This is a genomic window from Acinetobacter sp. YH01020 (genome assembly GCF_013420275.1).
GTDB classification, from domain to species: Bacteria; Pseudomonadota; Gammaproteobacteria; order Pseudomonadales; family Moraxellaceae; genus Acinetobacter; species Acinetobacter amyesii.
In genome coordinates this window covers 1-57,671 of record NZ_VOYN01000001.1, presented here as the reverse complement: position 1 = coordinate 57,671, position 57,671 = coordinate 1, and the positions used below count along the sequence as shown (strand labels likewise).

At 40.6% G+C, this 57,671-nt stretch carries 58 protein-coding genes, 4 tRNA genes and 1 pseudogene (1 of these 63 running past the window's edge); 31 read left to right on the top strand and 32 right to left on the bottom strand.

The window, feature by feature from the left end:
- The 9 genes and pseudogenes from FTT85_RS00315 to FTT85_RS00275 all read right to left on the bottom strand — a co-directional run.
- Nucleotides 1-194, bottom strand: the 5' portion of a protein-coding gene (locus FTT85_RS00315) for a hypothetical protein (RefSeq protein ID WP_078190480.1). Its footprint begins 85 nt before the window's first position; the window shows 194 of its 279 coding nt (coding positions 1-194); the start codon lies at nt 192-194; its stop codon lies off the left edge, out of view.
- A gap of 79 nt (nt 195-273) precedes the next feature.
- Nucleotides 274-1,023, bottom strand: a complete 750-nt coding sequence (locus FTT85_RS00310; protein ID WP_078190481.1) for a hypothetical protein — start codon at nt 1,021-1,023, stop codon at nt 274-276.
- Between the two features lie 192 nt (nt 1,024-1,215).
- Nucleotides 1,216-1,743: a hypothetical protein gene (locus tag FTT85_RS00305; protein WP_373683023.1), complete on the bottom strand. Its 528-nt coding sequence runs from the start codon at nt 1,741-1,743 to the stop codon at nt 1,216-1,218.
- Between the two features lie 193 nt (nt 1,744-1,936).
- Nucleotides 1,937-2,673: pseudogene (locus tag FTT85_RS00300) on the bottom strand (class I SAM-dependent methyltransferase).
- Between the two features lie 106 nt (nt 2,674-2,779).
- Nucleotides 2,780-3,505, bottom strand: a complete 726-nt coding sequence (locus FTT85_RS00295) for a hypothetical protein (RefSeq protein ID WP_180182559.1) — start codon at nt 3,503-3,505, stop codon at nt 2,780-2,782.
- A 30-nt stretch (nt 3,506-3,535) separates the two neighbouring features.
- Entirely contained in the window at nt 3,536-3,976 is a 441-nt protein-coding gene (locus tag FTT85_RS00290; RefSeq protein ID WP_180182558.1) for a hypothetical protein, read from the bottom strand.
- A 152-nt stretch (nt 3,977-4,128) separates the two neighbouring features.
- A tRNA-Phe gene (locus tag FTT85_RS00285) sits at nt 4,129-4,204 on the bottom strand.
- Between the two features lie 137 nt (nt 4,205-4,341).
- Nucleotides 4,342-4,417 (bottom strand) — tRNA-Phe (locus FTT85_RS00280).
- 195 nt (nt 4,418-4,612) lie between these two features.
- Nucleotides 4,613-5,002, bottom strand: a complete 390-nt coding sequence (locus FTT85_RS00275; protein WP_078193146.1) for a GNAT family N-acetyltransferase — start codon at nt 5,000-5,002, stop codon at nt 4,613-4,615.
- A 97-nt stretch (nt 5,003-5,099) separates the two neighbouring features.
- Here FTT85_RS00275 and hisB point away from each other — a divergent pair, with 97 nt between their 5' ends.
- From hisB to FTT85_RS00235, 8 genes are all read left to right on the top strand, one after another.
- A complete protein-coding gene (gene hisB, locus FTT85_RS00270) occupies nt 5,100-5,693 on the top strand; it encodes an imidazoleglycerol-phosphate dehydratase HisB (protein ID WP_078190487.1) in 594 nt (197 codons plus the stop codon).
- Nucleotides 5,693-6,310 (top strand): imidazole glycerol phosphate synthase subunit HisH, encoded by a 618-nt coding sequence (gene hisH / locus FTT85_RS00265; protein WP_180182557.1) that lies wholly within the window; start codon nt 5,693-5,695, stop codon nt 6,308-6,310. Before hisB ends, hisH begins: the two co-directional genes overlap by 1 nt.
- A gap of 130 nt (nt 6,311-6,440) precedes the next feature.
- The gene (locus FTT85_RS00260; protein ID WP_180182556.1) at nt 6,441-6,950 is read left to right on the top strand and encodes a DUF805 domain-containing protein; all 510 of its coding nucleotides are present in this window, start codon (nt 6,441-6,443) and stop codon (nt 6,948-6,950) included.
- A 229-nt stretch (nt 6,951-7,179) separates the two neighbouring features.
- Nucleotides 7,180-7,653: a DUF805 domain-containing protein gene (locus tag FTT85_RS00255; protein WP_180182555.1), complete on the top strand. Its 474-nt coding sequence runs from the start codon at nt 7,180-7,182 to the stop codon at nt 7,651-7,653.
- Nucleotides 7,654-7,830: 177 nt separating this feature from the next.
- On the top strand, nt 7,831-8,496 hold the full coding sequence (locus FTT85_RS00250; RefSeq protein ID WP_180063001.1) for a 3'-5' exonuclease: 666 nt from the start codon (nt 7,831-7,833) through the stop codon (nt 8,494-8,496).
- Nucleotides 8,497-8,928: 432 nt separating this feature from the next.
- Nucleotides 8,929-9,693, top strand: a complete 765-nt coding sequence (locus FTT85_RS00245) for a hypothetical protein (RefSeq protein ID WP_180182554.1) — start codon at nt 8,929-8,931, stop codon at nt 9,691-9,693.
- 193 nt (nt 9,694-9,886) lie between these two features.
- Nucleotides 9,887-10,618 carry a 1-(5-phosphoribosyl)-5-[(5-phosphoribosylamino)methylideneamino]imidazole-4-carboxamide isomerase gene (gene hisA, locus FTT85_RS00240; protein WP_078190493.1) on the top strand — a complete coding sequence of 244 codons (732 nt, stop codon included), beginning with the start codon at nt 9,887-9,889 and terminating at the stop codon, nt 10,616-10,618.
- 70 nt (nt 10,619-10,688) lie between these two features.
- The gene (locus FTT85_RS00235; protein ID WP_180009267.1) at nt 10,689-11,603 is read left to right on the top strand and encodes a DMT family transporter; all 915 of its coding nucleotides are present in this window, start codon (nt 10,689-10,691) and stop codon (nt 11,601-11,603) included.
- Between the two features lie 74 nt (nt 11,604-11,677).
- On the opposite strand, the gene FTT85_RS00230 is transcribed toward FTT85_RS00235, so the two are convergent.
- On the bottom strand, nt 11,678-13,087 hold the full coding sequence (locus FTT85_RS00230) for an FAD-binding oxidoreductase (RefSeq protein ID WP_180108829.1): 1,410 nt from the start codon (nt 13,085-13,087) through the stop codon (nt 11,678-11,680).
- A gap of 56 nt (nt 13,088-13,143) precedes the next feature.
- Nucleotides 13,144-14,475 (bottom strand): APC family permease, encoded by a 1,332-nt coding sequence (locus tag FTT85_RS00225; RefSeq protein ID WP_168378992.1) that lies wholly within the window; start codon nt 14,473-14,475, stop codon nt 13,144-13,146.
- A 96-nt stretch (nt 14,476-14,571) separates the two neighbouring features.
- On the opposite strand from FTT85_RS00225, the gene FTT85_RS00220 reads away from it, so the two are divergent.
- On the top strand, nt 14,572-14,931 hold the full coding sequence (locus FTT85_RS00220; protein ID WP_180050672.1) for a helix-turn-helix domain-containing protein: 360 nt from the start codon (nt 14,572-14,574) through the stop codon (nt 14,929-14,931).
- Between the two features lie 347 nt (nt 14,932-15,278).
- Here the strand turns inward: FTT85_RS00220 and FTT85_RS00215 are convergent, their stop codons facing one another.
- The 3 genes from FTT85_RS00215 to FTT85_RS00205 are packed head-to-tail and all read right to left on the bottom strand — an operon-like array spanning nt 15,279 to nt 17,315.
- Complete coding sequence (locus FTT85_RS00215) at nt 15,279-15,671, bottom strand: hypothetical protein (protein ID WP_168378990.1); 393 nt, start codon at nt 15,669-15,671, stop codon at nt 15,279-15,281.
- A gap of 39 nt (nt 15,672-15,710) precedes the next feature.
- The gene (locus FTT85_RS00210; RefSeq protein WP_180022370.1) at nt 15,711-16,337 is read right to left on the bottom strand and encodes a DUF1294 domain-containing protein; all 627 of its coding nucleotides are present in this window, start codon (nt 16,335-16,337) and stop codon (nt 15,711-15,713) included.
- 27 nt (nt 16,338-16,364) lie between these two features.
- On the bottom strand, nt 16,365-17,315 hold the full coding sequence (locus FTT85_RS00205) for a homoserine kinase (RefSeq protein WP_111884520.1): 951 nt from the start codon (nt 17,313-17,315) through the stop codon (nt 16,365-16,367).
- A 110-nt stretch (nt 17,316-17,425) separates the two neighbouring features.
- Here FTT85_RS00205 and hisF point away from each other — a divergent pair, with 110 nt between their 5' ends.
- Nucleotides 17,426-18,187, top strand: a complete 762-nt coding sequence (gene hisF / locus FTT85_RS00200; protein WP_306674445.1) for an imidazole glycerol phosphate synthase subunit HisF — start codon at nt 17,426-17,428, stop codon at nt 18,185-18,187.
- Between the two features lie 374 nt (nt 18,188-18,561).
- Here hisF and FTT85_RS00195 read toward each other — a convergent pair whose 3' ends face one another.
- Nucleotides 18,562-19,182 carry a hypothetical protein gene (locus tag FTT85_RS00195; RefSeq protein WP_180108830.1) on the bottom strand — a complete coding sequence of 207 codons (621 nt, stop codon included), beginning with the start codon at nt 19,180-19,182 and terminating at the stop codon, nt 18,562-18,564.
- A gap of 111 nt (nt 19,183-19,293) precedes the next feature.
- Between FTT85_RS00195 and FTT85_RS00190 the strand changes: the two genes are divergently transcribed.
- A complete protein-coding gene (locus tag FTT85_RS00190; RefSeq protein WP_180182553.1) occupies nt 19,294-20,304 on the top strand; it encodes an AraC family transcriptional regulator in 1,011 nt (336 codons plus the stop codon).
- A gap of 165 nt (nt 20,305-20,469) precedes the next feature.
- Complete coding sequence (gene aqpZ / locus FTT85_RS00185) at nt 20,470-21,156, top strand: aquaporin Z (RefSeq protein WP_180063003.1); 687 nt, start codon at nt 20,470-20,472, stop codon at nt 21,154-21,156.
- A 98-nt stretch (nt 21,157-21,254) separates the two neighbouring features.
- Here the strand turns inward: aqpZ and FTT85_RS00180 are convergent, their stop codons facing one another.
- Nucleotides 21,255-21,503, bottom strand: a complete 249-nt coding sequence (locus FTT85_RS00180) for a hypothetical protein (RefSeq protein WP_078193158.1) — start codon at nt 21,501-21,503, stop codon at nt 21,255-21,257.
- A gap of 117 nt (nt 21,504-21,620) precedes the next feature.
- Nucleotides 21,621-22,709, bottom strand: a complete 1,089-nt coding sequence (locus tag FTT85_RS00175) for a DNA/RNA non-specific endonuclease (RefSeq protein ID WP_078193159.1) — start codon at nt 22,707-22,709, stop codon at nt 21,621-21,623.
- Between the two features lie 263 nt (nt 22,710-22,972).
- Here FTT85_RS00175 and FTT85_RS00170 point away from each other — a divergent pair, with 263 nt between their 5' ends.
- Nucleotides 22,973-23,689 (top strand): hypothetical protein, encoded by a 717-nt coding sequence (locus FTT85_RS00170; RefSeq protein ID WP_180073387.1) that lies wholly within the window; start codon nt 22,973-22,975, stop codon nt 23,687-23,689.
- Nucleotides 23,690-23,891: 202 nt separating this feature from the next.
- Here the strand turns inward: FTT85_RS00170 and FTT85_RS00165 are convergent, their stop codons facing one another.
- Nucleotides 23,892-25,772, bottom strand: coding sequence for a potassium transporter Kup (locus FTT85_RS00165; protein WP_180182552.1), 1,881 nt, complete (start codon nt 25,770-25,772; stop codon nt 23,892-23,894).
- A 122-nt stretch (nt 25,773-25,894) separates the two neighbouring features.
- Between FTT85_RS00165 and FTT85_RS00160 the strand changes: the two genes are divergently transcribed.
- The 8 genes from FTT85_RS00160 to FTT85_RS00125 all read left to right on the top strand — a co-directional run bounded on the left by FTT85_RS00160 (nt 25,895) and on the right by FTT85_RS00125 (nt 30,928).
- Nucleotides 25,895-25,985 (top strand) — tRNA-Ser (locus FTT85_RS00160).
- Between the two features lie 207 nt (nt 25,986-26,192).
- Nucleotides 26,193-27,461, top strand: coding sequence for an integrase arm-type DNA-binding domain-containing protein (locus FTT85_RS00155; RefSeq protein WP_180182551.1), 1,269 nt, complete (start codon nt 26,193-26,195; stop codon nt 27,459-27,461).
- Between the two features lie 8 nt (nt 27,462-27,469).
- On the top strand, nt 27,470-28,255 hold the full coding sequence (locus FTT85_RS00150; protein ID WP_180182550.1) for a hypothetical protein: 786 nt from the start codon (nt 27,470-27,472) through the stop codon (nt 28,253-28,255).
- Between the two features lie 125 nt (nt 28,256-28,380).
- Complete coding sequence (locus tag FTT85_RS00145; RefSeq protein WP_373886871.1) at nt 28,381-28,671, top strand: helix-turn-helix transcriptional regulator; 291 nt, start codon at nt 28,381-28,383, stop codon at nt 28,669-28,671.
- Nucleotides 28,672-28,914: 243 nt separating this feature from the next.
- Nucleotides 28,915-29,154 (top strand): hypothetical protein, encoded by a 240-nt coding sequence (locus FTT85_RS00140; protein ID WP_180182549.1) that lies wholly within the window; start codon nt 28,915-28,917, stop codon nt 29,152-29,154.
- On the top strand, nt 29,151-29,324 hold the full coding sequence (locus FTT85_RS00135; RefSeq protein WP_180116122.1) for a hypothetical protein: 174 nt from the start codon (nt 29,151-29,153) through the stop codon (nt 29,322-29,324). Before FTT85_RS00140 ends, FTT85_RS00135 begins: the two co-directional genes overlap by 4 nt.
- 2 nt (nt 29,325-29,326) lie before the next feature.
- Nucleotides 29,327-29,584: a hypothetical protein gene (locus FTT85_RS00130; protein WP_180182548.1), complete on the top strand. Its 258-nt coding sequence runs from the start codon at nt 29,327-29,329 to the stop codon at nt 29,582-29,584.
- 117 nt (nt 29,585-29,701) lie between these two features.
- Nucleotides 29,702-30,928, top strand: coding sequence for a hypothetical protein (locus FTT85_RS00125; RefSeq protein WP_180182547.1), 1,227 nt, complete (start codon nt 29,702-29,704; stop codon nt 30,926-30,928).
- Between the two features lie 191 nt (nt 30,929-31,119).
- Here FTT85_RS00125 and FTT85_RS00120 read toward each other — a convergent pair whose 3' ends face one another.
- Nucleotides 31,120-32,199 (bottom strand): hypothetical protein, encoded by a 1,080-nt coding sequence (locus tag FTT85_RS00120; RefSeq protein ID WP_180182546.1) that lies wholly within the window; start codon nt 32,197-32,199, stop codon nt 31,120-31,122.
- 257 nt (nt 32,200-32,456) lie between these two features.
- Here FTT85_RS00120 and FTT85_RS18855 point away from each other — a divergent pair, with 257 nt between their 5' ends.
- From FTT85_RS18855 to FTT85_RS00105, 3 genes are all read left to right on the top strand, one after another.
- The gene (locus FTT85_RS18855; RefSeq protein ID WP_180182545.1) at nt 32,457-34,619 is read left to right on the top strand and encodes a nuclease-related domain-containing protein; all 2,163 of its coding nucleotides are present in this window, start codon (nt 32,457-32,459) and stop codon (nt 34,617-34,619) included.
- 538 nt (nt 34,620-35,157) lie between these two features.
- On the top strand, nt 35,158-35,385 hold the full coding sequence (locus FTT85_RS00110; protein ID WP_078190515.1) for a hypothetical protein: 228 nt from the start codon (nt 35,158-35,160) through the stop codon (nt 35,383-35,385).
- A 190-nt stretch (nt 35,386-35,575) separates the two neighbouring features.
- Nucleotides 35,576-35,651: transfer RNA gene (locus FTT85_RS00105), tRNA-Thr, on the top strand.
- A gap of 51 nt (nt 35,652-35,702) precedes the next feature.
- Here the strand turns inward: FTT85_RS00105 and FTT85_RS00100 are convergent.
- From FTT85_RS00100 to FTT85_RS00090, 3 genes are all read right to left on the bottom strand, one after another.
- A complete protein-coding gene (locus tag FTT85_RS00100) occupies nt 35,703-36,530 on the bottom strand; it encodes a cyclopropane-fatty-acyl-phospholipid synthase family protein (RefSeq protein WP_180182544.1) in 828 nt (275 codons plus the stop codon).
- A gap of 1 nt (nt 36,531) precedes the next feature.
- Nucleotides 36,532-37,830, bottom strand: coding sequence for an FAD-dependent oxidoreductase (locus FTT85_RS00095; protein WP_180182543.1), 1,299 nt, complete (start codon nt 37,828-37,830; stop codon nt 36,532-36,534).
- A 429-nt stretch (nt 37,831-38,259) separates the two neighbouring features.
- Nucleotides 38,260-39,138, bottom strand: a complete 879-nt coding sequence (locus FTT85_RS00090) for a pirin family protein (protein WP_180182542.1) — start codon at nt 39,136-39,138, stop codon at nt 38,260-38,262.
- 327 nt (nt 39,139-39,465) lie between these two features.
- On the opposite strand from FTT85_RS00090, the gene ycaC reads away from it, so the two are divergent.
- On the top strand, nt 39,466-40,092 hold the full coding sequence (gene ycaC / locus FTT85_RS00085) for an isochorismate family cysteine hydrolase YcaC (RefSeq protein WP_078193174.1): 627 nt from the start codon (nt 39,466-39,468) through the stop codon (nt 40,090-40,092).
- A 107-nt stretch (nt 40,093-40,199) separates the two neighbouring features.
- Nucleotides 40,200-41,123 carry a LysR substrate-binding domain-containing protein gene (locus tag FTT85_RS00080; RefSeq protein WP_078190519.1) on the top strand — a complete coding sequence of 308 codons (924 nt, stop codon included), beginning with the start codon at nt 40,200-40,202 and terminating at the stop codon, nt 41,121-41,123.
- 68 nt (nt 41,124-41,191) lie between these two features.
- Here FTT85_RS00080 and ahpC read toward each other — a convergent pair whose 3' ends face one another.
- Nucleotides 41,192-41,755 (bottom strand): alkyl hydroperoxide reductase subunit C, encoded by a 564-nt coding sequence (gene ahpC, locus FTT85_RS00075; protein WP_078190520.1) that lies wholly within the window; start codon nt 41,753-41,755, stop codon nt 41,192-41,194.
- Nucleotides 41,756-41,917: 162 nt separating this feature from the next.
- Complete coding sequence (locus FTT85_RS00070) at nt 41,918-42,556, bottom strand: TetR/AcrR family transcriptional regulator (RefSeq protein ID WP_180182541.1); 639 nt, start codon at nt 42,554-42,556, stop codon at nt 41,918-41,920.
- 132 nt (nt 42,557-42,688) lie between these two features.
- Here FTT85_RS00070 and FTT85_RS00065 point away from each other — a divergent pair, with 132 nt between their 5' ends.
- Entirely contained in the window at nt 42,689-43,153 is a 465-nt protein-coding gene (locus tag FTT85_RS00065; RefSeq protein WP_180182540.1) for a hotdog fold domain-containing protein, read from the top strand.
- Nucleotides 43,154-43,276: 123 nt separating this feature from the next.
- Here the strand turns inward: FTT85_RS00065 and ssb are convergent, their stop codons facing one another.
- The 3 genes from ssb to FTT85_RS00050 form a co-directional block, all read right to left on the bottom strand.
- Complete coding sequence (gene ssb / locus FTT85_RS00060) at nt 43,277-43,864, bottom strand: single-stranded DNA-binding protein (protein ID WP_078193176.1); 588 nt, start codon at nt 43,862-43,864, stop codon at nt 43,277-43,279.
- Between the two features lie 51 nt (nt 43,865-43,915).
- Nucleotides 43,916-45,280, bottom strand: a complete 1,365-nt coding sequence (locus FTT85_RS00055; RefSeq protein WP_111884498.1) for an MFS transporter — start codon at nt 45,278-45,280, stop codon at nt 43,916-43,918.
- A gap of 155 nt (nt 45,281-45,435) precedes the next feature.
- On the bottom strand, nt 45,436-46,521 hold the full coding sequence (locus tag FTT85_RS00050; RefSeq protein ID WP_078190525.1) for a DUF475 domain-containing protein: 1,086 nt from the start codon (nt 46,519-46,521) through the stop codon (nt 45,436-45,438).
- Nucleotides 46,522-46,728: 207 nt separating this feature from the next.
- Between FTT85_RS00050 and tenA the strand changes: the two genes are divergently transcribed.
- Nucleotides 46,729-47,394, top strand: a complete 666-nt coding sequence (gene tenA / locus FTT85_RS00045; RefSeq protein WP_078193179.1) for a thiaminase II — start codon at nt 46,729-46,731, stop codon at nt 47,392-47,394.
- A gap of 103 nt (nt 47,395-47,497) precedes the next feature.
- Here the strand turns inward: tenA and FTT85_RS00040 are convergent, their stop codons facing one another.
- The 3 genes from FTT85_RS00040 to FTT85_RS00030 form a co-directional block, all read right to left on the bottom strand.
- Entirely contained in the window at nt 47,498-48,220 is a 723-nt protein-coding gene (locus tag FTT85_RS00040; protein WP_180008826.1) for a hypothetical protein, read from the bottom strand.
- A 188-nt stretch (nt 48,221-48,408) separates the two neighbouring features.
- Nucleotides 48,409-48,747 carry a GlpM family protein gene (locus FTT85_RS00035; RefSeq protein ID WP_180182539.1) on the bottom strand — a complete coding sequence of 113 codons (339 nt, stop codon included), beginning with the start codon at nt 48,745-48,747 and terminating at the stop codon, nt 48,409-48,411.
- Between the two features lie 134 nt (nt 48,748-48,881).
- Nucleotides 48,882-49,265 carry a hypothetical protein gene (locus tag FTT85_RS00030; protein WP_180127372.1) on the bottom strand — a complete coding sequence of 128 codons (384 nt, stop codon included), beginning with the start codon at nt 49,263-49,265 and terminating at the stop codon, nt 48,882-48,884.
- A 179-nt stretch (nt 49,266-49,444) separates the two neighbouring features.
- Between FTT85_RS00030 and uvrA the strand changes: the two genes are divergently transcribed.
- Both uvrA and FTT85_RS00020 read left to right on the top strand, forming a co-directional pair.
- Complete coding sequence (gene uvrA, locus FTT85_RS00025; protein WP_180182538.1) at nt 49,445-52,276, top strand: excinuclease ABC subunit UvrA; 2,832 nt, start codon at nt 49,445-49,447, stop codon at nt 52,274-52,276.
- A gap of 356 nt (nt 52,277-52,632) precedes the next feature.
- On the top strand, nt 52,633-52,848 hold the full coding sequence (locus FTT85_RS00020) for a hypothetical protein (protein WP_180182537.1): 216 nt from the start codon (nt 52,633-52,635) through the stop codon (nt 52,846-52,848).
- 245 nt (nt 52,849-53,093) lie between these two features.
- Here the strand turns inward: FTT85_RS00020 and blaOXA are convergent, their stop codons facing one another.
- Nucleotides 53,094-53,945, bottom strand: a complete 852-nt coding sequence (gene blaOXA, locus FTT85_RS00015; protein ID WP_373886870.1) for a class D beta-lactamase — start codon at nt 53,943-53,945, stop codon at nt 53,094-53,096.
- A gap of 202 nt (nt 53,946-54,147) precedes the next feature.
- Between blaOXA and FTT85_RS00010 the strand changes: the two genes are divergently transcribed.
- The gene (locus FTT85_RS00010) at nt 54,148-54,957 is read left to right on the top strand and encodes a toxin-antitoxin system YwqK family antitoxin (RefSeq protein ID WP_180002734.1); all 810 of its coding nucleotides are present in this window, start codon (nt 54,148-54,150) and stop codon (nt 54,955-54,957) included.
- A gap of 41 nt (nt 54,958-54,998) precedes the next feature.
- On the opposite strand, the gene FTT85_RS00005 is transcribed toward FTT85_RS00010, so the two are convergent.
- Nucleotides 54,999-56,705, bottom strand: coding sequence for a diguanylate cyclase (locus FTT85_RS00005; protein WP_180182536.1), 1,707 nt, complete (start codon nt 56,703-56,705; stop codon nt 54,999-55,001).
- Nucleotides 56,706-57,671: the final 966 nt, after the last annotated feature.

Sequence of the window (57,671 nt, the reverse complement as noted above, 5' to 3'; positions counted from 1 at the left end):
CTATAAAATTGTTGATTAAATTCAATCACAATCTGTTCAGTCAGATGCCAATCTTCAATCATGCGAAAATACTGACTGAAGAAAAAACGGTTCTTGCCCCAATTGTTTAAACTTTCCAAACGTGGATATTGGCGGTTCGCGATAAAGTCGATATAGACCTGCTGAATATCATCAAAAATCTGAATAGCTCGCATGAGCATGGACCTCTATATGATGTAAAACTCTGCTAAAAGCCACTTTATCGCGCAATTTTGAAAGAGAGATGACAGTCAGTTAAAGCTTTTGTTTCAACTCTGAACGGTTCTTTTGGCGGATCTCATCCATTTGCGCATTGAGCGCTAACATCTCTGTATAAAGCTGATTAAACTGCTTTAAAGGCGCATCTTCATAGAACATAAATAATTTATTTTTCTTTTCCCATTTATTGGCTTTCAGCACAGCAAAGATCTCATCAGCCTTCGCCAAGCTTTGCTTTTCTAACTCAAATAAAGCATGCGACTCATCACTATCACGACTGTCTCTTAAACTCTGGGCAATTTGCTGACGAAACACCTGTTTGACTGCCAACTGTTTGGCCTGAGCTAAACCATTTTCCTCTTGCTGTGTGGTTTTTTGCTCATAAGCATCGACCACTGCATGCACCTGCTGCAGCATTTGCTCAGTCTCTTGATACTGGTTTTTTTTATCCTGCAATAAGCGATCGATGTCGAGAAATTTATCCCAATTCAGTGCTTTAAGATCACGAATATATTGATTCCGCGCTTCTGCACGCTGCAGCATTTGGCTCAAAATAAAATCCGACATGATTTTATAATCACCCGTTAGCCGTGCATCTGTCACATTGAGTTGTATCGGCTCTTCCCAGTGCTGAGCTTGCTGAAAAATTTGCTCGGTTTTTTCACGCAAAACCGTTTCATAGGTCGAGAGTTGCACAGCTTCTTTTTGCTGTACTGAATATTGATAAAACATCCATCCAAAGACCAATACCGTAGCACTGGCCAAGACAACAAAGATACGCGGCATAATGAGCTCCGAATGCCCTTTTATTCAGTTTAACCAAAAGTTTGAAGATTGACGATAAAATAGCCATGTTTTTTAGCGATGCTATTTAACTTCATCAATGTAGAAAGACCTAAATTACGCATGCCATCAAAACGAAAATTCATAGATAAAGCATGAATTTTCGCATTCAATTTGCTGTAGAGGTGTATTCGATTATGGGGTCTTGATCGGATTGGTATTTAACTGACGGTCGATGTTTCCGAGATTGATTTGCTCACGACTGATTTGCACATTGGTCGCATTACGGTCAATCCCAAAGGGTTGCAACATAATATATAAACCATTGCGTGGGTCAGAAGACTGCAAACCTGCGGCAATATTTAAAACATGCTGTTGCATCAAAGGCGATAAATTCGACATATCTGGCACTGCTGTGGCAGGTAAGATATCAATATTTGACACGATTGTTGCATCGACACCTTTGTTTTGAGTATCACGCTCAAGTTGCATCACCCGTTGCTGTAAGGCTTTACGGCGATCCACCTGCTCTTGATACTCAACAATGCCCGTCTCTGCACGCATTTCACGCTCTGCCATAATGGTTAAAGCAGGCATCTGAATAGCTTGTTGTTCGGTTTCATCAGCTTTTGTAGTGGCTTTTTCCGCAGCCAATGTACTCATAGCCGTCATTGCTGCACTAACAAAAACCAAAACGGAAACAGATTTAGGGAGATTCATCATGTTCATTCCGAGAGATTTAAAAATAGAAAATTGAAAAAATTTACACTGCTATTATTGTACAACAATTAATCAATTTACCAGATTTAACCCCGACAAACGGCAGGAGAGCACAGCTTATTTAAACCTCACTTTGCTCATTCTAGACTTGAGATATCGTCCTTTACCTATCTGCATTGCCGCTGCTTTTTCTCTTTTATACTGTTCCAATTCTTAATAGTACAGGAAATGACAAAGCAAACTCTTGCTGCGGATGTCGGCTAAAGAAATCCTGCAAAGCTGCACACGGCTGAAGTGTCGGATGCCGCTGTTGATAGTGTTTAAGCCCAGACCACGTTTGCAAATAGTCCAAAATTTGCTGTGCACTCCACCTGTAATTTAAAAACAGCTGAGGGACTGCTAACTCCTGAAATGGAAACGGAATACTACGATATTCTTCGTCGATGTAACGACGTTCAGCATCCCAATAGCCTTTTAACGTGACAAAATACAGATCCTGTAAGAGTTGGCTTAATTCCGCGTGTTCAAATTGAATTAGACCATAGCCCACAATGGCGATGTGACCTTGAGGTTTTAATACGCGTCGTACTTCTGCATAAAAGGCAGTAAAATCAAACCAATGAATCGCTTGCGCGACTGTAATTAAATCCGCTGAATGGTCTGCAAGCGGACAATGTTCGGCGCTGGCTTGCTCATAACGCACATTGTCTAAATTGGGTGCTTGTGCCAATTACTCTGCACTCAGATCTGTCGCTAAAATCTGTTGAAAATAGGGCGCCAAACCTTTGGTAAATTGACCTGAACCTGCACACCACAGTCCCATGCCAATTCACGCACGGCAACATGCTGCAAAATGCTATCAACGACTTCAGCAGAATAACTTGGACGTGCTTGTTGATACAGCACACTCCCTGTAGAGAAAAGGTCTTTCATTGTAAAAATTCATTAGTTGTTTTTTTTATCAGTTTAATCGAATTTTTAGGGGCAGAAACTAGCACTTAAGTCATAGCTTCAGCGATAAAATTTGAGCTTCAAATATTTACTCAATCACGTGCTGTATATAAAAACTGGTCTGTGCAATCGGGCTTAATTGATCATTCATTTGATAATATTTCACATCATAATGACCAGTTTTCCATCCAGTCATAGGATAGAAACTCACCCAGTTTTGTTGCTGTTGCTCACTAACTTTGCGTGGCGTAAAGAGCAGCACTTCACCGCTATCATGATGCGTCCAACGCACCATAACTTGCGTATTGTTTGGAACTTTACCCATAGTATCAAAATGTGCATATAACGGCTGTGTGACATAGATTTCACGAGGTAAAACTTGATCTACATCTGTCTGTGATTGATCACTCACATACGCTTGCCCTGCCAATCGCTGCTGCGGATCATTTTTGGCTTGTAGAAATTCGTCTAACATCTGCTGCGCAAACTGCTGCTTATTTTGAATCCCTGCAAAACTGTAATTGGGAAATGCCTGCTGTAAATATTGCCCCAATTGTTGATCTGAAGTCTGCTGAATAATCCTCTTTAGCTGAAGATGTTGGCCTTTGAGTTGTTGCTGTATATCTTTAGAATGAGGCTGATCCGAGGCATCTCGATCTAAAGCCAAGAGTGCCACAGGATTATTCGTCGCCAAAGAGACAAGCGAGTTCTCAGGTGGCGGTGACGTCAAGCTTGGTTGGTCATTCCACGATGCCGCAATATAGCCCAGTGCAAAACAGAACAGTCCAAGCGCCGCATATTGAAGTCGCTTCAACTGTCACTCCACGAACCTATGTTCATTTGATTAAAAGCCACAGCGGAGCACTTCTGTGCCGACAATATATTCACCAGAGCTCATCGTCGTACCCGTATTAATCACCTGATTTAAGCTAAAGTTAGATCCAACTTTTAATTTAAGCAGACCATTATCACATGCTGCAGTTATTCTGCTGCCCGATTTCATATTGGATACACAGCCCGTTTTGGTCACGGCATAAATTGTTTGCCCTGCGGAAATACTGGTGCTGCACGATGCTGTAATTATTTTATCGAGCGATGATTCACAGGAAGAGCAATTGCCATTATCACAAAGCGCTGCTGCATTTTCACTTTTACATTCATAGGTCACACCATTTTGAATAATGGTTTTAGAATAGGAAGAATCGACATTACTACCGCCCCCGCCACCACATGCGCTCAGCAAGGCAATCATGCCGATCAAAACAGGAAATAATATTTTTTTCATAACCTTAACCCTTATTTTTTAATAATTTTCTTATAGCAATTGGGCCCATCATCTGGCATCGATTGTAGCAGTTAAACTGTGCGAAATATCAACAACTAAAAAACAGCAGACGAAAAAAAACCTCAAACAATGGTTTGAGGCTTTTTCGAATATGGTGGCGAGACCCAGGATCGAACTGGGGACACACGGATTTTCAATCCGTTGCTCTACCTACTGAGCTATCACGCCGATGCGGTGTATTAAGCCGTATCTTAGTTAATTAGTCAATCATATTTATAAAAATATTTTTTGTATGCATATTTTTTAGGCAAAAAAAATCCCTGATGGGATCAGGGATTGATAAACTGAAAAATCAGTTTTGAATATGGTGGCGAGACCCAGGATCGAACTGGGGACACACGGATTTTCAATCCGTTGCTCTACCTACTGAGCTATCACGCCGATGGGGCGTATTAAACAATTTAAGCTGTATGCCGTCAAGTATAAGCATGGGCTTTTTTCTCAAATGTTTATTTTTAAATCAATATTTCACACTAATCGCTTACTTTTTGTCTTATTTACATTTAAGTCTGAGTCAATTTAATTATTCAGACGAAAAAAAAGACAGCACGAAGACTGTCTTTTAAAAATTGAACTTTACTCAACTACGTCAATTTTACCAATGTGTGCTAAACAACGATGAATCGCGCCACAACCTGGCTCGAAAGTTTTTACACCTTTTTCTTCCTCCATACGGGTGGCCTCACTGACCAAACGTTCTGCAACACCACGCCCACGATTTGCAGGGTGTACCACAATATATTCAAGGGTTTTGCTTTCACCTTGGCCTGTACACCAAATCGCGCCAATCAATTTTGTATTAAATTCTGCAGTATAAACTAAGGTATACTGAGCTAAGTTCTGCTCAAGTTGTTCAATCGCATCGGAACCGTCGCTAAACTCAGGGCTGGTGTCATACAGTCGCTCAAGCTGGCTGCGCACTTCATCATTTTCCAAAGAAGTATAGGCATGTACGGTAATAGGCATTGATAAACCCTCCTGAGCAATCTAATATGCGGTGACTTTTCGTCACAGCGAAAATATTTTTACATCAATCATTTTGACGTATTTGAGGAACGTGTCTATGACAGATCGTATCAGTGAAGTGGTAAGAAACACCAACGAAACCAAAATTCGAGTTCGTGTGAATCTTGATGGTACTGGTCAAGGCACTTTAAACACTGGTGTTCCATTTTTAGATCATATGATTGATCAAATCAAGCGACATGGTCTGTTTGATATTGATATTCATTGTGATGGCGATCTTGAAATTGACGATCATCATACTGTAGAAGACTGTGGGATTACACTGGGTCAAGCTTTTGCTCAAGCACTGGGCAATAAAAAAGGTTTACGTCGCTACGGTCACTTCTATGCGCCACTTGATGAATCACTGAGTCGTGTTGTGGTAGATTTATCTGGCCGTCCGGGTCTTTGGATGGATATTCCATTCACTCGCGCGCGCATCGGGACTTTTGATGTGGATCTTTTCTCTGAATTTTTCCAAGGTTTTGTGAACCATGCGTTAATGACGCTGCACATCGACAACCTAAAAGGTAAAAACAGCCACCACCAAATTGAAAGCGTATTTAAAGCCTTTGCCCGCGCATTACGTATGGCGTGTGAAGTTGACCCGCGTGCCGAAAATACTGTTGCGTCTACCAAAGGAACATTGTAATGACCCGTATTGCCCTTCTTGACTATGGCATGGGAAATCTTCACTCAGCAGCAAAAGCCCTCGAACACGTGGGTGCAACTGTTGATGTCACCAATGATCCTAAGCTGATTGCACAAGCAGATAAAATTGTCTTTCCCGGTGTGGGAGCAATGCGTGACTGTATGCAAGGCATGCATGATGCAGGGATTGATGAAGTAGTCCGTAAAGCGGCATTTAATAAACCTGTGCTTGCGATCTGTGTCGGCATGCAAGCCCTAATGCAGCATTCCGAAGAAAATGGCGGTGCAGATGCATTGGGTATTTTTGAAGGTTCGGTTAAACGCTTCCCTGATATAGAGGGATTAAAAGTGCCGCACATGGGCTGGAACCAAGTGCATCAGGCAGACCCAAGCCACCCGATGTGGAAAAACATTGAGCAAGATGCACGTTTCTATTTCGTACATAGCTTCTATGTAGAGCCGCAAGATTCAAGCATTGTCGCTGCAACCTGTGACTATGGTTTGGAATTCTGTACCGCAATTCACAAGGAAAACTTGTTTGCGACACAATTTCACCCAGAAAAAAGTCATACAGCCGGCCTGCAATTGCTGAAAAACTTTGTGGAATGGGATATTTAAAATTCCTTCACCGCAAAAAAGCCCGCTCCTTGCGGGCTTTTTTGTACTGTTTATTTTTCATCCTTTTATTTTCTACATATTCATTTTAGAATTTGCCTACTTATAAAAATACCAAAGCCTAGGAATAATAATGAATACATTCACATCTGACTCACCGACCCAAGCCGGTGGCCGCTTTAGCCGGCGCGCTTATCTTGCATGGAATCTACTTCTCGGCATTATTTTTACGCTAATTGCTGTTGTAGTCGGCCTGCTCATACCCGGTGCGCAAAATGCGCTGACTGAGGGTGCAATGTCGACGCCACTCATGATTATTTTCTTTATCATGTATGCCATCGTCATTTATTACAGCGTCATTTTCTTAATCCGTCGTTTACATGACCGAGACCATTCTGGATGGCTTGCACTGCTGATCTTAGTTCCTGTAGTGAATATATTGTTTGCGCTCTATGTGTTATTTGCACCGGGTAATAACGGTAGTAATAGCTTTGGACAACCACGCCCGACCAAAGGCTGGGAAACCGTGCTGGCTGTTTTGTATATCGTGGTGTTTATAGTCGGGATACTTGCTGCGATCATGATTCCGTCTTACCAAAACTATGTGATCCGCTCTCAACAAACCACGGTTCAACAACAATAATGATAAATCATTAGATGCCGCCGAGATCGTCCTAAACAGCAATACATCTACTCAAACAAGCTCACACAAGTGGGCTTTTTTTGTACTTTACCTTTATAATCAACGCGCTTTTTTGGTACAGGATCAAATCCTGTACTTTTTCACATTTTTATGTCGTTTTTAGCTCAATTTTTTGCGGCTAAAAATGAATGATAACTATACTTTTTACGATAATTTAAGATCATTTAATATGAATAATTCACCCAATATAAACTCTGGTTGGAACCGTGACGGTCGTTTTAATCGCATGTCTTTTATCGGTTGGAATGTCTTCTATGGCCTCATACTGAGCATATTGATGCTACTGATCGTCAGCATGATGCCCAATACCCTCAATGCCCTAATAGCTCATGCTGAAAATCCAATGACGCAAGTGATTGGATTGATCCTAAATATTTTAATGCTGATCCCTTTGATGATTTTTTCAGTACGTCGTTTGCATGACTTTAATCTCTCAGGCTGGTTTGCACTCTTAGAGCTGATTCCGTTGCTCAATATCGTCATGTGCATTGCGCTGATGCTCATCCCCGGGTCTGCAAATGCCAATCAATATGGTGAGCCACGTGCATCCAAAACATGGGAGGTGGTTCTCGCCTTTCTCTTTATCGGTTTATTCTTACTGATCTTGGTAAATGTATTATTTACTGCGCGTTTTCTATTTTAAGTCGTCACTGACTTTAAGCCTATTGGTCACTGTCTTTAAGTCCTCTCATCACTGTCATAGCAACGCGCTATGACAGGCAGATGAGTCAAAGGCTCATGCTCAACGCCGCATCTCGGTATTTGCATTTCCCTACTAAACGCTCTAGGCTGCAACAACAAGCCTTTGAATTAAATCACAATGACTGATGCTCTACCGACACCTATTTTGCCAACAAAAGAACAGATTAAAAATTTTCCATTGTTCCAAAATTTAGTGCCAGAGCAGATCCATGTCATTCACAATGCAGAACAATGCCAACACTGGGCCGATGAATTGCAGACGACTGCCTTATTCGGTTTCGACTCTGAATCTAAGCCGACTTTTCGTAAAGGTGAGGTCTCTACCGGTCCACATTTAATCCAACTTGCGACGGCGCAACAGGCGTGGTTGTTTCAAATGAACGAATGCACTTGGGATTTTTTAAGACCAATCTTGAGTAATCGTGATCAAATTAAAGTGGGTTTTGGCTTAAAAAATGATGCGCATTTATTTCGTAAAAAAGGCATCGAACTGAATAGTGTATTGGAACTCTCCAAGTGCTTTGCTTCTTTTGGCTTAAGCCAACCCGTCGGTTTAAAAAATGCCATGGCACTGCTTTTTCGTGTGAATTTTCCAAAATCTAAATCGGTCAGCACCTCCAATTGGGCCAAAAAGCGCATAAGTCCGGAGCAAATTCGTTATGCCGCTGCCGATGCTTATGCCCCTGTTTTGGTCTTTGAAGAATTATTACAACGTGGCTTATTACCTAAAACCATTCCCAATACCTCCCTCAAACTAAGAATTCGTCCGCACATGAAATTATAAACCCTTAATTATTTTAATGATTTAAATTATATTCAGCGATGTAACCGCTCTGTAACTGGATATTGCCCCAATCTATGGCATGACCAAGTGCAAAGATCGGCTGAAGAGTGCCAATGAATTTGCAGTTTATTTGCGCTAAAGATTTGAACAGTACCTTATTGCCTTAAAAATAGTCACTGCACAGTCTAAAAAAATAAAATCGCACCTTTTAAGTACATTTATATCTTTGATTTAACTCATTTTAATTACATTAATACACATTTATATTTTTATTCGACTAAGGTTTTGATCTCTCTAGATTTTCTAGCAGAATTACATGATTTATCTCATTCTTTCTATACTTTCATAATTTGTTTTCATCAGTCCCCTTTTGCTAAAACAAATCTGCCAAATACATAACACATCATAATTTAAAAACTTGGAGAACCTGACATGTTGAACTTATTTACAGGAAAAATCAGCGGTGTACTCAGCCTGACTTTACAAGGGATCAGTAAAGCGGTTGGACTGGTTTTAAATACTGTTTTGGATACTGTAGACAGCGTTTTAGAGACCGTGAATAGCTTAACAGCGCCCTTAACAGATGCACTGACTGAACTACCACTCATTGGCGGGACCATCGAAAAAGTACTCACGGTTGAAAATCAGTTGGTCGGCACCTTAGGTGACGGCTTACATGCTGTAGCTGATCAACTAGCGACAGGTGATCTTCTCGGCGGTGTACAGACCGCTCTCAATGGCGTAACTGGTGTGGTCGGTCAAACTGTGACTGAAGTTGCAGGTTTGGTTGATCATATAGGTGGTGTTGCTGCACCAATCACAGACGCACTTTCTGACCTGCCATTGCTTGGCGGGCTATTGAATGCAGTAGGCGAAACTACGGGTAATTTAACTGGCTTGTTGGCTGAAACGGGCGACTATGTAGCCAGTATTGATCCTACCGAATTATTAACATCCGTCCTGAACGATCCTTTAGCAAGTGTGGGTGGTGTCGTGCAAGATGTTTCAGGCACTTTAGATGCCTTACTGGATGACATTGCACCGATTACATCGATTGCCACTGAACTTCCTGTAGTCGGTGATCTCGTTCAAGTGGTCGGTGAAAGTACCACAGCCCTCAATCAAGGCTTATACGATGTCGGTAGCTTACTTCAATCCGTAAACATCGATTTATTACAAACAACCGCTTATGTTTAATGACTAAAAACACTAATACACAGCGCATTTTTATAGACCAAGAATAAAATCCAATTCTCAATTTACACTGGCCTGACACATGTCAGGCTTTTTTAATTCATCAATTCTGATATTAGCATTTAGTGAATAGCCGTTTATTTGATAAGATTAGGCACAAATTCATTCTTAATTTGATTGAGCAAGGAGCGAAAGCATGCTGATCATCCCTGCAATTGACCTGAAAGATGGCAAATGTGTCCGTTTAAAACAAGGTCGTATGGAAGACGATACCGTATTTTCTGACGATCCAGTGGCAACTGCACAGCATTGGGTAAATGAAGGCGCGCGTCGCTTACATTTGGTAGATTTAAACGGTGCTTTCGCTGGTACACCGATTCATAAGCCTGTGGTTGAAGCGATTGCTAAAGCACAGCCTGAATTGCCAATTCAAATTGGTGGTGGTATCCGCTCACTTGAAACCATTGAACATTACCTTGATGCAGGCGTATCGTTTGTCATCATTGGTACAAAAGCAGTGAAAGAGCCTGAATTTGTTGAAGAAGCGTGCAAAAAATTTGCAGGCCATATCATTGTCGGTATCGATGCCATGAACGGCATGGTGGCAACAGATGGTTGGGCAAATGTCACAGACGTGAAAGCTACTGATTTGGCAAAACGCTTTGCAGATGCTGGCGTATCAAGCATTGTCTACACCGACATCGCACGTGATGGCATGATGCAAGGTGTGAACGTTGAACAAACCGTTAACCTTGCAACGTATTCAGGCTTACCTGTTATTGCATCGGGTGGCGTGACCAACCTTGACGACGTGCGTAACTTAAAAGGCCAACCGGGCATTTTAGGTGCGATTACCGGTCGTGCAATTTATGAAGGCACATTGAACCTTCGTGAAGCTCAATTACTGCTTGATCAACAAAGCTTGTAATTTACCCGAGCAGAAAAGAGGTCTTCGGGCCTCTTTTTTTTATTTCCCCTCTTCGAACAATCAAATACACATGTCAACCGTCCAATCTGCTTGGAAAGCCAAGTTCCCGCAGCTCGCACTCATCCTGATTACCATGATTTGGGGTGCCAGTTTTATCACCGTGCAATACGGTTTAAATTTCAGCAGTCCCGTGCTGTTTGTCGGTCTACGTTTTGCCGCAGCTGCACTGGCTGTGAGTCTGTTATCGCTCAAATATCTTAGACATTTTTCTCAATACGATGTCATTGCGGGCGCAAGTATTGGCGCTGTGATTGCGATTGGCTATGCGACACAAACGGTCGGCTTACAAAGTATCAGCAGCAGCGAATCGGCTTTTTTAACCGCGCTGTATGTCCCGCTGGTTCCGATTTTTATGTGGCTCTGTTTTCGGCATAAACCACATCTGATGACATGGCTGGGAGTAAGTTTGGCTTTTGTCGGTTTGGTCTTTTTAACTGGTAATGGTTTTGGCGCTATTCAGCTCAATTTTGGACAAATCATTACGCTGTTCGGGTCGATTGCCATTGCCTTTGAAATTATCTTGATCAGTTATTTTGCACCCCGCGTCAATCTGCGCAGAGTGACGGTTCTACAGTTGGCATTTGCCTCTCTGTTCTGTTTTTGCTTTGCCCCACTAGTGGGTGAAACCACTTTGCCAAAATTTGAATGGCCATTAATCGCTGTACTCTGCGGATTGGGGCTAGCTAGCGCCGTCATTCAACTGGTGATGAACTGGGCGCAGCGCATGGTTGACCCTGCACAGGCAGCAATCATCTATGCAGGTGAACCGGTTTGGGCCGCGATCATTGGGCGGCTTGCAGGTGAACGCTTAACACCGCTCGCTCTCATTGGCGGACTGTGTGTAGTTCTTGGTGTGATTGTGAGTGAATGGCGGCCGAAATGGTTAAAGAAAAATATAGATAAAACTACAGAAGAAATATCTTAACCCTCAAAACAGCCCTCAATGACGAGGGCTGTTTTGCATGATACCCTTCATACATAAATAAAGGAGGCTTAAATTTAGAAGGACACCATCTTGCCCGGATTGACCATAGCCCCCAGCCCATAAGCGGTTTTCGCCATTGGAATCACCATCGGTGCAAGTGCGCGACCAAACAAAATGTCCTGATGCTGAATACTGGTGAGCATTTTAAAATCATCGGCATTGCCACAAAAATCATCGGCAATGGCTTTGCCTATACGCACGGTTTGCGCCACACCATGACCACTCCAGCCTTGCACGGCATAAATCGGATATTTCCCATCGGACTTACGGCTATCGGCTGCGCCATTCATGGTTAAATCTGTGGTGCCACTCCAAACAAAATCCAGCTCAACCTGTTTCAATTGCGGGAACACATGCTTGATTCGGCTCAGTAAATAATCATGGGTTTTTTCAGGCGTCCAGCAAGAACCCGTCCCTTCACCGCCAAACAGCAAACGGTTTTTAGATACCCCGCGATAATAATCAATTTGGAACTGTGTATCGTACACAGGTGCATCGCTCGGCAGAATTTCAGCAAGATCGAGCTCTAAGGGCGCTGTGGTACACACATAAGTATAAAATGGAATGGTGGTTTGATTATGGCTTTGCAGCAGTTTAAATGAGGCATGATGTACCCCAATCACGGCGCTCTTACGTGCTTTAATCACACCGCCAGTAGTCGTCACATAAATCCCATCTTCACGCTCATCCACCGACAGCACTTCGGTTTGCTCATAAATTTTGCCACCTTGTTGACTAAAACCATAAGCAAGGCCACGGTTTAAAGCCAAAGGATGAATATGCCCGCCGAGGGTATCGAGTAAACCGCCATAATAATTTTCCGATTTCACATGCTCAAACAACTCGTGCTTGCCCATAATCTGGGTATGGTCTTCACCCAAATATTTACGCGCATCTGCACCTTCGGTTAAACCCACCAAATGCCCTGGGTGTACGGCTGCGGTAATGTGCTGATGTTTGCGTTGTAGATCTAAATCATAGTTCTGCGCAATTTGGTCAATTAAAGACATCGCCTCCGTCGAAGTGAAGTGCCATAAGCGTTTAGCCTCTTCATAACTAAAGTGCTCAATCATTTCCCCTGCTTCCCAACGCGCCAGGCCTGGGGTTAATTGCCCACCATTACGCCCCGATGCAGCACTACCAATACGGTTTTTTTCGACCAATACTGTATCTACACCTTGTTCTGCCAAATGCAGTGCCGTGGACGCACCCAACAAGCCACCACCAATCACCACCACATCACACTCAATATCTGCATCAAGGGCATCAAAAGCCTGCCATGCGCTTAATGAGCTTTCATAGTAATTGGCTGGAAAATCAAAACTGCCACGCACAGGATTGACCCAATTCCACTCTTTACCGCTTTGCACATTGACACTGTTTTTATATTCAACATCATTTACAAATTTTGGCTTTGTATTCATTTTATTTACATTCCTATTTATCAATTCTATTTAATCGTTATAGAGGCTTCAGCCACTTAATACGCACTACCAATCACAATGTTTTGTTTTCTTAACTTTTTATAAGCGAACAATACAACGCCTACTGCCAACCAAATGCCACCGCAAACCAAGGCGTTGTGTTCTAAATTCACCCAAAGGCACATCAGCGTAGCCACTGAAAGCAGTGGTAAAATCAGGTTGAGAAAGATATTTTTAAGACCATGACGTTGACCATCACGTACATAAAACTTCATAAACACGGAGAAGTTCACAGCTGTAAAGGCAATGAGGGCACCAAAGCTAATCATGCTGACCACGGTGGCTAAATCTAAACGAATGGCTGCCAAGGAAATCAAACCAATCAACAAGACTGCATATAAAGGCGTGCCCAACTTGCTATGGACTTGACCGAATGTGCTTTTATGGAAAATGCCATCTCGTCCCATAATATGAATCAGGCGTGATGCGCTGGCATGCGTGGCAAGCCCTGAGGCAAATGTATTCATAATTTGGGCGCATAAAAATACCGATTGGAATAGCGCCCCGCCCACGTACAGGACGATCTCAGGCAGCGCTTCATCTGGATTGTTAAAACGGACATTGGTTGGAAAATACAATTGCACAAACCAGGATGCCGTAATAAAAATCACACCGCCCGTAAGCGTGGTGAGGATAACCGCACGCGGAATAGTACGTTTCGGATCTTTAGTTTCATGTGACATGGTGGTCACTGCATCAAAACCTAAGAAGCTAAAGCACAGGATTGAAGCCCCTGCGATGAGTGGCAAAATTGACGTATCACCATTGAATAGCGGTGTGAGCGTCAAGACATGCGCATAACCTTGCTCACTCCCTACCCCTTGAATGACCAAATAAATAAAAAAGCCCATCAGCAATATAGGTGCGCAAACAAAGATCATGCTTAAGTTGGCCAATATATTGATACGAAAGCAGTTGATTAAAGTGACCAAGCTGGTAAATAAAATCACCCACGCCCAATACGGTACGCTTGGAATGACCGCTTCTAAATAAATGCCTGCCAACAGCGCATTAACCAAAGGCAACATGATGTAATCCAGTAAAGAACACCAACCGACAAAAAATCCAGTTTGAGGCCCACAGGATTCTGCCGTGTAAGTATAAGCAGAACCCGATTTATCCGAATGTTTACTAAAGCGCGCATAACTAAATGCAGTGAGGAGCATGGCAAATAAAGCCAAAATATAGGCCAGTGGTACACGGCCATCGGTAATACCTGAGACAATGCCAAAGGTATCAAATACAACCATTGGCGTCATATATGCGACACCAATGATCACCACTTGCCATAAAGACATTTTTTTTAAAACAGACGCTGAAGTTTCCATGCACGTCACCTGAACTATATTTATTTGCGTTACAGGTTCTTTTGCAATCAACATGCCATATAATATTCATTCATTATTTTAATGATGATTCAAAAAATGCCAAAGTATGATTTAGAAACCAGAAAATCAGCCATTCAGATGTATAAAAAAACTGACTACAAAGTGGCTGTATGCAAAGAGTTTAACATCTCTCGAGTCACCTTGGATGCTTGGATTCGCCTGGAGGAAGAGACCGGAAGTTTGCTCCCAAAAGCCGCAAAAAACCGTGGTGCACCGAGCCACATTCGCGACTGGAATGAATTTCAAGTATTTGTAAAAAATACAAAATTTAAAAATATTAGTGATCTAGTTCCATTATTTGAACAGCGATTTAGCTATCCTGTTTCGTATGCGGTATTGGTACGCGCAATACACGTTTTAGGTATGCGCCGTCGCCGTGGTCGATTCTATAGCTAATACCTAAACTGGTGTAATTTTAAATAAAAATCCAGAAAATAATTTAAATAAACAACTATACATTAATGTAAATTTATTTTAGTAAAAACGTAAATTTATATTATTAAGAATGTAAAATAATAAAAATAAATATGTAAATTAATAAAATTAAATAAGCAAAGTTATTTTATTAAAAATGTAAGTTATAATTCTTAAAAATGTATAGTCAATTTTGCTTAAATAACCAAAGTTAAGCACTTTTATGTGCAATTGCTTTATAAAAGAGCATTTTTTGATGCCGCCTATCGAATGGTCAAACGAAAAAAATAAAAGCGACCCATGGGTCGCTTGTCATTATGCTGCTGTATTTACTCATACATCGGTCTGTTGTCATTGACACGAATTAAACCTTTAATCGCGCGGTACACAATCCATAACCAAGACAGTCCGATCACCGTGACACAGAAGGTACTCGCTCCCAGTGCCACACCCGCAAAGGCATTGGCATTATTGCCGGTAAAGAACAGAAAAATAAAAGGCACGAAAGCAATGATGTTCCAAATGAGATACCACCAAAACGTACGGATCTGCCAAGTAAAATGGCTTTCAAAAATCGTGCCGCGAACATCACTGCGTTTGACGTAATTGATAATCAACGCGAGGACCGCAAGCAAGCCGGCAGAAAAAATCGCCACAATATAAAGAATATACAAAATAATCGTGAGCAGGCGGTTTGGATCTTTATCAATGGAATAATTCATTTCGCTCTCCGTCATGATGATTTTGCGGATCATTCCACCCTAGATATGCAGGATATTAAATGGTGAAATCAGCCATAAAATCAGTAATATGTTAAAGGCTATAGTACAGAAATATATTTTTCGAAATGGTTGTTTTTGTGTTTTATGCCGCAAACGTTGCTGAGCCAGCCATGCCGCCGGCCACCCACCTAAAAAAGACAAAAGATGCAGTGTATTTTCTGGCACGCGTCGGTTCCCCATTTGCGCAGCTTCTTTATCTTGAGCGTAGAACCAATAGGTCAGGACATTGATAATACTCACAAAAAGCAGCACCATGCCACTGAGTAAACCCGCCACAGACAAACCCGCCAAGGCGAGGATATAAATGATGCACAAGATTTGCATCGGCTCTGCCTGACGCGGCATCTGCACCACATTTTTTTTATTAGGGCGTTGTGTAGCTTTGGTTTGTGAGGCTTTTAAATAATGCACTTGCTGTGCACGAAAGCGTCCGCGTTCGTCTAAGATCACAGCATAATCCAACGCGCAGCCCACGATTGGTCGTGGGCCGGGACGGGAAAAATCTTTAATGTGCAAAAATACGCGATCTTTGGTGCTATCGTTCGGTTGAATGAAGCCGTAGCCCTTGTCATCAAACCATTCTACTAAGCGTCCTTGATCACGCATGCTTTTCCCCCTCGTTGTTTTTAAAATTTATGCAGTGACGAATTTTAATCGTTCAATCAGCATATTACGCATTTCAGCAGGGTTTTTCTGCAAAATATCATCCCCTGTACGGCCTTCTGCCGCATTTTTCTGTGCCACCTGTAAACGCATCATCCAGAAACGACCTGCCGCCATCGCCAAATATAACTCTAGGCATGATTTTTCATCTGCGGTTAATGGACGCACGCTTTCATAGGCATTTAAAAAGGCAATGGCTTTGTCTTCATTCAAATGTACATCCGGATATTCAGTACAAAAGTCATTTAAAGTAATAGCAATATCAAACAAGAGTTCGTCTTTATTTAACTCATAAAAGTCTAAAATGCCGTTGAGTTGATCGCCTTCAAATAGAGTATTGTCACGGAACAGATCAGAATGAATAAAACCGGTAGGACGGTCTGGATACATCGCCGTTAAGATGTCATATAAGCCCAACAGATTGTTAAGTAACGTGGTATCTGCTTCATTTAATGTTGGACGAATATCACGTGAAACTTGTAACCAATAAGCATGATCACGATATTCTGCACGTTCCAAAGGGAAATCTTGTAAAGCCACATGCATTTTCGCTTGGGCTACAGCAATCGCTTCTGCTTGCGCTAAGCTCGCAGGCATGGGATGTTGACCTTGCATGCGTGGCGCAATCTGTGCAGGTTTATCCTTTAAGCTATGAATCGCTTTACCCGAATGATTCAGCGGTACAGGCACAGCTAGACCAGCCTGCCCCAAATGTTCAAGTACAGGGACCAGTTCCCCTGCACCTTGCTCGTCCATCTCTTCAAAAACAGTTAATACATACTGCGTGCCATTTTCGCAAACAATAAAATAGTTGGTATTTTGAATACCGCCTTGAATCGGAATCAGGTCAATCACCTCCAGTCCATAAGGTGCTGCAAAATCCTGAACTTCCTTTAAAGTCAAAGTGGTATAAACCGACATAGAAAACCTGCGAAAAAACTTACATATTTTTGATAGAATAACCGCTCCGACTACTAAGGTGTAGCATCTAAGTCGCGAAGTTTCATAATCGGCTGTTATTTTTGGAAAAAATTATGCTTGCTAAACGTATTATTCCTTGCCTCGACGTGGACAACGGTCGTGTAGTGAAAGGTGTTCAATTTCTTGATATTCGTGATGCAGGCGATCCAGTTGAAGTTGCACGCCGTTATAACGAACAAGGTGCGGACGAAATTACCTTCTTAGACATTACCGCAACCTCAAATGGTCGTGATACCACTTACCGTACGGTAGAGCGTATGGCTGAGTCTGTATTTGTGCCATTAACAGTCGGTGGTGGCGTGCGTAAAGTAGAAGATATCCGCCTGTTATTAAATGCGGGTGCGGACAAAGTTTCGATTAACTCTGCGGCTATTTATAACCCTGAATTTGTACAAGAAGCCTCTCAGCGTTTTGGCGCACAGTGTATTGTGGTTGCGATTGATGCAAAAAAAACTGGCGACAATAAATGGGAAATTTTCACCCACGGTGGTCGTAAAGAAACCGGTATCGATGCCATCGAATGGGCAGTAAAAATGGCGGACTTCGGTGCAGGTGAATTACTCATCACCTCGATGGATGCTGACGGAACCAAAGCCGGTTATGACCTTGAACTGATGCGTAACATCAATGACCGTGTGACCATTCCAACCATTGCTTCTGGTGGTGTCGGTAATCTCCAACATTTGGCCGATGGCATTTTAAAAGGTGGCGCAGATGCGGTGCTTGCAGCCTCTATTTTCCACTTTGGTCAACACACCATTCCTGAAGCGAAAAAATATCTTGCAGAACAAGGCATTGAAATGCGTCTTTAATTGATTCGTTTTCAATGAGGATTGAAAAAGAGCGATGATTCGCTCTTTTTTTGCTTTGGTGTTTTTGATGCAACGCCATGGAGTTGTAGCAGCGAATCGTCGATTTAATTCATCCACTATAGACATAAAAAAAGGAGCCTTGTCGGCTCCTATAAACCAAGAAAAACTACAGCACTTGGTCTGATACTTAAAACAAATGAAAAAATATACATAGCAACTTCATCAATCAACTCGTCGTGTACAAGCCTTTTGATGATTTAAATATAGGGCATTTACACCGTATTTGATTGACAGTAGATTCATAATTTATTGACAAATTGCGACAGCTCAATTGGGTAGCAAAGCTTGTTGTCAAAACGCACAGTGCATTCATATTAGACCGTTTCAAGAAGTGCAACTGGCTTTTCGCGCTCAGCCACCCACTTTGCAGGAAATACCCGATTGACCCAGTGCGACAACGGCTTGGCAATCGCTGTCGGCAGTAGCACACCCAATGGGTTTTGTTCCTGTAATTTCGCCGAGGAAATCACCCGAGTCCCTAAAATATAATCAAACCACGGCTTGGTCACACACCAATTGGCATCCTGATTTGAGTTCATATGGTGGTCATAGTGCCATGGAATCTTTTTCATCGCCCACTCTGGCTCAAGATGTGCGCGACGATGGATATAATAATAATTCCCTGCACAGTACAGCACAGACAAACTCATTCCTTTGGAAATGGGATAAAAAAGCGGGACAAATACGGCTGAAACTGCCACCAGTGACAATATTTCATTTTTCGTGCGCCAGTTCTGTACACCTTCAACATAACCATGATCATGAAAATCTGTTTTTCGAACTTCACGATGATGTTCCCAATGTGATTTCATGCTTTTCGGTACTGGACTAAAACGTGGCTTGCCTGACCGATGCGTCCCATGCAAAACATATTTATGTGCGAACCATTCAAAGGCATTGGCGACGACCAACCCTGCAATAAAACCTTTTAACATGACCAATATCTCCTTTTCTTAGCTCCACTATAGGTAATGAAAAGGGCTAGATATTGACCGTTTTTTTTAATATTATTGACAAAACACGACAAAATTTAGAATTAAAAAAATATGCAACAACTCAAGGACTATACAGGATCGGTCTATGGAGGACTGGGCCATTTGCTCTATGCTTATCACCAAGCCCAAGGCATTGCTATTCCTGAAAAATTGAATAAAGTTCAAAACTTAGAGCGTTTTGATTATGCCATTTGGCGTGATTTATTGATGGATTTAGATCAAAAGATCCAAAAGCCGGCGCTGGGTTTAGAAATTGCAGAACATGTGCAACCCAAACATATTGGCATTATTGCGTATATTGCTCTGTCCTGTGAAAACTTGGGCGAAGCGCTGCTCCGCTACCATGATTTTCATCGCTTAATCTTCGATGGCAGCCCATTGCTGATTGATATTCAAAATGATTTTTTCTCGATCGGTTGGAATGATTTACCCATGAATATGGCCAATCAATTGACCGATGAAATTGCGATTGCCTTAATGCTGCAGTTTCTAAAATTATTCATGCGTTTTGAAGATATCAATTTACACGAAGTGCATTTTCATAATCCTGCACCGAAAAATGTCGCTCAGTATGAACAATATTTTCGCTGTAAAGTTCGATTTTCCCAAGAAAAGTCGAAGGTTATTGTTCCCATTCAAGAACTGTCTCGCTCCTTTTCCCAAGGCGATCAGACCTTACAAAAACTGTTGATGCAACAGGCACAGTCTTTATTGGAAAAGCTGCCGAATACCACGCAAATCGACCAACGCTTACAGCAAGCCATCTTAATGGGTTTGCAAAAAAATCAGTTCCAAATTGAACATGTCGCTACTCAACTGAATCTGTCCGTCCGACAATTACAACGCCATTTACAACAACAAGGCAGCACCTATCAGCAACGCATGCAGGAGGTCCGCTGTATGATGGCTGAAGAATTTTTAAGAGACCCACATTTAAGTTTGCAAGAAATTGCGCTACTGCTGGGTTATTCAGAACAGAGTGCATTTCAACGTGCTTTTAAACAATGGCGAAATTTAACCCCACAGCAATGGCGCTTATCGCAAATTGAAGCAGCAAGTTAAAATGTGACGCAGTTATCATTTTATATATTGTGATTTTCAGCAAAATCCATTAAAGCTATGCATATTCAATAAATGAATAAAACAACACTTCACAACTAGATTGCACTCATGTTGAGTGAAAGATTGAAAATCTATTCCAAATGACAAAAACAAATAGAGTTTTAAATGAATAAATATTTAGCAGAACTGATTGGTACGTTTTGGCTGGTCTTTGGTGGTTGTGGTAGTGCGGTCTTGGCTGCGGCCTTTCCTGAACTTGGCATTGGCTTCGCAGGCGTGGCACTGGCCTTCGGTTTAACGGTGTTAACGGCTGCTTATGCGCTGGGTCATATCTCAGGGGGACATTTTAACCCTGCCGTGAGTATCGGCTTGTGGGCCGGTGGTCGTTTTGAAGCCAAAGAACTAGCACCCTATATTATTTCTCAATTGCTGGGTGCAACCCTCGCCGCATTTATTCTATTCATCATTGTACAAGGTCAGGCCGGATTTACAGGAGTCGGCGGTTTTGCCACCAATGGCTATGGTGAATTATCTCCAGGTAAATACTCTATGCTCTCAGCGTTAGTCATTGAAATTGTGCTGACGGCTGGCTTTCTGATTGTGATCATGGGAGCAACAGATAAACGTGCACCTGCCGGATTTGCCCCAATTGCAATCGGTCTTGCGCTTACATTGATCCATCTCATCAGCATTCCCGTCACCAATACTTCGGTCAACCCAGCGCGTAGTATGGGTGTGGCATTCTTTGCTGAAACTGCTGCGCTATCACAAGTTTGGCTATTTTGGGTAGCCCCAATCATTGGCGCGGTGATTGGTGCGGTCATCTATAAACTGATGGCAAAAGACGCATAAATAGAAGAAGACACCATAAAAAAAGCTCACAATCTGTGAGCTTTTTTTCATTCATCCCGAATTGAGCTTTGCTTCCTTCGACGGCCGATGACACAGCTTTAAAGAAATGGATTTTCTACTTCGTTGTCTTCACCGCCCTGCGCTATTTTTTCAGCTAAGTTGGTTTCTGCCTCAAGCGTGGTCACCACATCATTGAAAAATGCCTGTAAAGCTTTCGCTGCAGCTAAACCTGCTTGGTCTTTCGTCACCTGTAAGTTGCCATAAATATTAATTCGATCTTGGCCATTTTCTAGTGTTAAGTCATGAATTGCATGCGACGCAGTGTCATTTTCAAATGCTTTGAACATGATGGATATCCTTCTTTTTTGTTGTAGTGATGCAGCAATAGAAATACGTGAAAAAGATTTCAACTGCAAGCAATGATCCTCTTCATCGCTCGCAGTTCAGCGCTATTATCTACTCAATTATTTCAAAATCTGTAGCAGATATTGCAGAATTTCTTCAATCAATTGTTTGACCAAGGCATCTTGATTGTTGTCATTTTCACTGCTTGCCATGGATGTCTCTCCCACAGAACCACCACTCGATTTAAACTCTTTTTGCAAACTTAAAATCTTGTCTTCTGCGACATCTGCAGCACACTGGCTTTCAGCATCCCAATGCAAATAAGCGATATCTTGATTTGCTTTTACTTGGGTGGCTTTGAGTGGCAAACGGTAGGTATTACGCTTTTGGTCTTCAGTTAATTCTGGAAAGAAATTAATTCCAGTCAGTTCTTCTAGCGCACAAATACTCATGACTTTGACTGTCGGTGCCGTATCACGCAAGGTATTGTCCGCATAGTACACGCCTGCAACACCTTTTTTCGGCAAATAGATCGCCTTATAAGTAGCGGTCGGCACGATGACCCCTTGCCCGATGGTTTTTAATTTTTTCGCACTATATACCGGCCCCGTTACCACATAGACATCTTGCTTTTGTTTGGTCACTATCGCCCGTGTGGCTTCTTCTAACTCACGCCACACTTGCTGATTATTTTTTGGAGCTTGCGGCACCATATTGGCCAAAGAAAAACTATCTAACTGCGCAGCTTTATTGGGCATATCGGCATTTGGCGCCATGTGTCCACGGTCATAGCCTGAAGATTTATAGTCTGACAGCAAAGCCCGATATTCAGACGGCACGCGAGTCTCTTCATGAAAGTTATCTTCACGCGGAATTTTTTGACTCAGCCGTGCGGGGGTTAATGCTTCTGCAACCCAAAGCGGTGTCTTGGATATCCCTGAATACATGACATTAAAGCCATTAAAACACAGTGGAAAACTGTTTTTATGTAGGCTTTCACGGACCAAATAAGGTGGCACTTCACGATAAAATTGGTCCAAACAGGCGCTATTTGAAGTGCTGCTCATAGAAACAAGTTGTTGAATTTTTTCTTGCCCGAAAGCAATAGCAAAGCTTCCTGTTGCCACCAGACCCAACAGCACTTTTATGCCATTTTGACCAAATAACTGTGAAAGTGGATTTGCTGAATTGCGTTTCTTTTTGACCATGACTTACAACAATGACTTCTAAAAGGACTATTTTTCCGCAGCTTAGCAAGGGTGCATATTTTAGTACACTTTTCTTTTTTAATTTGCTTAACAATCACACAAATATTGTTTAACAAAGCAGCAGTTGATGTAACTTTATGTCGCAGTTGTGCAGTTCTTTATAGGAGGTCATGAAGCAGTTGCGTATGTTTCATTGAATTCGCCTCAAGAATTATGACAAGGTAAAAATACGAAAAATTGCGATAAAAATATACGGAGTGATTATGCATTCTAAAATTTTAGGTTTAGGTTTAATTTCAGGTTTAATGAGCGCAGCAGCATTTGCAGAGCCGCCGATTCAACCCGGTGATACATTAGAAAGCTTATCTAAAGTCAAAATTGTGACCACCGTGAATGGTCAACCTGGTTCCATTCAGGACTTAGTTTCAAGTGGCCAAGTTCAATTGGTTGAAGCTCCTGCCGGACAAGTCAATGCCGCTGCAACAGAACAGCCCTTAAACCCTGAACAGGCTCAGGCAAACCAAATCGATCCGAATGCCCCTGCAGTTCCTGCAAATGCTGAACAAGCCGTGACTGAAGCGGAAAATGCACTCGCAAATGAACAACAAAGTGTAGCTGCTGCACCTACAGAGCAGTCCGTTCCAACTGAACAAACAGCAGTGGCCAATACACCTGAAGCCGCGGTAACTGAAGCACCTGTGGAAACAGCACAGCAAGCACCTGAAGCCGTATCAGCGGATAACAACGCTGCACCCGTCATTGCCTCTTCTGCAGAAGCGCCAGTGAATGCCGATAGCGCATCGGCTGCATTGCCTGAAGCTCCTCAAGGACAACAAGATGCTTTTATGGCAGCACCTGAGACTCAAAGTGTAAATCCTGCAGATGCATCAATTCAAGCCAACCCAGAAGCACCTGTTGCTGACGAAGCCATCCAAGCTGCGCCTGAAGCCTCTGCAGATGTAGACGCGACAATCAACTAATCAGCGTATTTTCAAGGATGAAATAACGCAACATCTTCATTCTGTTGCTTTGCTCGCATACTCCTCCCAGGAAAAAGCAACAGAATGATCTCTATGTCTTTGGACTAAAAAAATTCAATTATTACAGATAAAAAAAGCCAGAATTGATCTGGCTTTTTCATTTTTAACTTTTAAATCTATGCCTAAAAGTTCAATTTAGGTCTTAAATTTCAATCTGACTGCCCAACTCAACCACACGGTTGGTTGGAATTTGATAAAAATCGCTGACTGGACTGGTATTTCGCTGCATAGAGATAAACAGCTTTTCTCGCCAAGGTGCCATGCCTTCACCCAAGGTATGAATAATACGGTCTCTGGAAATAAAGAAACTGATTTGCATTAGATCAAATTCAAAGCCCAATTCACGATACGCATGCTCCAAAGCGGCAGGAATATTCGGCTGATCTTTAAACCCATAAAACATCGTGATTCGATAGAATCGATCATCTAGTTTTTCCGTGATCACCCGCTCATTTTCGGGTACAAATGGCACATCTCGGGTGTTGACCGTAACCATAATATTGCGTTCATGCAGAACTTTGTTGTGCTTAATATTATGCAACATGGCATGAGGCACGATCTCAGGCGTTCCTGTCAAGAATACGGCATCACCTGGAACAAACTTGGTTTCACTACCCATGCTGACACTGCGAATAAACAGGTCAATAGGCAAAGCATCTTTACCGAGCCGATTGAGCACCAATGCCCGTCCATCTTTCCACGTCATTAAAATCGTAAACAATACCGCACCAATCAGGATTGGAACCCAACCGCCCGCTGCGATTTTTAATGATGTCGATGCAACAAAGATCAAATCAATCAATAAAAATGGCACTGCAAAAATCGCCACTTTCCAAACCGGCCAACGCCATAAACCATAAGCTAAAACTGAGATCAAAATCGTACCGCAGAGCATGGTCATGGTCACAGCTACGCCATACGCACTGGCCAAATTCGCACTGTTTTCAAACAGCAAGATCAAGATCAGCACCGAGATAAACAATGCCCAGTTAATAAATGGCAAATAAATCTGACCACGTTCAACTTCAGAGGTATGTTTCACTGTCAAACGCGGCAAATAACGCAATTGAATCGCCTGATTGACCATAGAAAACACCCCTGTGATCACCGCTTGAGAGGCAATCACCGCGGCCGCTGTCGCCAAAGCAATCATTGGATACAGTGCCCATTGTGGGATCAGCATATAAAATGGATTGGCTAAAGCTTCTGGATTACGCAGTAGTAAGGCACCTTGGCCTGCATAGTTCAACAGCAAACACGGCATCACCACAATAAACCATGCCAAGCGGATTGGGAGTCGGCCAAAATGCCCCATATCGGCATAGATTGCCTCACCACCTGTCATCGTTAATATGACCGCACCCATGGTCAAGAATGCAACATAGGGCTGCTGTACTACAAAATTGAAAGCCCAATGCGGACTGATCATGGTCAACACAAATGGCGTTTGCGAAATACTCCATAATCCAAATCCGCCTATGGATAAAAACCACATGAGCGTTAAAGGCCCAAAGAATTTACCCATCGTGCCTGTGCCATGGCGTTGCACTAAAAATAGCCCCGCTAAAATACCGATCGATAAGGGTTGCAGCCATTGGTTAAACATCGGCGTCGCAATACTTAAGCCTTCAATCGCGGATAACACAGAGATTGCGGGGGTAATGATCCCATCACCAAAGAACAAAGATGCCCCAATAAAGCCAAGGGCAATCAGGTAAATTTTTTTGTTTTCGGCAATTCGTGTGGTTCGTAGATTCAAGGCCAACAGCGACATAATACCGCCCTCGCCATTGTTATCTGCACGCATGATGATGCTGACGTATTTAAAACTAATCGTCAGCATGATGCACCAGAAAATCAGGGACAGAATACCCAGCACAGACGCTTCGCTAATCGCCAAGTGTGCTGTGAGGAAACATTGGCGCAGCGCATATAATGGGCTCGTCCCAATGTCTCCGAATACTACGCCCAAAGCTGCCAAGGTGATGGCAGGCAATGCGGCTTTTTGTGCAGTACTTTGCATATAATTGTCTTCAATTTAGACAGGATTTTTGCGAATCATAGCACCGCTCAAGATGTTTTTGTCTAATTCAATTGTTTCTCTTGGCAGAATATATTTTTTTCGCTATTATCCACCGCGCAAAAGGTGAAGTGTCCGAGTGGCTGAAGGAGCACGCCTGGAAAGTGTGTAAACGTTTATAGCGTTTCGAGGGTTCGAATCCCTCTTTCACCGCCAAATTTGATTTCTACGGGACTGTACCGTAGTGCGAAAGGCTTAAATCTAAAGGGTTTAAGCCTTTTTTTACGCCTATACACTACGGCGCAGTCTAGTAGTATCCCGACATATTTGTCGGTACTTTTGACGGTATCTGCTCGCAGATGACTATAATAAGGAGTGAGTCAGGTTTTTCCTGAAATTTATACCGTCAAATGAGGCTCACAATTGGCTAAGCAATCCAATAAACTAACCGCTAAATCCGTTAAGAATCTAGCTTACGATCCTGATAGCAGTAACAAGCATGCAGATGGTGGCGGACTATATCTTTTTATTCATAAGAATGGCTCAAAATATTGGCGTTTGGATTATCGCCGTCCAATTAGTCAAAAACGAAATACTTTAGCCTTGGGTATCTATGATGAAGTTACCCTAGAAAAAGCACGTCTAAAACGTGATGAAGTTAAGCGTATGCTCGCTGATGGCATTGATCCCGCAGAGGAACGTAATAGCCATCGGGATGAACTTAGAGCAAAACTTGAGAATACATTTGAGAAGTTTGCAACTGAATGGCTCAAGATTCGTGAGCTAGAGGGCAAAGTAGACCGAGAAACAATTCGTAAGCTGAACCGTGATATTTTGCCTTTTATTGGAAAATTGCCTGTAACCGATTTAAGCGTAGAACAGCTTGAGCGTGATGTAACGAATAGTCTTGTAGAACGTGGTGCTCTTGAGTCTGCTCGCCGTGTTAAATCTATTATGGGTATGGTTTTAAAGCTTCCTTTGAAGCGCCGCCTAATCACGTATAACCCAGCTTATGATATTACCTTACCCAAACCTATTAAAGGCAATCATAACGCCATAGTAAGCGAATCAGAGCTTAAAACATTGCTTCAAAAGATTTGGCGGTATCATGCTGAAAATCCTCGCGCACGCTTTAGAACAGAGCTTGCATTAAAGCTATCAGCCTATATCTATCAACGTCCAAATGAGATCCGTGAATTGTTATGGGAGCACGTCGATTTTGAAAATCAGCGTCTATGCTTTCGTGCATCCAAAACACACCAAGAGCATATTGTTCCCCTCGCTCGCCAAGCTTTTGACATTTTGAAACAGCTTGAAGATATGCAGACAACTTCTATATTTGTTTTCCCTAGCGTGAAGTCACCACTTGAAAGCATGAGTGAGGATACGATCCGCCAAGCCCTAAATAGACTTGGTTATAAAGGTAAGCACACTGCGCATGGTTTCCGAGCAACAGCTCGTACCATCTTGGGTGAAGAGCTTGAATATCGAGTTGATATTATTGAACACCAATTAGCTCATACGGTACGTGATCCGAATGGTACAGCATATAACCGTACTAAATTTTTACGCCGTAGACGCGAACTAATGCAACTCTGGGCAGACTATTTGGATACCTTACGTCAAGGTGGTGATGTATCTGTATTCAAACCTCAAAATGACAATAATCTCATCCAATTCAAAAGTGCGTAACAAATAACATGACCTTACATTTTCTTAATTTTAAAAGTGCTCTCAGATCTATTTCAGAGAGTACAAAGCAAGCCAGTAATGTTTTTACAGTCCTGCATTTAATCAGAAGTAACTACTTAAATTTATATTTCAGATATACGGGTGCACTATACAAAAAATCCTACAATAGTCTTGTTTCGGGTAAATATGATGAAAATGACTTCACTGTATTTAAAACTGATTATGTAGAAGATGTTTTTTTAAAAATTAAAATGCAAACTTTAAATGAGGACACTCTTTATGAACTTTTTTGTAAAGGTGGACAAGTCAAAGTAGGAAATGTACATAAATTGCATGACTATGAAACTTATCATTTATTAAAAGATAAATATCATGTCCAGTTGCAACTTTATGATGACAATATGAAAGCAGCATATTGGGATATGCTTACTGAAATTGACGAAAATCAAGTTAATCTAATTCTAAGGGACTCCAATAAAAGAGAGCTCATTGAATTTAACCGATATGACAATTTAAATTTGGATGACTTATATTTTTCAAGTGATGAAATTGAAGAATTGATCTCTTCCCTAAAAGAAGATCGAGCATCCAACCTATATACAGACAAAGAGCGCGATATTGCCAACAAGTTATTAGTTCAGTTTTTTGCCGATCGCTTATTAAAAATTAAACCCGAATTGCACTCGAGCAAAACCAAACAATCTAAAATTATTACTTTAGCTATGGCTGATATAGGTCGACCACTCAGTGAAAGAACTATTCGAGACCAATTAAAAGAAAAATTGAACAAATAACAAACAAATAAAACAAATTTTTATATGCGTAGATGAACAACCTTCATCTACGCAAATTTTCAATACCTCTTTGTAATGGCATTCTCCACATCACCGAAACAATCTGATGCAATACGGAGAATTGTGTGTCACATCAAGAACATATCATCAATAAAGCCTTAATTGATTTGGATATTTTACGTATCCAACAATTAGCTTCTACGGCTGAGCGAAAGCAAAAAATTTATAAAGATCCTCATGGTCGTACTCGAATCATCAAAGCTAGACCAGCAAAACGCGGACTGTTAGGTATGGGCGAGAGCACGATCTGGGAAAAAGTAAAGCGTGGTGAATTCCCTAGACCGATCAAAATTTCACCAAGGATTACTGCATGGAAACGGGCTGACATTATCGAGTGGCTTGAGTCAAAACAGTAATGCAAACCGAATTATTCACTATATGGGAAGCATCAAAGGCTCTAGCTCATTGGCTACCTTTTCGCTCTCAAAAAGCTTGGTATCGGTATCTCTTAAAAAATCCAAGAGATTACTTAACCCAAGATGGCTACAAAATTAACGTCCATGTCATTAATGGTGAAAGACGTTATACAAACCTCGCCCTAGTGGCATTCATAACGGCTCATCGAAACGGATATGAGTCAAAACCAAAAGGAAAGTCACATGACTGACATGATCAATTACACAGTAACTGCCGATGAAATCAATAAGCTTAAAACAGAACTGATTAAAGAAACTGTTCAAAGCTTACTCATGCGTAAAAACCAACAATTTGACCTCGGTACAGAGGAAGGTATTGATTACGCCGTGAATTGTACCCTTGATGATCTGCTACAGCAGAAAATCCAAAATGGTGAAATTCAAGTTATCGAACAAGGTAAACCAAATGGAGTAATGCAATGAAAGCATCCATTGTCTCAGTTGAACAAGTTTCCGAGTTGCTAGATGACAGTAAAATCATCATGAAAAATGGTTCAAATTCATCTACTACTTACTACCTGATCTTTCAAGGCCGGGAAGCTGTACTAATTAATACAGCATTCGAAAACTACTTCATTACACAAGGACGTTAATAATGGATACACAAAACAATGTTGAAATCATCTTAAATGATGGTTCTACAGCTATGGCTTCGAATCACATTGACGAGTTAATTACTTCAGAAGTGGCACACACGATTGCTCAAATTGATGACGAGTATGACTTGAGTAAACGGGCTGATATTCAGGAATTAAGCGGCATGATTGCAGATCACTTAACAATGAACACAAACATTGCTATTGATCCCAAAATTGTAATGAAAGAATTCCGGAAACAATTGAAATTCCATTAATCCCTGCACAACTACTACGCAATAAGGGGATGCAGTCGCATCCCCTTTCTCATTCCATCTACAACAAACAGCTCAGGCGAATTTGCGTGATACTTCGCCGTGTCAAAAAGGATAGACATGACAAGCTATATTCAATTCAATACATCTTTAAATTCACTCTACGATGCTATAGCAACTTGCGAGGAATACACATCAAATCGTGAAGCAAACCTTGTATTTGATTCAATGCTTAAGGATCTTTTTGAACATTCTTCTGGAAAATATTTCACAGTCTCAGAAAAAACCAGAAAACAAGATGAAGATGCTTTATTAAAAGCCTATCAAAAAAGAGTCCAAGTCAATGCCGATGCTTGGACTCTGATTGAAGCTGAGTTTTTAAGCAATATTTCGAGTTACTGTTTTGATAAACACATGGAATTTAAAAATGAGTTGCTGAAGAAAAAAGACTACTCAATTAAATTTACACCTATCAAAATCAAAGCGGTTATTGATTGGTTAGACTTAACTTTTGAAGTAAATCCGAGTATCTGTAAATTTGCATATAAACCTAATGCAAGAAGCTATATCAAAAGCTTTCTGACAGCAAAAACAGGTACAAGGCATTATGTAAAACATGATGAAAGCGATATTGCTCAAAACGATCTAACGTTTACTATCCGGCTGCATGATATTCGAAGTAAAGAGGATTTATTAAAAATTGCACACTTACTCGAAACACAGTACGGCGCAAATACTTTAACGATGAAAGTCTCAGGTATTGAATTATCTCTCGACTTTTACAATGTTCCTAATCGAGCCTTTTTAAGTGCCCTATACAAATCCCTTAGGTACAGTAAAACTGCGAAAAATTTTCGTATCTATAAATTTATAAAGGATGATATTCGTAATAAATTTACGCCAGTCCCTAAATCACCATTTGTTCTCTTAAACCGGTTTAATAACGATTGGTGTCTAGGTGTAAATCCTAAAGGTTCACCGCTTTGTTATCGCCTATATGCAAAGACGACTGATAGCAATAGACAACCTTTGCCAACTAAAGACCATCGGCTAAGGGTTGAAGTGACTTTGGACCAAGCTATTCTCAAAGAGACCGATTGCTCAATCGAAAATCTGCAAAACATCATCAAACAAGGATTCAAATTTTTGACGTTTACAGAGCTTGATAAGACAGCCCCTAATGCTTTTAAAGAAAGCTATGATGAAATCATCAAGCCATATGGTAAAGAGCAAAAAGTAAGAAATGTAAATCGAAATAAACGAAGTTTACAGGATGGTATTAAGACTCATGCGGAATTGAATAGTATCGTTTCTAAAGCGATTTTCAATTTATGCCGAAAGTTTTAAATTCGTAAAATTACTCTCAATGTCAAAATGACAAAATACAGCATGAAATCATTTAAAATCAATGACTTCATGCTTTATTTATATACCTTATGTCCTAATACCTTATTGAGGCATTCATAAGTATCATTAAATTACCATTTCCGTTTTACTTTATAAAAAATCGATCATTGCTTAGTACTCTACTTTATCTACTAAGAATTAAAATCAATAGCCAATTTTGAAATATACATTTCTTTCATAGGTCCTGGTGTGAAACGGTTTACACGGCAAATTAGAGGAAGCTGATCTCCATCGAACTCAAGATAGCCATTTTTTTTAAAAACTTGAATAATACCCTGATCTTTGAAAATACTAGGATTAAGAGGATTTTTTGCTTTTGGATTATGAAATAAAAACAATCCATCCGAAAATAGCTCGGGATTGTCTGGAGTTACAGGTTTAATTTTAAAATAAGGTAATTCTGTATCTCCATAAACACTAATTACCGAATTCAAATTTGGATGACCATTTGAAATAGCAAGTGCTGTTAATTTCCCTAAAGTAACTTTACTAGAGAAAAGAACGGCGGAAACATCAGAATTTGTCTCATCATCAAAGATATTAAGAGGTAATTCGGCACCTGTTTCTTGCTTCACTACAAAATTGCGTTTTTCAAAACTCAATCCATCTTCTTTAATATAGAAACCATAAAGTAAGGCTAAAATTGAGTAATGACTTTCAAGCCCATAATTCAATTGAGAAAATGATGACATACCAATGATATATGGTACATCAGTTTTTACCCAAGGCTCTTTGATATAATTTGCATATTTCTTAAGCTTCCCACTAAATGCATTAGAACACCGAATGACTCCTTCATTAATTACATTTTCAAAGTCTGGTAGTTTCCAAAGTGGAGTTTCTGTCATTTCCAAATCAGCGGAATTTCTATCATCTTCTGGTCTGCCTGTTTTTTTAATTTCAGATACAACCGCTTCAATATAAAACTTATCTGATCCATCATCTTTTTTGACAATAAAGTCAGGACGATGTTTAGTAAAATCTATTGTCTCTCCCATATTTTTTAGTAGCTGATGTATATAGAATTCCCAAAATGTAGAATGAAAAGTCGTCTGAAGCTCATATAGTATCTTGCCATCCCTATCAATGAAGCCATCAGCCCATTTCTTTAAGATTTCTCGTTCACCATGCAACATTAAATTGTTATTAAGTAATTTATACTTAGGATGAAATTTTTCATCCTCGATTGGTGTATCAAAAAAAAGTTGCATATTTTGGTTCTCTATTTGCGTTGTGTATTAAATGAGCAGACTAAACTATTTAAAAATTCTTTAAACATATCTTCAAAATAGGAAGTCTTAGAAAATGCATAACCTGCTATATGTATAGCATTCATAAATTATGAATATATTCCAACATTCTTATACTTTATAAGATTATATTTAACAAACACTTATCATAAAATTAACATTAAATTAGGTATAACCTTTTTCAACTTTATGATAATAGAAATTAAGGGAATAGAAAAATGCGGACAGAAAATGATGTTTTTTCCTCATTAGAGTCAATTACAGCGGAAAAAGGTTTTCTTGAGGTGCTAGCCTTTTTAGCATTTAAAGATAATTATATTATGGTAGAGGGAGAAACTCTCGATAGTGAATCGTTTATTCGCTCATACGACCGAACTAGACTCTCAAAAACTGAACTAGCAACTTTAATTGCCCTAACATTTAAAAATTACAATGGTAACATCCCCTTATCTAAGGAACTTATTTCCGAAAAAGCACTTAATATTTATGAGTTATTTGAAGATCTTCATCATACATTTTTTCCAAAAGACCTATCTAAAGAGCAAGTTTTAAGTAATGATTTTTTCTCTTCTAGTCATATGATGAGAGAGGCTATTTTCTATAGTGCTGAAGGTGCTTTTAAACATCAATATAGAGATATTTCAAAAATAAGGTATGAACCTGATAATACGTGGCTGAAGCAGAACAATGGCTTCACGATCGGAGAGTTAGTTGCTGTTATTCATGCAATAGAGAAAATACAACTTGAAAAAGCAAATAACTTATTAACAAATAACATCGGAAAATATATTCAGAGCTTTCTACCTCTTTTCCGTTTTAATCTACAAGAGCTTGTGGAAGAGTCCAAGCTTTCCTTGGATATAATTGAAGCCTGCATTAATAAACTACTTTCTTATCCCCGTGATACGGGGCTCGATTGCTTTCAATCTGTAGATGATTTCAACTACACAAATGCATGTCCCATTATTCAAATAGATGATGACTACTACACTTTCAGTACGCAAACATTATGGGAGTCTATATATGAAAGCCCATTTTTTTGGTTTAAGGATACAGAATATGAAAATGAGGCAGGTAAAAACAGAGGTTTTTTCACCGAAGAGTTTACTGCCAAAAGATTGTCTGCCATTTTTGGTGAAGAAAATGTCTTAACTAATATTGACGTTTTCAAGGGCAATGATAAAGCTGGTGAAGTAGATGTCTTAGTGCTATTTGGCGAACTTGCTCTTGTTATTCAGGCAAAATCTAAAAAACTCACAATCGCTTCTCGTAAAGGGAATTCTCAACAACTTCAAAAAGATTTTAAAAACGCCGTGCAGCATGCTTATGAGCAAGCCTTAGATTGCTGTAAATTTATACAATTACAAGATACTGTCCTAAAAAACTCAGATGGCAACATCATCCACATCCCAAGACAATATAAGACTGTTATACCAATATGCGTGGTTTCAGACCACTATCCTGCTTTGTCTAGTCAATGTAGACAATTCTTAAAATTTACGGTTGATAAGGTAATCAAACAACCTTTCGTTACTGATGTTTTCTTTATCGATACTATGTCAGAGATGCTTCCTTCTCCGTTACATGTTTTCGATTATCTTATCAAACGTAGTGATTATGGAAGTTCTATCGTTTTAAATCATGAGCTTTCAACATTAGCAATTTATATAAATCAAAATTTATACTTTAAACAAGATTTCGAAATGGTAATGCTTGATGACAATGTTACGTGTGATCTTGAACTAGCCATGATGGCTAGAAGAGATGGATTGCAAGATGTTCCAAAAACACCTAATGGTTTATTAACAAAATTTAAAGATACCTATGTTGGAAAGTTAATAGACAATATCTCATTTTCCAAATCTTATAAATTACAGCAAATCGGGTTTCATTTACTTTCATTAGATGAACCGACGATCAACTTTACAAATGAAGCTATAGGCAAAATGATAGCTCAATACAATATTGATCAACGATCTCATGATCTAACTATGCCTATCTCAGAATCCAACACAGGCATTACTATCCACTGTAATGAAGACCCCTACGCAATAGCTTACCCAAGACTTAAAAAGCATGTTGAACGTAGAAAATATTCTCAGAACGCAGAGAGTTGGTGTGGATTATGTATTAACCCCAAGACATTAGATATTACTATAGCTATTTATGAAAACTACGAATGGAAATATTCAAGAAATTTAGAATCTACTGTTAATGCTATTAATTTAAAAGGTTCTAAACATCTTGTTAATATCGGAGACCCCATTTCATTCAGATTTACGAACTCTCAACCGAGCAAAAACACTCAACAGAAAATTGGAAGAAATGAGCCTTGTCCGTGTGGTAGCGGTAGTAAATTCAAAAAATGTTGTCTTATTTAATAATGCTAAAACTTTGACGGTACAAATGGCGGGATATTTACAGTCTTAATTTTTTATGTTTAACTAATTCATATATTTAGATATTAAACCTGACGGACTCTTTCACCGCCAGAATAAACTGCAATGCCAAGCAGAACGAAGGTCTAAATTAATCAAATTTAGGCCTTTTTTAATTTTATTGTTCTCAATATTAAATATTCCCCTAATTGATCTTCTATTTGTTTAGCTCAATAACTTCACAGTATTTGAGTCCTGATTGATGGATTTAAATCACACGTTTTTTCCTAATGCACGACTTATGGATTTTTTATTGGCAGTAAGAAAGACACGTTTATTTACAAATACAAATTTTATATTCTAAAGACAATTACTTAAGCCTATGCTAAAAATAAATCATCCTCTCAATATAGGTGCTATTCAAAAAATTATTCATTAATTTAAACATCATAGAACTGAAACGCGATTGCGGTACTTTTAACTTGATCAACGAAAAACTTAAAAAACACCTTTCATATATCACTGCTATTCGGGAGAGAACATGAATAACAGCCAGAATTATGTTAAGCAGATCAAGAATGCCAAACGTGGTGGCTATACCCCAACCCTTGCCAAAGACATCAATAAACATAAAATTCAAAAAGCACAGCGTCTGATTGACGAATGGCGAAAGCTCGCCAATGAACTCCGCCCCCAAATGCAACTGGAGATGGCATATACACTTGAGGAATGCGCACAGGATCTAGACCAAATTTTAAGAATGAAATAGCACTCAACGTTCATCCATCCTATTTTTTCGCCCACATCTTGTGGGCGAAACATTGCCTAATTTTATTTTTCTGGTTTTTAGAGCCAAACATCGGTTGAATGCTGAATAAATCAAACGTATAAATTACATTCGATTTGCTGTTTTTTTAACTTGCACCACTTCAAAAAATCTGTAGAATGCATTCCACAACGCCGGCATAGCTCAGTTGGTAGAGCAACTGACTTGTAATCAGTAGGTCCACAGTTCGAATCCGTGTGCCGGCACCATTTCTTAGCCTCGCTTTTTAGTGAGGCTTTGATGTTTTTAGAGCCGCTCTTTTATGGCTTCCTCGCGCTAATCTGCACATAACGAATCAGCCCGTCTCGATACAACTTTTCGCACAATTTTGCCGTCATCTTGATTTTGAATTGATCCACATGACTCAGGCTCATCTGACTTTTTTCTTCTTGAATATAATCGGCAAAACCCTGAAATACGAATTCGCTGATATCTTCAATCTGGATATTTTCGAAACCTGCCTGTTGCACTTGGTGTTGTAAATTTTGCTTTGAATTTAAATTTTTCAAATTCACATCTGCTGCTTTCAACAGACTTTGATATTTCAATCGTTGCACTGAATTTAAATTCAAAAACGCATCGGACAACATCAAATAGTGAAAAGCAAAGCGCCCTTTTGAATTCAAAACATCAACGACTGATAAAAGCAATAAATTCAAATCACTATGATACGCAGCATCAATACACAGCACGGCATCCATAGCGTTTTGTGGATAAATATTTTTTAAATTCAAAAATGAATCTTGCTGAATTTTAATCTTTGAATTTAAATTTTTTTGGATTTTTTCCACACATGCCGTTTGCAATTCGACTGCGGATAAGTTTTGAATTTGAAAATGTTCCATCCAAAAAACCAAGCTCGCACCCTGCCCACAACCGAGGTCTAAAACACGATCTGTAGATTTTAATTGAATGGATTCGGCAAGATGGAAAGCGAGTTTTTGACAGGCCGCAGGATAGGATGATTTTGCATCATCCCAATAGCCCAAATTGCTCCAAGCAAGTTCCGCATCATCTCCGAGTAGTCGACTGTTAATCGCATATTTATGGCTAGGGATGTGCTGACGAATTGCTTGAAGCCATTTCATGTTAGTAACCGAGTTGAGGGGCTACCTCCACTTTAGGTTTTAAACCCACAAACGGCAATGGTGCACCAAAAATTTCTGCAATATGCATAGCAGACGTTACCGCAGACTCTAAAATCGGCAGACCGTCACAAGACCATGAACCACAGAAGAAGACTTTACGTTCAGGGGATAAATGTCGTTGCTGTAACTCTTTATTCAGCGCCACGGTATGTGAATCCACCACTGCACGTGTCAAACTGACCGAAGAGATCACTTTTTTAGAATCAATCGGTGTCACTGGCTGCCAGGTTTGGAACACTGGAGTTTTACCCACCAAGCTCGGCTCAATGGAGTTGAGCCACACGGTAAATTGCTGACGGGTAAATTTACGATCCATCATATAACTTAGTACAGACCAATCTTTACGCTTCGGCGGCATCACTGTTTGATCGGTATGTATTACCAACTGACCTTGCTCAAATTTAAATTTCTTTAAGAGCTCAATATCGTCAGCAAATTGGGTTGAATCTAAAAATTCTTCCGTTTTGGTGGTTGGTGTCGCAACAACCACGCGATCGAATAGATGATGTGCTCCGGCCTCAGTTTCCACCAAAACTTTATCGTCTTGCTCATGCACTTTGGTAATTGCCGTACCACTTTGAATATTTAAACCTTCAATCAGTTTATCAACCAACGCAGGTGTACCACCTTGGATACGTAGCAAGGCATCACCGTTGGTCAATTGACGCAAGAAAATCAACAGCGGTTTTGCAGGCCATTCGCCAATCGTTTTCGGGTTACAGGTGCAAATGGTATACAACACAGGCATGACCGCACCATGCCAAAATACTTCTTCAATTTCATTTTTATTAATGAACTCGGCAAGCGTGATGTCCTGATTTTTTGATTTAAAAAATCGAGTGATCGCTGCTTTGAGTTGCAACATCCCTTTGACTAAACGCCAGCCATATTGTTGTAAGCCTTTACGGTTATTAATAATTGGGAAATTACCAATACGGCTACGACTGGTAGTCAACCACGTTTCTGTACGATCTTCAAATAGCCAACTGCATGCCATATAGGTACGGACAGGGAAAGTTTTAATCCCTAAATGGGTCGCCAAACTTAAGGTATTTTTCCAGAGGTGTGGATTCATCACACGCAAAGGGGCATCGATCAAGCCGCCTTCAAACTCAGTGCTGTGGCTATCCATACCACGACCAGGCAGAGCTTCGAAAATTGTAATGTTATGCCCTGCGTCTTTAAGAATTCTTGCGGTAGCCAGCCCAGCCATGCCACTACCGATGACTGCAATTTCCAATTTTCTTTTCCATCTATAAAACACAGTTTAAAAGTATGACTGATCAGAAGTTAAAAATAGCTATTAAAAAATACCAGATTCGCACTTTTTGTATGGATTTCAGTACAGCCGTTTTTAAGTTAAATTTACAAATATTTACAGTCAAAAAGCACACAATTTAAGCTTTGTTTTTAAACATATTTTTCTTTAAAATTTTAATTACTCTATAAAACCAAACAATTAAATTAACCATTTTTATAACTTTCGGTTTACTTTAAAGCCAAGTACCGCTAAGATGCGCCACATAAGAAAGTGATAAATTCATCACAATTTATAAAAAGTAAAATGATATTTAAATCATGACAACAATAAATACTACAGCGCTCAATAAAAAAGCCTCTGACTGTTCAGAGGCTTTTTTTTCGGCTACTTCAACGACATGATTTTCGCTTAAGCTTCATGCGCCAGCGCAATTTCACCAAATTTTCCGTTATTGAAATCATCAAAGGCTTGAATGATTTCAGCTTTGCTATTCATCACAAATGGGCCATAACCTTGAATCGGCTCATTTAGTGGCTCACCGCTAAGCAACAAAAATTGTGTGTCCTGCAACGCTTGTAGCTGAATGGCGATATCGTCTTTGGCAAACATGACCATCGAACTGTCTTGAACTTTATGGCTTTCATTCACCACAACTTCACCCTTCAAGACCACCAAAATGGTGTTATGCCCTTCAGGTACATCTAAGGTGGTTTCATATTGAGCTTTTAACTCACCATCCCACACATTCACTGGACTAAAGGTCTGTGCTGGCCCAAGGTGACCACCCATTTCACCGGCAATCACCCGAATATGCCCTGCACCTTCATCCATGTCTATGCGAGGAATATCTTGGCGTGTGATCGCTTGATAACGAGGCTGGGTCATTTTGTCTTTTGCCGGTAAATTCACCCACAATTGAACCATCTCAAAAAGACCACCTGCTTGAGCAAATTCAGGCGAATGAAATTCTTCATGTACCAGACCCGACCCTGCGGTCATCCATTGCACATCGCCCGTTTGAATTGTGCCGCCACCACCACTTGAGTCCTTATGAGTCACTTCACCGCTGTAGGCGATAGTCACCGTTTCAAAACCACGATGTGGATGTGAACCTACACCATGCCGTGCAGTGGTGGGATCGAACTGATAAGGTGCCGCATAATCCAAAAGCAAAAATGGGCTAATCGCCTGACCTAGACGATCATAGGAAAATAAGCTTTTGACTGGAAAACCATCGCCCACCCAGTGCATTTGCTGATTACGATAAACACCAATTACTTTTTTCATTTCTTAGCTCCTATATTCATACGATAGGATGAACATAGCGCTTATTTTAAGCTTTGAAATACTTGATGGCCATCATCCAGATAGCATTCTATATCTCAAATTTAGAACAATACTCAGACATACAATCTGCACCTCACTCAAAACCAAGCATTAATTCAGAAATTCTAAGCTTTAAGTCATATATAACGATGAATTATCCCAATTTTATGATTGAGCTTCTCATTTAAACCCATTTCATTGTCTCATTTTTACAACTATTCTAAATCTAGTTAACACGCAGATTTCATCTGATCCTGCGTACTTGCAAACAGGAAAGAGCACAATAAAATGGGCAAACCTTACGTTCGTTTAGACAAAGACAATGCCGCGGTACTTTTAGTTGACCATCAAACGGGTCTACTTTCATTGGTTCGCGATATTGATCCAGATAAATTTAAAAATAATGTGCTCGCACTGGCTGCAGCTGCTAAATATTTTAATCTTCCAACAATTCTCACCACCAGTTTTGAACAAGGTCCAAACGGGCCATTGGTTCCAGAACTCAAAGAAATGTTCCCTGACGCACCTTATATTGCACGACCAGGTCAAATTAATGCTTGGGATAATGAAGATTTTGTGAAAGCAGTCAAAGCAACCGGCAAAAAACAATTGATTATTGCCGGTGTAGTGACTGAGGTTTGTGTGGCATTCCCAACCTTGTCTGCTTTAGAAGAAGACTTTGACGTCTTTGTGGTGACCGATGCTTCAGGTACTTTCAACCATTTAACCCGCGACTCAGCGTGGGAACGTATGACGCAAGCGGGTGCACAGCTCATGACGTGGTTTGGTACCGCGTGTGAATTACACCGTGACTGGCGTAATGATATTGAAGGTTTAGGTGCGCTTTTCGGCAACCATATTCCAGACTACCGTAACCTCATCAACAGCTATACACAAAATACTGAAAAGAAATAATCCTCCAGTAGTAAAAAGCGGCTTCGAGCCGCTTTTTTTATACCTGATGTATAAATTGACGTATGATAATTGGAATTGAAATAATTTTTCACTGCATAAGGTGATCCATGCATTCATTTGATGACTATTACTACTTTTACTTGGTGGTGAAACATGGCGGTTTTAGCGCTGCAAGTGAAGCATCGAATATTACAAAATCAAAATTAAGCCGACGCATTTTAGATCTCGAAGCCAAATATAATGTCACCCTTATTCAGCGTTCTACCCGACACTTTAAGGTCACGACATTAGGCCAAGAATTGTATGAAGAATGCATAAAAGTGATCGAACAAGTCGAATGTGCGCATCAGGTACTCCTGAAGCAAAAAAGTGAACTTGAAGGCTTGGTTAAAATTAGCTGTCCACCGGTCATGATGGAACATCAAATTCGCCCCTTGTTAAATCAATTTTTAAAAGATCATCCCAAAGTTCAGGTTGAACTCGAGCTGTCTAGCCGCCGTGTAGATGTCTTGCATGACGACATTGATTTAGCGATTCGTACCAATTTTAGTAAGAATGAAGACTCGAGCATTATTGTACGTGACGTGATTAAAACCGTGCATTGCTTAGTGATTAGTCCTGAACTTTTACAAGGGCGCGAGTTAAAGCATATTACGGAATTAACAGAATTTCCGAGTATCGTTTTAGGTACACAGAAAAACCGCTATCAATGGCATTTGCATCATACCGGACAGCAAGAGCAGATTGAAATTGCCTTACAACCTCGAATTAAAAGCAATGACTTAGCCGGTGCTTATTATGCAGTACTGGATGGTTTAGGCATTGCAGACTTACCGTATTTAACGGTACAAGCAGATATAGAGGCAGGTCGTTTAATTCACCTCTTCCCCGAATGGTGCTCAAATGTCGGTACGGTACAATTGGTATATGCTTCCCGTAAAGGTCAGCGCCTAGTCATGGAGAGATTAATTGACTATTTAGTCGATGGAATTCGTGACTATGCTCCAGAACATGATGGCTATTTAGTTTAATGTTCTTGACCATAAAAAAAGCCAGAACTGAGTTCTGGCTTTTTTAAATCTACGGTTGGATCACCAAATTAGATTTTACCCACTAGGTCGATCGATGGTGCAAGCGTCGCTTCACCTTCTTTCCATTTTGCAGGACATACTTCACCTGGGTGTGCATGTACATATTGAGCAGCTTTTACTTTACGCATCAATTCAGAAGCATCACGACCAATACCACCTGCATTGATTTCAACGATTTGGATTTTACCTTCAGGGTCAATTACGAAAGTACCACGGTCAGCAAGACCATCCGCTTCAATTAAAACATCAAAGTTTTTCGCAAGTGTCCAAGTTGGATCGCCAACCATTGGGTATTCGATTTTCTTAATTTCTTCAGAAGAATCGTGCCAAGCTTTATGCGTAAAGTGTGTATCAGTAGATACTGAATAAATTTCTACGCCCATTTTTTTGAATTCAGCATAGTGATCAGCAAGATCGCCTAATTCTGTTGGACATACAAACGTAAAGTCAGCAGGATAGAAAAACACCACAGACCATTTACCGTAGAAGTCTTTTTCTGAAACTTCAATAAATTGACCGTCTTGGTAAGCGGTAGCGTTAAATGGTTTTACTTCAGTATTAATTAAACTCATTTGATATTCCTCTAACTCATTTCAGGGATTGCTTATCTGTTGAAGCTAGAATACGAAATATCAAACCATAGGTAAAACCGAACTTTTTTATAAAAACTATCGGATTTTTAGATTTATTATTTAAATCAATCTTTGCCTTTCCATCGAGCAAACCAATCAAGTTCAATGAGAGCAAGCTTTCATATCCATACATAGGGTCTGCCAAGCAGCCTGTGTAAACTGTTGTTTATAGTGTGATGGTGGCGTTTTGACTTTATGTGATAACCATGCCCGACAATAATTTTCCGTTGCCCCTAAGACCAATGACATCATTAATTCTTTGGGTAAATGCTCAATCAAATGCCAATCGGGTTGTGCGGTCAACCAATCCAGTAGTGCGCTATTGCGTTGCAAATTATGTTTTTTTAACTCGGCTTGTAGCGTTTCCTTACGCATACTAAACCCTGCCGCATACAAGAATCCTGCAAAATCTGGATACGCTTCGACCCAGTCGATATACGAGCACAAAATGGCTTGAATGCCTTCCTGCAGCGATTGGGCCTGTGTCAATGCATCTGCCCTTTTCACAAATTGATCTTGCAACGCCGCAAAATACAATGCCGCCACTAAACCATCTTTATTTTTAAAATGATGGTAAATCGCGCCAACACTGGTCTCTGCACGGTCTCTCACATGTTCAATCGTCGTCGTTTCAATCCCTTGCTCTAAAAAACATGCAAGGGCTTCTCCTAAGATCTGCCGTTTAAGTTCCGCTCGGCGACCACTGTAAATTCGTTGCAATAATGCTTGATTTGACGACATCGATACCTTCCCTTTGTCGGGTCATTTTAAAACAATGTTGGCTTTTTTTAATAGCTGTGACGTCATTTACGCCATTAACAGAATATTATTCTGTATTAGAATTATATTCTAAATAATGAAGGATAATTAAGCATGAGCCAAGCATTAAAATTATGGAAGACCTTCCAAAACAAACCCGCAGGGAAATGGACTTTTTCTAAATTGCTGTGTTTGAAAGCACCGTATTTCAGTAGCATTTCGCCTGTTTTTGATGAATTAAAGCCCCAATACTGTGAACTACATATAAAAAAACAGCGCAGCGTGCTGAATCATATTGGCACTGTCCACGCGATTGCCATGTGTAATATGGCTGAATTGGCTGGCGGAACCATGACCGATGTGACCGTTCCGAGCAGCCATCGTTGGATTCCCAAAGGCATGACTGTGGAATATTTGAAAAAAGCTGATACAGATTTAACGGCCATTGCCACGCCTGTCGATGTTAATTTTACGTGGAATGCAGGGTGTGATTATTTGGTGAATGTCGTGGTGAACAACACACGTAATGAAGTGGTTTTTAAAGCCGTAATTACCATGTGGGTATCAGCAAAAAAATAAGTCATCGACTCAATTGCAGCATGAAACTGATCTTTCAAAATAAGCCATGCATAAAAAAGCCCTCAAGATTGAGGGCTTTTTTTGATGATGATCTACCGTTTTAAACGCTGTGTTTAAGGTTTATTAAAACGGTAAGTCGTCATCTAAATCTGCTGCTGCAGGAGCCGGTGTCGGTGCAGGCTGTTGTTTTGGCGCAAAACCACCTGGGTTGTTATTGCCATAGCTATTGCCTTGAGCCGGTTGGTTATTGCCATAACCGCCTTGGTTTGAGCTATTACCGTAGCCACCTTGGTTTTGGTTATTGTTATAACCGCCTTGTTGATTATTAAAACGAGGCTGACCAAAATCACCGCCTTGACCTTGTTCGCCTTGTTGGCGATTATTGTCAAGCATTTGCATTTGTTCACCACGAATTTCAGTCGTATAACGCTCTTGACCGCCTTGATCTGTCCACTGACGAGTACGTAATGAACCTTCAATATAAACTTTAGAACCTTTGCGCAAATATTGCTGTGCAATTTCACCTAAGCGGTTATGTAACACAATACGGTGCCATTCTGTTTGCTCTTTACGTTCACCTGTATTTTTATCTGTCCATGAATCACTCGTTGCAATTGAAAACTGAGTGAGAGAACCACCATTTGGGAAAGTTTTTGTTTCAGGGTCACGACCCAAAGTACCAACTAAAATGACCTTATTTACACCACGCATCAGACGTATTCTTCCTATTTGTTTCTATTATTTACTTTATAAGAGTTATGCTTAAATGGCTACCTCTTTCCCTAACAAGTGCGTTAAATGTTGTCGCGCAGATTCATCCATCTGCTGCTTATCCACTTTTACATAAGCCACTTGCTGGTCAGACATCACCACAACTTCTTCAATACCACGAATTGCTAAAAGCTGAGAAGTCCATTCATCCGTTTCTTTATCTTCAGGCAAACTAAACACCATAGACGATAAATAACGCGGCTGAGCCAACCCAAAACTAATGATCAACCATAAAATGGCTAGCCCTGTCAGGATGCCCCATCCCATTGCCGTATCATTTAGCAACAGAAGTTGCCCACCAATCATACCACCAAAAAATGCCCCCAGAAACTGACTGCTGGCGTTCACCCCCATGGCAGTCGCTTTGGATTGAATTGGAGCTGCTTTCGATAACCATGACGGTAATAATGCCTCCATCACATTAAATGCGATAAAGAATAAACCTAAGCCTGTCAGCAAAATATATTTTGATTCGAAACCAAAAATTAAGATGCCCAATCCCAAAATAATGCCACCAATGGCGGTCAAGAAAATGCCGCGCATTTTGCGATATTTTTCCGCCAAAATAATACTTGGAAATGCAAAAAACAGGCTCACGACCAAAAGCGGCAAATACACCAGACCATGTGAATGTAATGGAATATTGGCAAAGTCAATCAACTGAGACGGCACATAGATAAACATCGCGGTGAGCAGTAAATGCAATGAAAAGACTGAAACATGTAAACGATTTAGATCAGGCATTTTCAGTACTTGCTTTAACTGCGTCAGATAACCTTGTTGAAAATTTTTATGATGACGCGTTACTTTCGGTACCAATAGCAACATCGCAATCGCGGCAAGTCCCATGATGGTGGTCACCCAAAATAAACCCGAGATACCGACTAAACCTGTGAGCCAAGGCCCAAGGCTAAACGCCACCACAAAGGACAAACCGATACTCATCCCCATCATCGCCATGGCTTTAGTGCGCTGTTCTTCACGTGTGACATCGGCTAGCAAAGCCATCACTACCGCAGACACAGCGCCACCACCGGCTATCGCACGCCCGATAATTACGCCATAGATGCTATCGGACATCGCCGCAATTGCACCGCCTAAAGCAAACAACAGCAGCCCGATCACCACCAACGGTTTACGGCTATAACGGTCTGCAATCAAACTAAACGGAATCTGTAAAATTGCTTGGGTCAAGCCATAGACACCCACCGCTAAACCAATGAGTGCCGGTGTTGCCCCTGCATATTGCTGACCTGCCACAGAGAAAACAGGAATAATCATGAACAGCCCCAGCATACGTAAGGCGAAAATACTACTCAAAGCAAAAGTTGAGCGTCGTTCAAGAGCATTCATCATAGCTGGTTAAAAATTCATTAATCTTGGAATGGGATTATAGGACATTCAGCTTAAAGCGAAGCAGGATTTTTATTGATTTTAAATATCCTGATGATTGGACAAATAAAAAGCGCAGCTGATGCTGCGCTTTTTGGGAGATATTAGGCAAATTTAAATTAGCCTAGACTTTCTTGGCGCTTTTTATATTGAATTGAGGCAATCACCGCCCAAACAATAAATGCCACACCAATCAGGCCTGTTACCACTTCAGGGACATGCAGACCTGTGCCACTCGCCAACATAATGAAGGCCAAAGCACCAATCGCATAATGCGCACCATGTTCAAGGAAGATATAAGCATCTAAGGTGCCTTTATCCACCAAGTAAATGGTCATTGAACGCACGAACATAGCACCAATGGCAAGACCGAGCATAATGATCACAACATCAGAGGTAATCGCAAATGCACCAATCACACCATCAAAACTGAATGAGGCATCGAGTACTTCAAGGTAAAGGAAACCACCAAAACCTGCTTTGATCACACCTGTCGGTACGCCATTTGCATCATGTCCAACCGCATTACCGTTTTCATCGACTTCAGGTTCACCACCCAATAAATGACTCAGTACTTGGACACCGATATACACCACGATCCCCCAGATACCAGCCATTACAACCGCTAGACGAGAGGCTTCAGCCACATTTGCCGCCATCACCAATAACGCAATTAGGGCAATAAACACGGACATTGCAGGAACGTTTGCAAGATTGGCCAAACGGCGCTCTAACCAACGGAACCAATGGGTATCTTTCCCTTCATCTAAGAAGAAGTTCAGGAACACCAATAATAAGAAAGCACCACCAAAGGCCGCAATTTCTGCATGATGTGCCATCAATTTAGCTGAATACTGAATTGGATCATTCAACGCCATTTGAACCACTTCCATTGCGCCCATGTCAGCCGTTACAGCAACAATGACGATTGGGAAAATCAAACGCATACCGAATACAGCAATCACAATCCCGACAGTTAAGAAAATCATTTTCCAGAAATGATCCCAACCACGGAGTACCGATGCATTCACTACAGCGTTATCAAATGATAATGATACTTCCATCACTGCCAAAATTGCAGTAATGGTCAGTGCTGTCAGCATGGCTTGCACACCTGCATTTGGGCCATGATTCAGACCCCAATATGCAGAAATGGCAAGACACACGATTGTAAAGACGATTGAGAAACCAAAATGTTTCATCATGATAGATCGACCTATTCATTCAATAAGATTTCAAAATGAGGGAATACCCAGTTTGAAGCTAAGTTTATGGCGCAATTATGCCGCTTTTCAGGATTGAAACCAAAAATTATTCGTTACATTTTGAATAAACACTCTAAGATGGAGGCTCTCAATTACATCGCATCATGGTGTAGACCCGTCTTTCATTTTTAACGACAGGAATGTTCAATGCGTTTTTCTGAAGAAGTTTGGCAACGTAATACCGCGTTATATCAGCAGATTCTCCATCTACCGTTTAATCAGGAATTGGCTCAGGGCAGTTTAAGCCGCGACGCCTTTTGCCACTATGTCATTCAGGATGCCCATTATTTATTGGCCTATGGTCGTGCACTTGCAGTGTGTGCAGCCAAGGCATTTGATGCCGACGATGTGATTCAGTTTTCTGAAGCGGCAAAAATTGCCATCGTGGTGGAACGCAGTCTGCACAATGACTTTATGCAAGGTTTCAACATTAGCAAAGAACAGTTTGAAAATACTCCACTGACCCTTGCTTGCCATCATTACACTTCATTTCTAACAGCGACAGCATGGTCAGAAAGTTACCCTGTGGTCCTTGCCTCACTCCTGCCTTGCTTTTGGATCTATGCTGAAGTCGGCAAAGCCATTGTCAGCCAATCTGTGCCTAATAACCCTTACCAAGCATGGATCGACACCTACTCAGGTGAAGACTTCAATACTGCTGTGCAAAACGTGATTCAAACTATTGATCGAGTGGCGGCTCGCTGCGATGCAGATACACGTGAAAAAATGCATGCGGCTTATACGAACGGCGCAAAATTAGAATGGATGTTCTGGGACAGCGCGTATCAACAGCGCACATGGCCTGTAGAATAAACCTTTGATTTAAACTGTATAAAAAAGGATCTAAAATTGCTTTTAGATCCTTTTTTATACGGTTGGATTCGGTTCAAATGACCTTGCACGATCATTTCAGGCATTAGCGTTTAAAACGATACCATCCGAGGAAAATCCCCATCGCGATAATCACCAAAAAAATCGCAAAACGTGCTTCACGCAATTCACTGCGCGCTGCTTTGCGTTCCTGCATTTCTTCTGAATGAAATTGTGATTTGATCATCGGATCAAGTTGAGCAATGGCCAATAAATCTTTGGGCTTTTCACCTTTGCCTAAAATGAAATACAGCCCTTTCACTTGCATTTCATTGAGTTTACCCAGTTCAATATTCAGTTGGGTGGCTTGTGCATTATAGTCAGGCACCCAATCTTCTACGCGGGCATATACATGGGCACGACTAATATCAAAGATTGATGCATCCTGCACTTTCTTGCCCGTTTGATCTTCCAGTTGTTCACTCAAATCGGAGAATTGGGACAGTACATAGTCTTTTTTCTGTGCCAACTGTACACCATCAAAAGCATACTCTTGTATTTTTTGTGCAGGATTATTTTTCGATAATAAACCTTGGGGAACGACTTTAAAGTCCAGAACAGTATTGTCAGGGACTTGGTTGGTTTGCAGCACCATATAGACCACAGACCATAGCTGTTCATTTTGCCCGACCGCAGGCACGCTCACGCTATAACGCTGCTCGGCTGCAGGGTCAATAAACTGTTCAAACGCGAGGATTTGACTGTCTTCAGCCCACAGGATTTGGCTTAAAAACATGAGGCTGATGATCACCCAAAATTGTTTTAACATTATTTGCTCTTATCATGATTATTTTCTGTTCTGGCAGAATTATAATTAATTATTCAAATACTTACATTTAAAATCACACATTTAACGATTGGAAATTCATCATAATTTAATACAAATCTATTGTTTTATAAATGATCTAGAACCTATAAAAAGTTAATCTGAAACAGCATCGATATAGGCTTTGATGCTTACTGAAAACTCTGCCATGCATAAATCAAAACAGCTGCAGCAAGCACCCAACTCAACGTTGCTACACTCAAACATGCCGTTAAGCTCATACGTGTAGCGAGCAGGTACACCATTAATAAATAAATGAAATATGGGATGAGAGACCAGAGTCCAAACAGTGCAGTTTTTTGTAATGCGGCTGCACCCTGATCATTTGCCACGATCACATGGGCAATCAACGCAAAAGTCGGAAACAATGGGACCAGTCCTGCAATATAAAATGCCTTACTTTTAGACAGCAAAGCAATTAATACCACAACAAAGGCACCCATTAAGCTTTTGAAAAATAAGGACAACATGGCATTCTATAGTTTCGATAAAACTGCATTTTACGCCTTTTCTGCGATAGTCCTGAGATTTTCCAATGGATTGTTATGCGCATGACACAGGAGATTTAAACGATGAACTCAAAACAGTCACAGCGCTTTTATATTTATGCACCTTTACACCACAGGCTAGATGTAAAGCGCGCCTTTTGTTGCTCAGCCATTTGCTTAAACTGCGCTTGAACTTTTAAATCTTCAGCACTCATCAAATGTTGATTGTTTTCAACAATTGCCAAAACCAAATCAAACTGTTGAGGAATTTTTTCGCAAGCCAGCTGCTTTTTTTCAGCTTCTGTTTTGGCTTGACCTAATTTCGCAATATATAGATCAATTTTTTCACTTTCGGTATTCAGCGCCAAAGTTGCTTGTTCTAAGCTGTCATATTTTTGCGCTTTCGGTGTGTGGTTCGGGGTACATGCACTCAAAAACACACTACACATCAATAAACCCATCACACCTAATGTTGGATTGAGATGAAGTTGCCATTTCATGTTAAAAGTCCTAGATTGCTGATTTGCAGATGTTTTAGGGCATCGGCACAGACAGCTATATTTTGATTCGGCCATTTTTCTCACAAAGTCACGCATAAATCTAGGTTTAAATTACACTTGAACATTTTTCATGCGCTATCATATATAGGTTTTTCGATGAATATTTTAGGACCCCTTGCATGAGCCAAAGCCATATCCGTATTCGAGGCGCACGTACCCATAACTTAAAAAATGTGTCACTCGATATTCCACGCGACAAGTTTGTGGTCATTACGGGTCTTTCTGGTTCAGGGAAGTCCTCTTTGGCTTTTGATACCTTGTATGCTGAAGGTCAACGTCGCTATGTTGAGTCCTTATCTGCCTATGCACGCCAATTCCTTTCGCAAATGGAAAAGCCCGAAGTTGACTCGATTGAAGGCTTGAGTCCTGCGATTGCCATCGAACAAAAATCAACGAGCCACAACCCACGCTCAACAGTGGGAACAATCACCGAAATTTACGACTATTTACGTCTACTCTATGCCCGTGTCGGCACGCCGTATTGTCCTGAACATGACCTCCCGATGGTGGCTCAGACTGTGTCTGAAATGGTTGATACCGTCAAAGGTCTAGAAGAAGGTACGGCGCTTATGTTGCTTGCCCCTGTGGTCCGTGACCGTAAGGGTGAGTACACCAACTTATTTGAACAATTACAAGGTCAGGGTTTTGTCCGTGCCCGTGTCGATGGTGAAGTCATTGATATCGACACACCACCCGAATTAGACAAAAAGAAAAAGCACACCATCGAAGTCGTTGTTGACCGTTTTAAAGTTCGTGATGACCTCGGTAACCGTATTGCAGAAAGCTTTGAAACGGCTTTACGCATGGGCGGCGATATTGCCATTTTGTCGTGGATGAAAGGCGAACAAGAAGATCGCGTATTTTCTGCTAAGCACTCTTGCCCTGAATGTGAACGTGCCGTTGGTGAACTTGAACCACGGCTATTTTCCTTCAACAATCCATTCGGTGCCTGCCCTGTTTGTGATGGTTTAGGCACACGCAGCCATTTTAGTGCTGACAAATTGATTCCCAATAATGAAGTTTCGATTAGCCAAGGGGCAATCCGTGGTTGGGACCGTCAACGTCCGTATTACTATAGTATGATTCAGAAAGTCGCTGATCATTTTGGTTATTCTTTGGAAACCCCATGGAATGAACTCGATGCCGAGACCAAAAAGAAATTCCTTTATGGTACAGGCAAGGAAAAAGTTGACCTCAGTTATATTGATGAACGTGGTCGCTCGCATAAACGAGTACAAGCCTTTGAAGGGATTTTGCCGCATTTAGAACGTCGTTACCGTGAAACCGAATCAAACTACGTGCGTGAAGATTTGGCGCAGTATTTATCCAATGCTGCATGTGATGCTTGCGGTGGCTCACGTCTCAATGAAATTTCACGTCATGTTCGAGTTAAAGATAAAACCATCGCGCAGATCACTAAAATGTCGATCGGTGATGCTGAAAGCTACTATCAAGACCTCAACTTAAGCGGTGCCAAAGGCGAAATTGCCGATAAGATTTTCAAGGAAATTCGTGAGCGTTTGCACTTCCTAGTCTCTGTGGGTTTGAATTATTTAAGTTTATCGCGCTCGGCAGAAACACTGTCGGGTGGTGAGGCACAGCGTATCCGTTTGGCTTCACAAATTGGTGCGGGCCTCATGGGCGTGATGTATGTCCTCGATGAACCATCGATTGGTCTACATCAGCGTGATAATGACCGCTTGCTGGAAACCTTAGTTCGCCTACGCGACCTTGGTAATACCGTGCTCGTCGTTGAGCATGATGAAGATGCGATTCGTGCTGCGGATCATATTATTGATATTGGGCCGGGTGCCGGTGTGCACGGTGGTCATGTGATTGCCGAAGGGACGTATGATGAAATTTTGGCAAATCCAGATTCATTAACCGGTCAATATCTATCAGGAAAACTCAGTATTGATGTGCCGAAAACACGAACACAACCCCCTAAACCTGAAGAGCAAATTAAGTTAATGGGCGCTGCGGGTCATAACCTGAAAAATGTCGATTTGACTATTCCTTTAGGTGTGATGACCTGTGTAACGGGTGTATCAGGTTCAGGCAAATCGACCCTGATTAACCGGACATTATTGCCGCTTGCAGCAACTCAATTGAACGGTGCAACCACACTGACTGCGGAAAAATTTGACTCGATTGATGGCTTACAGTTCCTCGATAAAGTCGTTGATATTGACCAAAGCCCAATCGGTCGTACACCACGTTCAAACCCAGCAACTTACACCGGTTTGTTCACCCCAATTCGTGAACTGTTTGCGCAAACACCTGAAGCCAAAGCACGTGGTTATGCGGCAGGTCGTTTCTCATTTAATGTGAAAGGTGGTCGCTGTGAAGCCTGCGAAGGTGACGGCATGATTAAAGTCGCAATGCATTTCTTACCTGATATGTATGTGCCTTGTGATGCCTGCCATGGTAAGCGCTATAACCGCGAAACGTTAGAAGTTGGTTATAAAGGTCGTAATATTTCAGATGTCTTAGAAATGACGGTTGAAGATGCGATGCATTTCTTCGACGCTATTCCTGTGATTCACCGTCGTTTGGAAACCTTGAACCAAGTGGGCTTGGGCTATATCCGTTTGGGTCAGTCTGCAACCACACTTTCAGGTGGTGAAGCGCAGCGTGTGAAATTGGCTCGTGAGTTGGCAAAACGTGATACAGGTAAAACCTTGTACGTGCTTGATGAACCGACGACAGGTCTACACTTCCATGATATTGCTAAATTGCTCGACATCCTGCATGAGCTACGTAATAAGGGTAATACCATCGTGGTGATTGAGCATAACTTGGATGTGATTAAAACTGCCGATTGGATTGTGGATTTAGGTCCTGAAGGTGGTGCTGGCGGCGGTATGATTATTGCTGAAGGTACACCTGAAGTTGTTGCGAAGAATAACGTGTCGCATACAGCGAAATTTTTAAAGCCGATGTTGAAATAAGATTCTCTTTCCTTTAAGTGCATGATAAAACGGTGATTCATTCACCGTTTTTTATTTATATGACTTTATTAGAGATAATTGATACAGCCGTAAAAATTGGTTAAGGAGCACTGCTAACTGGCGTAATTACCTACTTAAATCAAAAGGCAAATATTTCAGCATCAGTAGCAAAAGATAACCTTCTATATAATCGTAATTTATTGACCAATATTTCCAAAGATCTCGAGGAAATAAATCATCTCGTTTTAAAAATTTGGGCATTTTTTGAATTTGAAACAAAACAATCTCAACTAGCTCTTAATGAGATTTCAGATAGACTTTAACCTCTAAGACACGCACTTTTTAATGACTTTAATTTGCTTAGCAAAAATGAAGGTTTACTTCTTTTACATGGATATATTGAACAACAAGAAAAGCTAAGAATTTATGGCGAATTACTCGGAAAATTTAACGCTTATACACTTTGTAAAAATGGAGCTATCAATGTTGAAACAACTGCTCAATATAGAGTTGAAATTTTAGAAGCTAGAAAATCACTTTATACGAGCTTAAACAAAGCCATTTCTAAATAAATTCTTGTACTTCACTACATTCAATCACATGACGGCGACATGGATGTCGCCTGTTTGACTGGGGCAGCACGGATGTACCCTCAGTCAAACACAAGCATTTTGCTTACTTCTGTGCTTTCAAAAATAGGAATCTCCTACGTAATGGAAACTCAAACCCAATCTACAGTGAAGACATGCAAATTCAAAATTCAAAATTCAAAATTCAAAATTCAAAATTCAAAATTCAAAATTCAAAATTCAAAAAATTAACGTAAATAATGAAATACACCTAACTTATCTAACACATCCAACGTCAACTGCTTACGCTCCGCCACATCATCCCCTGCTGCCATCTGCATATTCAAACTAAACGCTGTAATCTTGCCATGACCATCATCTACCCAACCGGTATACCACCCAACTTGCGGCTCTACATCCATACCCCAACCACTCTTGGCATATAACTTCGCATCCCCACGGCTTTCAATATAAAGCATGTCTTTGACTTGCTTTTGTACCGCGACATCAAACGGTAATTTCTCTGTCGCAAGCTGATACGCAAATTTGACTTCTTGTTCAGGCGTAATCTTTAAGGGCCCTACCAACCAAAAATTATCCACCTGTTTGCCAATATTGGCATTGCCAAAACCAACCCGCTGGACTTCACTTTGCATTAAGTCGTGACCAATCCGCCGTGCCAACTGCTGATAAACCGGTACAGCAGACGCTTGCATGGCTTCACCCAAAGTCAGGTCTTTTTCCCATGACGGGAAAGCACGTTTTTCACCTTTCCATTTAAAAACTTCAGTGGCTGTCGCCTTCTGATGTTGCAAACCAATTAAAGCATTTAACATTTTAAAGGTAGATGCAGGAATGTATGCTGTCTGGGCGCGCTGTAAGTCATTGCCATAATGGCTCAAACGCTGACCATCAAATGTGACAAATACCGCCTGTGTCTGTGCTTGATTAAATAAACACGGAATTTCACTCACCCGTGAATTTTCTAAATTGGCTTGAGTGGTTTGTTTTAAGTGTTGAGATGAATCCAACATGCCTTCGTTTGTTGTACATGCTGTCAAACTGAGGACAGTCATCAAAGATAGATATATTTTTTTCATTGCACTATTTTTATGGTGTTTAAAATCCATAGTATAAGATGAAGTTCAAATCTGAATTGTTTACTTTTCAACAGTCTTCTATCTGTTGCAAACTTAGCGCATCCACTATTTATTTTTAAACAAAACATCCTTATGATGACGCCTATCGTGGACTCAACAACGAATAATTTTTAATTTTTTAAAATATAAAAGCATACTAACAATGAATAAATTTATCTTAAGTTTCAGCCTCTTATTATGTCCGATATATAGCTTTGCCGATGGCTATCTAAACGAATACATGGTGCTGTTTGTCTCGCAAGAAGACCCTGATCTTAGCCCATGGAAAGATAAGCCGCAGTGTAAAGCCCTCAGTACCCCGACTTCACACAAAGGGATCTATGAAAATCAATATGTCTATGCCAATGGCAATGCCCTGACCACCATCTTTCTGAGCAACAGCAAAATTAAAAATGGTGAATGTGAACATCTCATTCACTTTCCAGATGGTATTCAAGGCTCAGGCGTATTTGAAAGTTTCTTCCCCAACGGCAAACCCCGTAGCCGCATTGCTTATAAAAATGGGGAGTACGAGGGCAAACTTGAGTTTTGGTTTGCCAATGGGATAAAAGAGCAAGAAAGTAGCATCATCAATGGTGAGTCGCAGGGGGATTACAAAATTTGGCATCCGAATGGCCAACTGGCTTTTTCTCAAAATTATAAAAATGGGATCGAAAATGGCCTGCGCCAACGCTGGTACAGTAATGGTAAACCGTGGACCTATGCCAATTTTCAAAACAATAAATTGATTGGCGAGCTGAAAATGTGGTTTGAAAACGGCAAACTAGAACGCCAAGGTTATTATCGTAATGGCGTTCGTCATAACAGTTATAAAATTTGGTATGACAATGGGCAACCTGAAGCGGTGCTTCAGTACGATTTAGGCAAAATTACCCAAGCCCAGTGTTGGAATGTAGATGGTAGTCAAATGAACCAACAAGCCTGCAATAAATTATATAAAGATGAAGATTAATTCATTTGTCTGGCTAACTTTATGAATCTGCCAAGCTGCATTTAGACTGAAACACGATCACGCCCCGCAGCTTTGGCTTTAAACAATGCTTGGTCTGCTCGCTCTAATAAATCGATCCAGTTTTCGGCCCCCACTGCCACTCCAATACTCACCGTCACAATGAGATCGGCTTCGTCCTTTGCCAAATTAAAATTCACATTCTGAATATCGTGCCGTATAGTTTCGGCAATGTGTTGGGCTTTGAGCATATCAATCCCCTCGATCAGGACTAAAAACTCATCTCCTCCATATCGCACCACCAAGTCGGATGAACGAATATGTTGTCGTAATTGATTGGCAACATGTTGAATCACCAAATCGCCGACAATATGCCCATAGCGATCATTCACCTGTTTAAAGTGATCAATATCAATCACGATCAGTGCTGTATGTAAAAAGCCTGAATTTTGGCTGTCGCGAAATTTAATATATTCATCTAAGGCAAAACGATTGGCGACATTGGTGAGTGAGTCAGTATTGGCAATATGTTTAAGCTGAAATTCAAAGGCATCACGCTGTTCCAACATGTTTTCAATATGCTGAATGGCATCAAATAAACTGAGATAACCTACTTTGGCAGGTTCAATCACGCCTTGATCCATTTGTCGGTGCCGAGCCAGTTTAAATAACTGATTACGAGCACGAATTAAAGGTTCAAACACCCATTTCTTGGCATAGAACATCGTTAATAATGCAGTCAGTAATGACACGAGCGAGACAAAAAGCGTGAAAATCAATTTATTTCGCGCTTCACGTTGTTCATCCGCAGCTACTTTGAGACTGTAATCTAAAATATAACTTTGCAATTCCACCACTGTGACAAATTTATTGACCATTGCATCAGTGAGCTGGGTGCCATCCATGTGATAACGCTGATGTTGAAGACTTTTTTGAGCCAAACCATCAATAATTGGCAAACCTTTATCTAAAAATTCCGTTCGTACCGCATGATGTAACTGTTTAAACTCGGGTGTTTTGTCATGTTCGGACTGCACGACATTGATCAATTCCCATAGATAGCGTGTTTGACGCTGGGTTTGTAAACTCCGCGCTAAATTTTGCTCTGGAATTTCCTGTTGAAATGATACCGCAGCCATAATATTTGATGCGACTCGTCCCGCCTGATCACGTAATTCTGCCAGTAATAAAATCAGCGTGTAATAATTCGATACACGGGTATCTTTACCATGAGAATGATTGACCAATTTCTGCATGGCAATATAGCTTTGATCCCAAGCTTGGAACATCGCCAAAATGGCATGATCCAATTTTTTAGCTTCACGTTGTTGTGTCGGCAGCGCAATATATTGATCGACCGTTTTGCGACCCTGCAACAAATATGGATATAAATTGGACTCTAACTGCTGGGCGATCGGTGCAAAGCCCGTTTCTTTTAAAACTTTCAGTGTATCTTGATATTGCCGATCAACGCCTTGACGATATTCAGCCAACTCAATAATTTTTTGCTCGCGCTGTTCACCTTGACTCGACATTGCACTGTTAGCTGGCGCACGTTCACGGGAAATTTGGTTGGTTAAATCTGCCACCATTTTCAGCATCTGAATTTCTTTCAGCGCTTCGGCACTTTTGAGGTAATGTTGATTGCTGCTCACAATCAATGGAACACTGATAAATACGATAGACAAGACGATTACTAGCATCGCAAGTTGCAAGCGCTTACTAATATGCTCTGTTCGTAATGTTTCCATCTATTTTATGCCCCACACTTGTTGCATACCCCAACCCACTTCTCAACTAAACGCGGGAATATTTAAATTAATGACCAATAATTTATTAATTTGTAAAGTGAACATTTATAGCTCTAAATTCTATATAAATGTGCTTAATCTGTCACATTTTTATCACTTTAGAACGAGATAATTTGCTAAAAAACAGCAGCATATTTCAAAGCGAAATATTTTTTATTAACTTGTTTAAATAAATATTTACAATTGCAATAAATTGGTGCAGAATGCACCGTATTAGGGCACACTAGATTTCTTCCTCAGCAGAATATTTTAGTTTCCCGAAAATTTTGGCTAAAAAATCCTGATTTTCCTTGAAAATCAGGATTTTTTTTGTCTATATCACTTTAATTGAAAGATAAATAGAATTATTAACGCACCATAAAAGTGCATTTATTTCTACGAGATATTTGCTCTATATTTTATCTTTAATATAAAGTTGCATTTTTGAATAAAAAAAAGCCCAACCTTGGGGAAAGCTGGGCGAATAAAAAACAATAATGGAGAATCAGGGTCAAAGTCACACTTTTAAACCGTGTGACGACTCGATTGGCAAATTATGAATCAAATAAAACCTGATGTAAAGCCAAGTATTTCACAAGGATATTAAATTTATCACTAAGATATTCATTTAAGTGAAGTAGACCTCAGATTTAAAACAAAAACGTCCATTTACTATGCAAATAAACAGTTTTTGCCCAACAATTCGGCAGTCAAAGCCGCAATTTATCGCTTCAAATGCGTGAAAAGCGTTAGAATTTGCCCTTCGTATTAAATGTTATTTTAAATAAAAATAAATACATTAGACTTCCTTCATAAATCATTTTTCAACCAATTTAATTGTTTATCTTTCACCCAATCTAAATTGTATATGCCAGCAAGTAAATTAAACCGCAGGTTTAATCGTTTACGACGATTTCTATATACACA

Coding starts and splice junctions, on each gene's coding strand:
- FTT85_RS00310 (WP_078190481.1), bottom strand. CDS start 1,023: ATGCCGCGTATCTTTGTTGTCTTGGCCAGTGCTACGGTATTGGTCTTT.
- FTT85_RS00305 (WP_373683023.1), bottom strand. CDS start 1,743: ATGATGAATCTCCCTAAATCTGTTTCCGTTTTGGTTTTTGTTAGTGCA.
- FTT85_RS00290 (WP_180182558.1), bottom strand. CDS start 3,976: ATGAAAAAAATATTATTTCCTGTTTTGATCGGCATGATTGCCTTGCTG.
- FTT85_RS00275 (WP_078193146.1), bottom strand. CDS start 5,002: ATGCCTATTACCGTACATGCCTATACTTCTTTGGAAAATGATGAAGTG.
- hisB (WP_078190487.1), top strand. CDS start 5,100: ATGACAGATCGTATCAGTGAAGTGGTAAGAAACACCAACGAAACCAAA.
- hisH (WP_180182557.1), top strand. CDS start 5,693: ATGACCCGTATTGCCCTTCTTGACTATGGCATGGGAAATCTTCACTCA.
- FTT85_RS00260 (WP_180182556.1), top strand. CDS start 6,441: ATGAATACATTCACATCTGACTCACCGACCCAAGCCGGTGGCCGCTTT.
- FTT85_RS00255 (WP_180182555.1), top strand. CDS start 7,180: ATGAATAATTCACCCAATATAAACTCTGGTTGGAACCGTGACGGTCGT.
- FTT85_RS00250 (WP_180063001.1), top strand. CDS start 7,831: ATGACTGATGCTCTACCGACACCTATTTTGCCAACAAAAGAACAGATT.
- FTT85_RS00245 (WP_180182554.1), top strand. CDS start 8,929: ATGTTGAACTTATTTACAGGAAAAATCAGCGGTGTACTCAGCCTGACT.
- hisA (WP_078190493.1), top strand. CDS start 9,887: ATGCTGATCATCCCTGCAATTGACCTGAAAGATGGCAAATGTGTCCGT.
- FTT85_RS00235 (WP_180009267.1), top strand. CDS start 10,689: ATGTCAACCGTCCAATCTGCTTGGAAAGCCAAGTTCCCGCAGCTCGCA.
- FTT85_RS00230 (WP_180108829.1), bottom strand. CDS start 13,087: ATGAATACAAAGCCAAAATTTGTAAATGATGTTGAATATAAAAACAGT.
- FTT85_RS00225 (WP_168378992.1), bottom strand. CDS start 14,475: ATGGAAACTTCAGCGTCTGTTTTAAAAAAAATGTCTTTATGGCAAGTG.
- FTT85_RS00220 (WP_180050672.1), top strand. CDS start 14,572: ATGCCAAAGTATGATTTAGAAACCAGAAAATCAGCCATTCAGATGTAT.
- FTT85_RS00215 (WP_168378990.1), bottom strand. CDS start 15,671: ATGAATTATTCCATTGATAAAGATCCAAACCGCCTGCTCACGATTATT.
- FTT85_RS00210 (WP_180022370.1), bottom strand. CDS start 16,337: ATGCGTGATCAAGGACGCTTAGTAGAATGGTTTGATGACAAGGGCTAC.
- FTT85_RS00205 (WP_111884520.1), bottom strand. CDS start 17,315: ATGTCGGTTTATACCACTTTGACTTTAAAGGAAGTTCAGGATTTTGCA.
- FTT85_RS00195 (WP_180108830.1), bottom strand. CDS start 19,182: ATGTTAAAAGGTTTTATTGCAGGGTTGGTCGTCGCCAATGCCTTTGAA.
- FTT85_RS00190 (WP_180182553.1), top strand. CDS start 19,294: ATGCAACAACTCAAGGACTATACAGGATCGGTCTATGGAGGACTGGGC.
- aqpZ (WP_180063003.1), top strand. CDS start 20,470: ATGAATAAATATTTAGCAGAACTGATTGGTACGTTTTGGCTGGTCTTT.
- FTT85_RS00180 (WP_078193158.1), bottom strand. CDS start 21,503: ATGTTCAAAGCATTTGAAAATGACACTGCGTCGCATGCAATTCATGAC.
- FTT85_RS00175 (WP_078193159.1), bottom strand. CDS start 22,709: ATGGTCAAAAAGAAACGCAATTCAGCAAATCCACTTTCACAGTTATTT.
- FTT85_RS00170 (WP_180073387.1), top strand. CDS start 22,973: ATGCATTCTAAAATTTTAGGTTTAGGTTTAATTTCAGGTTTAATGAGC.
- FTT85_RS00165 (WP_180182552.1), bottom strand. CDS start 25,772: ATGCAAAGTACTGCACAAAAAGCCGCATTGCCTGCCATCACCTTGGCA.
- FTT85_RS00150 (WP_180182550.1), top strand. CDS start 27,470: ATGACCTTACATTTTCTTAATTTTAAAAGTGCTCTCAGATCTATTTCA.
- FTT85_RS00140 (WP_180182549.1), top strand. CDS start 28,915: ATGACTGACATGATCAATTACACAGTAACTGCCGATGAAATCAATAAG.
- FTT85_RS00135 (WP_180116122.1), top strand. CDS start 29,151: ATGAAAGCATCCATTGTCTCAGTTGAACAAGTTTCCGAGTTGCTAGAT.
- FTT85_RS00130 (WP_180182548.1), top strand. CDS start 29,327: ATGGATACACAAAACAATGTTGAAATCATCTTAAATGATGGTTCTACA.
- FTT85_RS00125 (WP_180182547.1), top strand. CDS start 29,702: ATGACAAGCTATATTCAATTCAATACATCTTTAAATTCACTCTACGAT.
- FTT85_RS00120 (WP_180182546.1), bottom strand. CDS start 32,199: ATGCAACTTTTTTTTGATACACCAATCGAGGATGAAAAATTTCATCCT.
- FTT85_RS18855 (WP_180182545.1), top strand. CDS start 32,457: ATGCGGACAGAAAATGATGTTTTTTCCTCATTAGAGTCAATTACAGCG.
- FTT85_RS00110 (WP_078190515.1), top strand. CDS start 35,158: ATGAATAACAGCCAGAATTATGTTAAGCAGATCAAGAATGCCAAACGT.
- FTT85_RS00100 (WP_180182544.1), bottom strand. CDS start 36,530: ATGAAATGGCTTCAAGCAATTCGTCAGCACATCCCTAGCCATAAATAT.
- FTT85_RS00090 (WP_180182542.1), bottom strand. CDS start 39,138: ATGAAAAAAGTAATTGGTGTTTATCGTAATCAGCAAATGCACTGGGTG.
- ycaC (WP_078193174.1), top strand. CDS start 39,466: ATGGGCAAACCTTACGTTCGTTTAGACAAAGACAATGCCGCGGTACTT.
- FTT85_RS00080 (WP_078190519.1), top strand. CDS start 40,200: ATGCATTCATTTGATGACTATTACTACTTTTACTTGGTGGTGAAACAT.
- ahpC (WP_078190520.1), bottom strand. CDS start 41,755: ATGAGTTTAATTAATACTGAAGTAAAACCATTTAACGCTACCGCTTAC.
- FTT85_RS00070 (WP_180182541.1), bottom strand. CDS start 42,556: ATGTCGTCAAATCAAGCATTATTGCAACGAATTTACAGTGGTCGCCGA.
- FTT85_RS00065 (WP_180182540.1), top strand. CDS start 42,689: ATGAGCCAAGCATTAAAATTATGGAAGACCTTCCAAAACAAACCCGCA.
- ssb (WP_078193176.1), bottom strand. CDS start 43,864: ATGCGTGGTGTAAATAAGGTCATTTTAGTTGGTACTTTGGGTCGTGAC.
- FTT85_RS00055 (WP_111884498.1), bottom strand. CDS start 45,280: ATGATGAATGCTCTTGAACGACGCTCAACTTTTGCTTTGAGTAGTATT.
- FTT85_RS00050 (WP_078190525.1), bottom strand. CDS start 46,521: ATGATGAAACATTTTGGTTTCTCAATCGTCTTTACAATCGTGTGTCTT.
- tenA (WP_078193179.1), top strand. CDS start 46,729: ATGCGTTTTTCTGAAGAAGTTTGGCAACGTAATACCGCGTTATATCAG.
- FTT85_RS00040 (WP_180008826.1), bottom strand. CDS start 48,220: ATGTTAAAACAATTTTGGGTGATCATCAGCCTCATGTTTTTAAGCCAA.
- FTT85_RS00035 (WP_180182539.1), bottom strand. CDS start 48,747: ATGTTGTCCTTATTTTTCAAAAGCTTAATGGGTGCCTTTGTTGTGGTA.
- FTT85_RS00030 (WP_180127372.1), bottom strand. CDS start 49,265: ATGAAATGGCAACTTCATCTCAATCCAACATTAGGTGTGATGGGTTTA.
- uvrA (WP_180182538.1), top strand. CDS start 49,445: ATGAGCCAAAGCCATATCCGTATTCGAGGCGCACGTACCCATAACTTA.
- blaOXA (WP_373886870.1), bottom strand. CDS start 53,945: ATGAAAAAAATATATCTATCTTTGATGACTGTCCTCAGTTTGACAGCA.
- FTT85_RS00010 (WP_180002734.1), top strand. CDS start 54,148: ATGAATAAATTTATCTTAAGTTTCAGCCTCTTATTATGTCCGATATAT.
- FTT85_RS00005 (WP_180182536.1), bottom strand. CDS start 56,705: ATGGAAACATTACGAACAGAGCATATTAGTAAGCGCTTGCAACTTGCG.